The sequence below is a fragment of the Hominiventricola sp. genome, from assembly GCF_057604405.1.
The window spans coordinates 1-44,630 of sequence record NZ_DBLYVB010000018.1 but is presented as its reverse complement, the minus strand read 5'-3'; the positions used below and the strand labels follow the sequence as shown (position 1 = coordinate 44,630).

36 protein-coding genes, 1 rRNA gene, 1 pseudogene and 1 CRISPR repeat array are annotated in these 44,630 nt (G+C 43.3%); of the genes and pseudogenes, 3 read left to right on the top strand and 35 right to left on the bottom strand.

Going from position 1 to position 44,630, the window contains the following annotated elements:
* A partial coding sequence (locus ACZMB2_RS10960; RefSeq protein ID WP_487596783.1) for a recombinase family protein occupies nt 1–544 on the top strand: 544 nt, incomplete at its 5' end.
* Nucleotides 545–679: 135 nt separating this feature from the next.
* On the opposite strand, the gene ACZMB2_RS10955 is transcribed toward ACZMB2_RS10960, so the two are convergent.
* The 6 genes and pseudogenes from ACZMB2_RS10955 to ACZMB2_RS10930 all read right to left on the bottom strand — a co-directional run bounded on the left by ACZMB2_RS10955 (nt 680) and on the right by ACZMB2_RS10930 (nt 5,148).
* Complete coding sequence (locus ACZMB2_RS10955) at nt 680–2,128, bottom strand: TrkH family potassium uptake protein (protein ID WP_487596782.1); 1,449 nt, start codon at nt 2,126–2,128, stop codon at nt 680–682.
* Nucleotides 2,129–2,138: 10 nt separating this feature from the next.
* Complete coding sequence (gene trkA / locus ACZMB2_RS10950) at nt 2,139–3,533, bottom strand: Trk system potassium transporter TrkA (protein WP_487596781.1); 1,395 nt, start codon at nt 3,531–3,533, stop codon at nt 2,139–2,141.
* A gap of 78 nt (nt 3,534–3,611) precedes the next feature.
* A pseudogene (locus tag ACZMB2_RS10945) lies at nt 3,612–3,713 on the bottom strand (manganese catalase family protein); the annotation flags it as partial.
* Nucleotides 3,714–3,983 (bottom strand): spore coat protein CotJB, encoded by a 270-nt coding sequence (locus ACZMB2_RS10940; protein WP_487596780.1) that lies wholly within the window; start codon nt 3,981–3,983, stop codon nt 3,714–3,716.
* The gene (locus tag ACZMB2_RS10935; RefSeq protein ID WP_487596779.1) at nt 3,983–4,201 is read right to left on the bottom strand and encodes a spore coat associated protein CotJA; all 219 of its coding nucleotides are present in this window, start codon (nt 4,199–4,201) and stop codon (nt 3,983–3,985) included. The genes ACZMB2_RS10940 and ACZMB2_RS10935 overlap by 1 nt, the downstream gene beginning before the upstream one ends.
* Nucleotides 4,202–4,278: 77 nt before the next feature.
* Nucleotides 4,279–5,148, bottom strand: coding sequence for a rhomboid family intramembrane serine protease (locus ACZMB2_RS10930; RefSeq protein ID WP_487596778.1), 870 nt, complete (start codon nt 5,146–5,148; stop codon nt 4,279–4,281).
* Nucleotides 5,149–5,379: 231 nt separating this feature from the next.
* On the opposite strand from ACZMB2_RS10930, the gene ACZMB2_RS10925 reads away from it, so the two are divergent.
* Nucleotides 5,380–9,624 carry an acyl-CoA dehydratase activase-related protein gene (locus ACZMB2_RS10925; RefSeq protein WP_487596777.1) on the top strand — a complete coding sequence of 1,415 codons (4,245 nt, stop codon included), beginning with the start codon at nt 5,380–5,382 and terminating at the stop codon, nt 9,622–9,624.
* A 134-nt stretch (nt 9,625–9,758) separates the two neighbouring features.
* Here the strand turns inward: ACZMB2_RS10925 and ACZMB2_RS10920 are convergent, their stop codons facing one another.
* The 9 genes from ACZMB2_RS10920 to cas9 form a co-directional block, all read right to left on the bottom strand.
* On the bottom strand, nt 9,759–10,682 hold the full coding sequence (locus ACZMB2_RS10920) for a MetQ/NlpA family ABC transporter substrate-binding protein (protein ID WP_487596776.1): 924 nt from the start codon (nt 10,680–10,682) through the stop codon (nt 9,759–9,761).
* Nucleotides 10,683–10,737: 55 nt separating this feature from the next.
* Complete coding sequence (locus ACZMB2_RS10915) at nt 10,738–11,397, bottom strand: methionine ABC transporter permease (protein WP_487596775.1); 660 nt, start codon at nt 11,395–11,397, stop codon at nt 10,738–10,740.
* The gene (locus ACZMB2_RS10910) at nt 11,387–12,430 is read right to left on the bottom strand and encodes a methionine ABC transporter ATP-binding protein (RefSeq protein ID WP_308459988.1); all 1,044 of its coding nucleotides are present in this window, start codon (nt 12,428–12,430) and stop codon (nt 11,387–11,389) included. The genes ACZMB2_RS10915 and ACZMB2_RS10910 overlap by 11 nt, the downstream gene beginning before the upstream one ends.
* Nucleotides 12,431–12,724: 294 nt before the next feature.
* Nucleotides 12,725–13,636 carry a LysR family transcriptional regulator gene (locus ACZMB2_RS10905; protein ID WP_487596774.1) on the bottom strand — a complete coding sequence of 304 codons (912 nt, stop codon included), beginning with the start codon at nt 13,634–13,636 and terminating at the stop codon, nt 12,725–12,727.
* Nucleotides 13,637–13,645: 9 nt separating this feature from the next.
* The gene (locus ACZMB2_RS10900) at nt 13,646–13,816 is read right to left on the bottom strand and encodes a chorismate--pyruvate lyase (RefSeq protein ID WP_487596773.1); all 171 of its coding nucleotides are present in this window, start codon (nt 13,814–13,816) and stop codon (nt 13,646–13,648) included.
* A 496-nt stretch (nt 13,817–14,312) separates the two neighbouring features.
* Nucleotides 14,313–14,806: a CRISPR direct-repeat array (repeat unit 36 nt; unit sequence GTTTTACATCCTTCAAAACTTACAAGACTCTCAAAC).
* 56 nt (nt 14,807–14,862) lie between these two features.
* The gene (gene csn2, locus ACZMB2_RS10895; protein ID WP_487596772.1) at nt 14,863–15,522 is read right to left on the bottom strand and encodes a type II-A CRISPR-associated protein Csn2; all 660 of its coding nucleotides are present in this window, start codon (nt 15,520–15,522) and stop codon (nt 14,863–14,865) included.
* Between the two features lie 11 nt (nt 15,523–15,533).
* Nucleotides 15,534–15,839 carry a CRISPR-associated endonuclease Cas2 gene (cas2, locus tag ACZMB2_RS10890; RefSeq protein WP_487596771.1) on the bottom strand — a complete coding sequence of 102 codons (306 nt, stop codon included), beginning with the start codon at nt 15,837–15,839 and terminating at the stop codon, nt 15,534–15,536.
* A gap of 4 nt (nt 15,840–15,843) precedes the next feature.
* Nucleotides 15,844–16,716: a type II CRISPR-associated endonuclease Cas1 gene (gene cas1, locus ACZMB2_RS10885; RefSeq protein ID WP_487596770.1), complete on the bottom strand. Its 873-nt coding sequence runs from the start codon at nt 16,714–16,716 to the stop codon at nt 15,844–15,846.
* Nucleotides 16,713–20,741, bottom strand: coding sequence for a type II CRISPR RNA-guided endonuclease Cas9 (gene cas9 / locus ACZMB2_RS10880; RefSeq protein ID WP_487596769.1), 4,029 nt, complete (start codon nt 20,739–20,741; stop codon nt 16,713–16,715). Before cas9 ends, cas1 begins: the two co-directional genes overlap by 4 nt.
* A gap of 318 nt (nt 20,742–21,059) precedes the next feature.
* Here cas9 and ACZMB2_RS10875 point away from each other — a divergent pair, with 318 nt between their 5' ends.
* Nucleotides 21,060–22,373: an MATE family efflux transporter gene (locus tag ACZMB2_RS10875; RefSeq protein ID WP_487596784.1), complete on the top strand. Its 1,314-nt coding sequence runs from the start codon at nt 21,060–21,062 to the stop codon at nt 22,371–22,373.
* A gap of 74 nt (nt 22,374–22,447) precedes the next feature.
* Here ACZMB2_RS10875 and ACZMB2_RS10870 read toward each other — a convergent pair whose 3' ends face one another.
* The 20 genes from ACZMB2_RS10870 to ACZMB2_RS10775 all read right to left on the bottom strand — a co-directional run.
* Nucleotides 22,448–23,011, bottom strand: a complete 564-nt coding sequence (locus ACZMB2_RS10870) for a Fe-S-containing hydro-lyase (protein ID WP_118771379.1) — start codon at nt 23,009–23,011, stop codon at nt 22,448–22,450.
* On the bottom strand, nt 23,012–23,857 hold the full coding sequence (locus ACZMB2_RS10865) for a fumarate hydratase (RefSeq protein WP_487596768.1): 846 nt from the start codon (nt 23,855–23,857) through the stop codon (nt 23,012–23,014).
* A gap of 92 nt (nt 23,858–23,949) precedes the next feature.
* On the bottom strand, nt 23,950–25,560 hold the full coding sequence (locus ACZMB2_RS10860; RefSeq protein WP_487596767.1) for an FAD-dependent oxidoreductase: 1,611 nt from the start codon (nt 25,558–25,560) through the stop codon (nt 23,950–23,952).
* A 14-nt stretch (nt 25,561–25,574) separates the two neighbouring features.
* Nucleotides 25,575–26,249 (bottom strand): 2Fe-2S iron-sulfur cluster-binding protein, encoded by a 675-nt coding sequence (locus tag ACZMB2_RS10855; RefSeq protein WP_118771381.1) that lies wholly within the window; start codon nt 26,247–26,249, stop codon nt 25,575–25,577.
* A 16-nt stretch (nt 26,250–26,265) separates the two neighbouring features.
* Nucleotides 26,266–27,120 (bottom strand): FAD/NAD(P)-binding protein, encoded by an 855-nt coding sequence (locus tag ACZMB2_RS10850; RefSeq protein WP_487596766.1) that lies wholly within the window; start codon nt 27,118–27,120, stop codon nt 26,266–26,268.
* Nucleotides 27,117–28,160 (bottom strand): 4Fe-4S dicluster domain-containing protein, encoded by a 1,044-nt coding sequence (locus tag ACZMB2_RS10845; RefSeq protein WP_487596765.1) that lies wholly within the window; start codon nt 28,158–28,160, stop codon nt 27,117–27,119. Before ACZMB2_RS10845 ends, ACZMB2_RS10850 begins: the two co-directional genes overlap by 4 nt.
* Nucleotides 28,161–28,163: 3 nt before the next feature.
* Complete coding sequence (locus ACZMB2_RS10840) at nt 28,164–29,138, bottom strand: 4Fe-4S dicluster domain-containing protein (protein ID WP_487596764.1); 975 nt, start codon at nt 29,136–29,138, stop codon at nt 28,164–28,166.
* Nucleotides 29,126–29,572, bottom strand: a complete 447-nt coding sequence (locus tag ACZMB2_RS10835; RefSeq protein WP_117498309.1) for a hydrogenase iron-sulfur subunit — start codon at nt 29,570–29,572, stop codon at nt 29,126–29,128. Before ACZMB2_RS10835 ends, ACZMB2_RS10840 begins: the two co-directional genes overlap by 13 nt.
* On the bottom strand, nt 29,563–31,551 hold the full coding sequence (locus tag ACZMB2_RS10830) for a 4Fe-4S binding protein (protein ID WP_487596763.1): 1,989 nt from the start codon (nt 31,549–31,551) through the stop codon (nt 29,563–29,565). The genes ACZMB2_RS10835 and ACZMB2_RS10830 overlap by 10 nt, the downstream gene beginning before the upstream one ends.
* A gap of 4 nt (nt 31,552–31,555) precedes the next feature.
* Nucleotides 31,556–31,945 carry a 4Fe-4S dicluster domain-containing protein gene (locus tag ACZMB2_RS10825; protein WP_308460009.1) on the bottom strand — a complete coding sequence of 130 codons (390 nt, stop codon included), beginning with the start codon at nt 31,943–31,945 and terminating at the stop codon, nt 31,556–31,558.
* Nucleotides 31,942–32,739: a CoB--CoM heterodisulfide reductase iron-sulfur subunit B family protein gene (locus ACZMB2_RS10820; protein WP_487596762.1), complete on the bottom strand. Its 798-nt coding sequence runs from the start codon at nt 32,737–32,739 to the stop codon at nt 31,942–31,944. The genes ACZMB2_RS10825 and ACZMB2_RS10820 overlap by 4 nt, the downstream gene beginning before the upstream one ends.
* A 37-nt stretch (nt 32,740–32,776) precedes the next feature.
* A complete protein-coding gene (locus ACZMB2_RS10815; RefSeq protein ID WP_487596761.1) occupies nt 32,777–33,724 on the bottom strand; it encodes an L-lactate dehydrogenase in 948 nt (315 codons plus the stop codon).
* A gap of 221 nt (nt 33,725–33,945) precedes the next feature.
* Entirely contained in the window at nt 33,946–34,620 is a 675-nt protein-coding gene (ung, locus tag ACZMB2_RS10810) for a uracil-DNA glycosylase (protein ID WP_487596760.1), read from the bottom strand.
* A gap of 29 nt (nt 34,621–34,649) precedes the next feature.
* The gene (gene hisF / locus ACZMB2_RS10805) at nt 34,650–35,411 is read right to left on the bottom strand and encodes an imidazole glycerol phosphate synthase subunit HisF (protein WP_487596759.1); all 762 of its coding nucleotides are present in this window, start codon (nt 35,409–35,411) and stop codon (nt 34,650–34,652) included.
* Nucleotides 35,412–35,423: 12 nt separating this feature from the next.
* A complete protein-coding gene (hisH, locus tag ACZMB2_RS10800) occupies nt 35,424–36,032 on the bottom strand; it encodes an imidazole glycerol phosphate synthase subunit HisH (RefSeq protein WP_487596758.1) in 609 nt (202 codons plus the stop codon).
* Nucleotides 36,033–36,056: 24 nt separating this feature from the next.
* Complete coding sequence (locus ACZMB2_RS10795) at nt 36,057–36,524, bottom strand: hypothetical protein (protein WP_487596757.1); 468 nt, start codon at nt 36,522–36,524, stop codon at nt 36,057–36,059.
* Between the two features lie 127 nt (nt 36,525–36,651).
* A complete protein-coding gene (locus ACZMB2_RS10790) occupies nt 36,652–38,019 on the bottom strand; it encodes an SH3 domain-containing protein (RefSeq protein ID WP_487596756.1) in 1,368 nt (455 codons plus the stop codon).
* A gap of 98 nt (nt 38,020–38,117) precedes the next feature.
* Complete coding sequence (locus tag ACZMB2_RS10785) at nt 38,118–41,966, bottom strand: MBG domain-containing protein (RefSeq protein WP_487596755.1); 3,849 nt, start codon at nt 41,964–41,966, stop codon at nt 38,118–38,120.
* Between the two features lie 10 nt (nt 41,967–41,976).
* Nucleotides 41,977–44,328: a helix-turn-helix transcriptional regulator gene (locus tag ACZMB2_RS10780; protein ID WP_487596754.1), complete on the bottom strand. Its 2,352-nt coding sequence runs from the start codon at nt 44,326–44,328 to the stop codon at nt 41,977–41,979.
* Nucleotides 44,329–44,544: 216 nt separating this feature from the next.
* A 23S ribosomal RNA gene (locus ACZMB2_RS10775) occupies nt 44,545–44,630 on the bottom strand; the annotation flags it as partial.

Below are 44,630 nucleotides of genomic sequence, written 5' to 3'. Positions count from 1 at the left end.
ACTTCGCCGTGAATGCGGCATAGATGTCATTTCTATTACTGAACCCCTGTCAGATGACCCCACTTCCATTCTTATGGAAGCCCTTCTTGAAGCCATGGATGAATATTACTCTGTCAACCTGGGGCAAGAGGTCCGCCGGGGAATGCAGGAAAAATTCAAACGCGGTGGCGTCGTCTCCATTCCTCCCTTTGGCTATCAGGTCGTGGAAGGCCATTTTATTCCAGACCAGGCAAAGGCCCCCTATGTATCCATGATCTATCAACAATTTCTAGCTGGAAGCACCTGTCCGGAAATTGCCCGTATGCTTAATACACGCGGCATCTGCACCTCCCGCGGAAACCCATTTAACAGCCGAGCGGTCCGCTACATTCTCAGCAACCCGTTCTATATCGGAATTCTGCGGAGGCAGGCTCATCCCTCTTCTGCTCACGACCATTTTTATGAAACTGTAGAAATGACTTACGCACAGGGAACCCATCCTCTTCTCATATCTCCCGTTCTCTTTGAACAGGTCCAAATAAAACTGAAAAACCCCGCAGGCTGACATCAGCCTGCAGGGTCATCCTAAACACTTATCCTTCGTGGAATGCTTTCAGATAGATTTCTTTGATCTCTGACATCAGCGGATATCTCGGATTGGCACCGGTACACTGATCGTTGAAGGCATTCTTTACAACAATTATCGCAGCTGTTTTTTTCGCAACAGATAGACCGCTGGTACCAGCATTGGGAATATTTCCAGACGTCCTGCCAGCATATCAAAAACCAGCACCAGTTTGGCAAAATTTGAATACATAGAAAAATTGCAGCTTGGTCCAACCAAGGAAAGTCCCGGTCCGATATTGTTAAGTGTCGCCGCCACAGCTGTAAAATTGGTGATCCCATCCAGATTGTCCAGAGAAATCAGCAGCACAGATGCCACAAAAATTCCCAGATAAGAAATCATGAACACATTAATGGAACGCTGTACTTCATGTTCCACCACCTTTCCTTCAAAACGAATTTTCCGGATATTGCGGGGATGCATGATGTAAGCCACCTCTTTCATGACAGATTTCGCCATAATGCAGATTCTGGATACTTTGATACCACCTCCGGTACTTCCCGCGCAGGCGCCAATAAACATAAGCAGTACCAGAATGCATTTGGAGAATTCAGGCCACTGGTCAAAATCTGCACTTCCAAATCCGGTGGTCGTAATGATGGAAGCAACCTGAAATGCCGCCTGACGCACTGTCAGTTCCACATTTCTTACCAGATGGTAAATATTAAAAGAAATGAGTGCCACCGATCCAAGAATAATACCAAAATAAGCTCTCGCTTCTTCACACCGAAGTCCATCTTTCCATTTCTTTACATAAAACAGGAAATAAACATTAAAATTGACCCCAAACAGGATCATGAAAATGGTTAAAATCCACTGGGTTGCCGCATTGTAGTCTGCTGCACTGCTGTTCAGTACCGCAAATCCTCCGGTTCCTGCTGTAGCAAAAGCGAGATTAATAGAATCAAAGACCGGACAGCCAGAAATCACCAGCAATATCATCAGTACAATCGTCAGGAAGGAATAAATCTCATAAAGAATTTTTGCCGTACTGCGTACTTTCGGCACTAGCTTACCAACAGATGGACCTGGGCTCTCCGCCCTCATCAAATGCATACTGGAAGCGCCTCCCATAGGGAGAAGCGCCAACATGAAAACCAGAACCCCCATACCTCCTACCCAGTGAGAAAAGCTTCTCCATATGAGTACAGCCCGATGAACAGACTCTACATCCAATAATACGGACGATCCTGTTGTGGTAAATCCGGATACAATTTCAAACAATGCATCCACCGGATTTGGGAAGGAACCACTGAAATACAACGGGATTGCTCCACAAAGACTAAGAGCCACCCAGCAGAGTGCAACGCTCACATAACCTTCTGCAGAAAATATCGTTGTATTTTCCGGTTTTTTTCCCCGCAGCAGAGCACCTGCTGCCAGGCAGAATACTGCTGATCCCAAAAATACCAGAATACAGTGGAGCTCCTGATAAATCACTGCTGTCAGAGCAGGAAGCATTAAAAACACTGCTTCCAGCATAATAATACTTCCTACTATATATCGAATCATTTTCTTATTCATTATGTTATTCTCACCTCTGACCAGACAGTCCTGCGGTCGTTGCTGTTTTTTTCAGAATATCCCGGACATCTTTAAATGCTCCGCAATTTGTCGTAATAATGACGACAGAATCCCCCACCTGAATACGATCCTGACCTTTCGGAATGATGATCCGGCCTTTTCGATTAATTGCACAGACCAGCGTATTCGCTTTGATATCCAGCTCCTGCAGCGGAATGTCCGTCACTTCACTTTCACCGCGAATAATAAACTCCAATGCCTCTGCATTTCCATCTACCAGACGATACAACGTCTCCACATTACTTCCGATAGAATTCTGCATGGCACGCACATACTGTAAAATAGTCTCAGAAGTGATATGTTTCGGATAAATCAGACTCCCGATTCCAAGAGAACCAATAATCGTATCAAATGTATTTCGATTGACCTTTGTAATCTTTTTTGCCTTGCTCATGCTCTTTGCATAGAGGGACAGCATGACATTTTCCTCGTCCATATTAGTCAAAGCTGCAAATCCTTCTGCACTGGCCAACCCTTCTTCTGCCAGAAGATCCCGATCCGTTCCATCTCCGTTGATAATCATAGCCTTCGGCAGCTGCTCGCAGAGACGCTCACAGGCTGCACGGTCTTTCTCTACAATTTTTACCTGAATTCCCATCTCCAGCAGACGTTTTGCCAGATAAAAAGAAATCTTTCCACCACCGATAATCATAGTGTTTCTTACCTGATTAGTCTCAATACCGATGGTTCTGAAAAAACGGCTGGCATTCAGTGGTGAAGCCACCACAGAAATCATATCTCCATTTTCCAGCACAAACTCTCCACTTGGAATCCGTACTTCGTTTCCACGCTCTACGATGCAGACCAGCACTTCGCATTTTGACAATGTATCCAGATCACGGATCTTGTGGCCACACAGTGGGTTTTTGTCATCCAGCTGGAATCGGAGGAGTTCTATTCTTCCGTTTGCAAAAGTATCAATGTCAATGGCTGACGGGAACCGTAGCAGACGCGCCATTTCCATGGCTGCTGCCCATTCCGGATTAATAACCATGGACAATCCCAGTTCATCTTTAATATGGTGAATCTCGTGATGATAAACTGGGTTACGTACTCTGGCAATGGTCTGGCATCCTCCTGCTTTTTTTGCAATCAGACAGCAAAGTAGGTTTACCTCATCCGCATTGGTCACGGCAATCATCAGATCTGCCTTATCCACCCCGGCATCCATCTGGATATCATAGCTCGCGCCGTTTCCCACTACGCCGCGTACATCCGCTGCATTGGTTACCAGCTGGATACTCTCCGGTTTCAGGTCAATAACCGTAATATCATGTTTTTCTTTGCTGAGCTGCTCTGCAAGTGCCCGTCCAACCTTACCACAGCCTGCAATAATAATGTTCATAGTGTATCTTAATCCTCCCGCATTATATCTAACTGTCAATAATATAACATCCTGCAGCAAAAACTGCAATCATCTCCTGCCATTGGGTCCGCCGAACTGCGAAATAATCAGCTGTGCCAATTTCGGATTCGGATTCGAAATATTTACCGGATACTGAAGTCTTTTCTCATAATTCCACATTTAACAAGTTCCTCCTTCCCATGGCCATGGCTGCTGAATCCAATCCCACTTTCCTCGGGATCCTATCGCCAGATCAACGGTAAGCGGTCCGTACATAGCGGCATAGTCCTGAAGCGCCTGTTTTCTAAGCTGCGTATATTCCTGAAAATACTGCAGCGCAGCCGGGTCTGACGGATGTGTATCCAGATAAAGATTTGCCTCGTGAGCAGAGAAACTGACCATATCCACCCATTTTAACATCTGTTGTCTGGTCGGTGCATTGGAAGCCATTATTTACATCCTCCTCTCACGCCAAGAAATGGCTTATTTAATTCTGGAAATATAGTTCCGTATTCCAACCCTTTTTCCGGGTCATATAACATGCCCCAGTGCTGCCATGGGATATACGCCATTGCTACCGGGTAGTCTTCCCTCTTCAGAAATCCGGTCTGATTCCAGTTTGCAGTACATCTCTGATAATTTTCCAATAATCTCAGATCCTTTCTCATTCTATCTGTTTTATCCTATGTCCGGGCGTAAAAAAGGTGATAGAAATGAATCTATCACCTTCTAATGACATATACTGTTATTTTCTGTGTTCATGTGTGAAAAGATGGTCCTGACAATATTCATAATTGCCGGCACATTTCGAACAATAACGGAATTCCAGATCCTCTCCGTCCTTTTCCGTTCTACCGCAAATTGCACAGCGATGATGAGTATTGTTAATTCCGGATACCTGCACCTTCTTATGATACGTCTTCCGCCGATGCACCTGTTTCGGTGAAAATCGGTTCCGGTTGCTTCCAAGGAAGAAAATAATAAAGTTCAGAAGCGATAACAACGCTGAAATACTGTTAGCCGGAAGCGCCATAATACCTGCCTGCAAAAGGGAGAACCACAAAGAGCTTCCTACCGGTACAATAAATCCTGCCGCAATAGTAATGGCAAAATAAGCTCCTTCAATGATTCCCAACCATTTTGCTTTGATCGGAATAATGAAAAAAAGTAAAAACTCCGCATCTGGAAACAATGCCACATACACGAAGAACAGGGACATATTTAAATAGAAAGAACCCATCTGAAAATTCATTCCAAAGATCAAATAAATCAACAGACATGCAATCACATGAAGCAGCATACCGGAAAAGAAATACAGATTAAACCGAAAAGCTCCCCACATATATTCCAATGTCTTTCCAATCATATAATACAAATACAATGCAAACAGTATAAAAAAATAACTGCTGTTCGGCGGCTGAATAATAAAAGTAAAAATTCTCCAGATCTGTCCGTGCAAAATCGCATTCGCATCCAATGCCAGATAATCAGTATATAACTGCGGTGACACAATATCAATTACAAAGCCTATAATATATAATATAATGACATAATACATCAAATTGGGAATAGCATATTTCCCGTATTTACGTTCCAGCTTATCCAGCCATTTCATAGATTATTCCTCCATAGAGTTTTCTGCCTCATGATAAAAAATATTATAATTTTTTGGCGTATATTTGTCAACGCGATTTCCTTTTGAATGCATCAAGGCTCTGCATAGTTACAGAATCTTTACAAAAACTTTATAGACATTCCCTGTTACTTCCAATATAATGTAGCATGTTTTAGACTAAGGAAAATGTAGACTCAAGGCGGATATACCGCCAGGAATAGGAATGATCGTATGAACAAATGTTACAGACTTGGAATTGATATTGGATCCACGACCGTGAAGATTGCGGTACTGGATGACGAGAACAAATTTTTATTTTCAGATTATGAACGGCATTTTGCCAATATTCAGGAGACCCTCGCAGATCTTCTGGAAAAAGCAGTAAACACTTTAGGACCTTTCCATATGTATCCGGTAATCACCGGATCCGGCGGGCTTACCCTGGCTCAGTATCTGGACGTACCTTTTGTGCAGGAAGTGGTTGCCGTTGCTGAGGCACTGCAGACTTATGCGCCAAAAACTGATGTTGCCATCGAACTGGGCGGTGAGGATGCAAAAATCATTTATTTTGAAGGCGGTAATGTGGAACAGCGTATGAACGGTATCTGTGCCGGAGGTACCGGTTCCTTCATCGATCAGATGGCATCTCTTCTTCAGACCGATGCCACAGGTCTGAATGAATATGCAAAACATTACCATTCTCTCTATTCAATTGCTGCCCGCTGCGGCGTATTTGCAAAGACGGATATTCAGCCGCTCATTAACGAAGGGGCAACAAAAGAGGATCTGTCTGCCTCTATTTTTCAGGCAGTTGTCAACCAGACCATCAGTGGACTTGCCTGTGGTAAGCCAATCCGCGGTCATGTTGCATTCTTAGGAGGACCTCTTCACTTTCTCTCTGAACTGCGTGAATGCTTTATCCGTACCCTGAAATTGGATGAGGAGCACACCATTATCCCCCAGTTTTCCCATCTGTTCGCAGCTTCCGGATCTGCCCTTCTCTCCAAGAAAGAAAAAGCAGTCTCCGCGGAGGACATGATCAAGCGCCTGCAATCTAAGATTCAGATTGCCTTTGAGGTGCAGCGTTTGGATCCGCTGTTCCACGATCAGAAAGAATTCGACGAGTTCAGTGAGCGTCATGCTCAGGCAAAAGTAGTGAAAAAGGATCTGTCCACCTACGAAGGAAACTGTTTCCTTGGTATTGATGCCGGTTCTACTACTACAAAAATTGCTCTGGTAGGTGAAGACGGATCTCTTCTGTACTCTTTCTACCACAATAATAACGGAAGCACTTTACATATCACCCTGGAAGCCCTGAAGGATCTCTTCTCCAAGCTTCCAAAAAAAGCACACATTGTCCGTTCCTGCTCAACCGGATACGGCGAGGCATTGGTGAAGGCAGCGCTCATGCTTGATGAAGGCGAAGTAGAGACCATCTCCCACTACTATGCTGCTCAGTTCTTCGATCCAAAGGTAGACTGCATTCTGGATATCGGCGGACAGGATATGAAATGTATCCGTATTAAAAATCATACGGTTGACAATGTACAGCTGAATGAGGCATGTTCCTCCGGCTGTGGTTCCTTCATTGAGACTTTTGCAAAATCCCTGAATCTTTCTATTCAGGATTTTGCTCAGGCTGCTCTTTTTGCAAAGAACCCCATCGACCTGGGAACCCGCTGTACGGTATTTATGAACTCCCGTGTAAAACAGGCACAGAAGGAAGGGGCTGGTGTAGACGATATCTCCGCCGGACTTGCTTACTCGGTTATCAAAAACGCTCTTTTCAAAGTAATCAAAGTATCCGATGCTTCTTCCCTTGGAAAGAATATCGTCGTACAGGGCGGTACTTTTTATAATAATGCAGTTCTGCGAAGCCTGGAGAAAATCGCAGACTGTCAGGTTACCCGTCCGGATATTGCCGGCATCATGGGTGCATTCGGTGCTGCCCTGATCGCAAGAGAGCGTTACGAAGGTCAGGAAACCACCATGCTCACCAAAGAGCAGATGGAAGAACTGCAGTATTCCACCTCCATGACCAAATGTCACGGATGTACCAACAACTGCCGTCTGACCATCAACAAATTCTCCGACGGCCGCCGCTATATTTCCGGCAACCGCTGTGAGCGTGGTCTGGGCAAAGAGAAAAAGAAAAATCCGGCTCCAAACCTGTTCGCTTACAAAAATGAGCGGCTCTTCTCCTATGAGCCGCTCAGTGATACCGACGCCACCCGTGGATTGGTCGGCATCCCGCGTGTGTTGAACATGTATGAGAACTATCCGTTCTGGTTTACTTTCTTCACAAAATTAAAGTACCGGGTTGTTCTTTCCCCCATGTCCACCCACGAGCTTTATGAACAGGGAATCGAATCCATCCCCAGTGAGTCCGAGTGTTATCCGGCTAAATTGGCTCACGGACATGTAAAATGGCTTCTGCAGCACAATATTCCATTTATTTTCTATCCCTGCATTCCTTATGAGCGCTCGGAGTTCAAGGATGCCAACAATCATTACAACTGCCCGATTGTTACTTCCTATGCGGAAAATATTAAAAATAACATGGAAGAACTGAAATCCGACCGTTACGATTTCCGGAATCCCTTCTTAAGTTTTGAAAGTCTGGAGATCATGACCAATCGTCTGGTAGAAGAATTCTCCGGTGAAAAAGGCATGACTGCCCAGGAGATCACCGATGCTGCCAAAGCTGCATGGGAAGAGCTCCGTCAGGCAAGACTTGATATCTGCCAGAAAGGGGAGGAAACCCTTAAATGGATAGAAGAACATCATGCACATGGTATTGTTCTGGCAGGCCGTCCGTATCACGTAGATAATGAGATCAATCACGGTATTCCGGAACTGATCAACAGCTATGGCATGGCCGTGCTCACCGAGGACAGCGTCTCCCACATTCATGAAGAGGACCGTCCACTTCGAGTGATGGATCAGTGGATGTACCATTCCCGTCTGTATGCAGCTGCTGATTTTGTAAAGACCAGAGAGGATCTGGATCTCATCCAGCTTAACTCCTTCGGTTGCGGTCTGGACGCCGTTACCACCGATCAGGTCAACGAGATCCTTACTAATTCAGGTAAGATCTACACCTGCCTGAAGATTGATGAAGTCAACAACCTGGGTGCTGCACGTATCCGTGTCCGTTCCCTGCTGGCTGCCATCCGTGTCCGTGAAAAAAATAAAGAAAAGAGAACCATCGTATCTTCTGCTTATAAGCGTGTAGTATTTACCGAGGAAATGAAAAAAGAATATACCATTCTCTGCCCGGATATGTCACCGATTCATTTTAATCTGTTGGAAGCTGCATTCCGTTCCTGTGGATATAAGATCGACGTACTGCCCCGTGCAGACCGCACTGCAGTAGACCTCGGATTAAAATATGTAAATAATGACGCCTGCTATCCGTCCCTCTTAGTGATCGGACAGATTATGGAAGCGGTTTTGTCCGGAAAATATGACCTGACCAAAACAGCGATCCTCATTTCCCAGACTGGAGGTGGCTGCCGTGCATCCAACTACATCGGTTTTATCCGCCGTGCGCTGGAAAAAGCAGGATATCCGAATATTCCGGTTATCTCCATCAACTTAAGCGGCCTGGAGAAAAACCCGGGATTCAAATATACACCGGAAATGCTGTTCAAGGGACTATATGCACTGGTATTTGGTGACCTCTTCATGAAAGTTGTCTACCATACCCGCCCTTATGAGCTGGTTCCGGGCGAGACCAACAAGACCTACGAACGTCTCAATGGACGCTGCAAGGCATTTCTCATGAAAAAACATCCGTCATGGAGTGGCTTTAAACAGCTGTGCAATCAGATTGTAGATGAATTTGACCATATCCTTGTTACAGAAGAACAGAAGCCTCGTGTCGGTATTGTCGGCGAGATTCTCGTTAAGTTCTCTCCGTCCGCCAACAATGGACTGGTAGACCTGCTGGAGTCTGAAGGTGCCGAAGCTGTTGTCCCGGATCTGATGGACTTCCTGCTCTACTGCTTCAAGAACACCGAGTTCAAGGCACAGTACCTGGGCAAGAAGAAAATGACTGCCCGCATGGGACGCCTTGGTATCAAAGCACTGGAATTCTTCCGGAGTCCGGCAGACAAGGCACTCCGAAAGAGCACTCACTTCTCTCCGGCTTCCAATATTGACCATATGGCTGATATGGCATCTGAGATCGTATCTCTTGGAAACCAGACTGGTGAGGGATGGTTCCTGACCGCAGAGATGCTGGAGCTCATCGAAAATGATACGCCGAACATCGTCTGCACCCAGCCCTTTGCCTGCCTGCCGAACCACATTGTAGGTAAGGGAGTTATTAAAGAACTGCGGCACCGTCATCCGGATTCCAATATCGTCGCTATCGACTACGATCCGGGTGCCAGTGAAGTCAACCAGCTGAACCGTATCAAACTGATGCTCAGTACCGCTTATAAAAACCTGAAACGTGAAAAAGAGGCGTAAATTATACTAGCCGTCAGGAGCACCACTGTATATAAGGCTCATATGAAGCATATCGGATCATCATGTCAAAAAAACGGCCAGAGCGAACACTTTTTTGTTCGCTCTGGCCGAATTCTTTTTGAAACTATCGTAATTTACTCTTCAAACGGGATAACTGCTCCGTCATATTTCTCATTGATAAAGTTCTTGATCTCATCAGATTTCAGAACATCTACCAGTGCTTTCACACCTTCGTTATTCTCATTTCCTTCTTTCACAACAACTACATTTACATAAGTCTTTGCTGCTTCGGAATCAGATTTCTCATAAGCAAGTGCATCTTTACCTACAGAGAAGCCTGCCTGCAATGCGTAGTTTCCGTTCAGGACTACGTAAGCAACTTCGTCTACAACTCTGGCTACAGACTCTGCTGCCAGTTCTTCGATCTTGATGTTATGCGGGTTCTCAGCGATGTCATTAACGGTTGCTTCCAGACCTGCGCCATCTTTCAGAGTGATGATGCCGTTATCCTGCAGAAGCAGAAGAGCACGTGCCTCGTTGGTAGTATCGTTCGGTACTGCGATGGTGTCACCGTCTGCAATGTCATCAAGGCTTGCTTTGGTTCCCGGATAAATTCCGAACGGCTCGTAATGGATTTTACCAACCTCTACCAGATGAGTTCCTTTCTCTGCATTGAAGCTGTCCAGATACGGTACATGCTGGAAATAGTTTGCATCCATCTCGCCACTCTCTACTACCTCATTCGGAAGTACATAATCATCGAACTCAGTAACTTCCAGATCCCATCCCTGCTCAGCCAGGATCGGTTTTGCTGCTGCCAGAATTTCAGCATGCGGGGTAGCGGAAGCTGCTACGGTAATGGTTCCCTTTGTCTCAGTTGCTGCTGCATCAGCGCTGTCGTCTGCTGCATCCGTTTCCTCTGCTGCTGCATCGTCGGTGGTTTCTTCCGTAGCCTCAGAAGCTGCTGCGTTTTCCTCCGTTTTGCTGCTGCCGCATCCAGTCAGCACGCCAACTGCGAGCACACCTGCAAGAACACCTGCTAAAACTTTTCTTTTCATAATTTTTTCCTCACTTTCTTTTTATCTGGAACTGCGTTTGCAGTCTCATTCCTATTTATTTTCTGTGGTCAAATTTATCGGCAGTCTTCATTCCAATGGTCTGGAAAATCTGGAACAGAACTACCAGCAGCACAACGGTTACAATCATGATATCCGTCTGCCATCTGGTATAACCATATCGAATGGCGATAGCTCCCAGGCCTCCGCCTCCGACAGCTCCTGACATAGCAGAATATCCAAGAATCGTTCCAAGGGAAATAGTTGCTCCTACCAGAAGGGAAGTTCTCGCCTCCACCAGCAATACTTTTGTTACAATATCAAAATCTGAAGCTCCCATAGATCTGGCTGCCTCGATGACTCCTGCATCTACTTCTTTTAAAGAAGACTCCACCATACGTGCAATATATGGTGCGGCTGCCACTACCAACGGTACGATGGTCGCAGTGGAACCATAGCTCTTTCCTACCAGAAACTTGGTAAATGGAATGAGCAGAACCAGTAAAATAATGAACGGAATACTTCGCACGATATTCACGATCACATCTAAAATCTTGTAAATGAACGAATTCGGCCGGATACCGTCTTTATCGGAAACGGTAAGAACAATTCCCATGGGAAGTCCGATAATGTAACCGGCAATCGTGGATACCAACGTCATATAAAGGGTTTCGCCGATTCCGGCAATAATCATATTCGTTACTTCACTACTCCACATCACCTGTCACCTCCTCGATCTCCAATCCATGCTCTTTTAAATATTCTTCCATATCAATCTGCAGATGTCTGTCATCCGGCAGTCCAAGGATCATTTCTCCCTTGGCAACACCGCCAACATTTTTTGTGTCCGCCCGCAAAATATTAACCGGAGTACCAAACTTCAGGATCATATTGGCAATCACCGGTTCAAAAGCTGAGTTCTCGGAAAATACAATTCGCAGTTTCCGGTCACTCTGAATTCGCTCCATCTGAACAGCCACAGCTCCTTCGGTTCTCACATCACTCTCAGGCAGATCCTTAAGAATCAGCTCCTTGGCTGCCTTGGACTTTGGATGACTGAAAATCTCTTCCACCAAACCATTTTCCACCAGTTCACCATGTTCAATAATGGCTACCCGATTACAGATTTCCCGGATAACGGACATCTGGTGGGTAATGATAACAATGGTAATTCCAAACTGCTCATTAATCTGCTTTAACAGCTCCAGAATAGAAGCCGTTGTCTGCGGATCCAGCGCACTGGTTGCCTCATCACAGAGGAGGATTTTCGGATTGGATGCCAGTGCTCTCGCAATAGCTACCCTCTGCTTCTGTCCACCTGACAGCTGTGCCGGAAATGCTTTTTCCTTCTCTTCCAGTCCCACAGTCTTCAAAAGTTCCTTTGCCCTAACCTTTGCATCCTTCTTCTTCACACCCTGAATCAGCAGCGGGAAACAGATATTATCAATGACATTTTTCTGCATCAGCAGATTAAAATGCTGGAAAATCATTGCAATGTCACTGCGCTGCTTTCTCAGTTCTTTTTCATTTAATGCACCCAGATCTCTGCCTTCAATCAATACCTGACCGTCCGTAGGCCGCTCCAGGAAGTTCAGACATCGTACCAGAGTACTCTTTCCTGCACCGGACATTCCGATAATTCCGTAAATATCTCCCTTCTCAATCGTAAGGTTGATATCCCGCAGCGCATCCACATGCATACCTTTTTGCTCGAAGGTCTTCGACAAATGTTTTACTTCTATCTCCGTCATAACGTTCCTCTCTTTACTCCACAAAAAAGGAACCATCTGCGTGATGATTCCTTGTTGATCTATTCTTTATCTTGCAAAATCAAACCGAAGCATCCGACGCAGCTTTTCTTTTTTTCATAACAAAACACATGTCCATGGATTTACACATGCACATTTTTCCGGTCATCATACAAGTCTTCATTGTGCTGGTCTTCATTATTTCGGTTCTCCTTTCTCGTTTTTATAACGCATATTATAACAAAGTTTTCCAGAAAGTGTTAATATGAGAAACCTTGGATTCGTTATAGGGTGATCCTATAGCAAAATAACTTTTTTCTTATACTTCTTCAACTCTTCAATGTAAATTTCCCCGATAGGACTGATCTTCACTCCTTTTCGTTTCAGATAGCCAATCCGCATTTTTTCCGTCTCTTTCAAAGGGATCGCCATATAATCATCCCCGTTCAAGTCCTCGCAAATGATGCCGGAACACAGGGTGTAGGCATTCAGGCCTCTCATTAGGTTCAGAAGCGTGGCACGGTCATTGGCCTTAATGAGACGACGATAATCATAGGTACTCTTCATCTCTTCCGCCAGATAAAGGGAATTATTCTTTCCCTGGTCAAATGACAGGCATGGATACTCGTCCAGTTCTTCCATGCTGATCACCTGCTGCCCCGCCAGCGGATGTCCGGACCAGAGGTACACGAAGGTATCACTCTGAAACAGTTCCACAAATTCCAGTCCATTTTCCCGGAACATTTTATTCAGTACTTTCTCGTTAAAATCATTCTGATAAAGAACACCGATCTCACTTTTAAAATTCTTTACATTTTCAATGACACTGGTGGTCGTCGTCTCGTGGACCGCAAACTCATATTGCTCCATGCCTGTCTTTTTCACGGTCTCCACAAATGCCTGCACTGCAAAGGTATAGTGCTGGGTAGATACACTGAATTTCTCTTTTGTTTTTTTGTCAATGTATTTAGATTTCAGAAGTCCGAACTGCTCCGTCACCTGCCGGGCGTATCCCAGAAATTCCTCTCCTTCCGGTGTGATCACAATTCCCCGGTTGGAACGCAGGAAAATATCAAATCCAAGCTCCGTCTCCAGCTCCCGAATCGTCTCCGACAGACTCGGCTGAGAAATGAAAAGCTGCTTGGATGCCTCATTGATAGAATTGCAGTCCGCAATCGTCAGGGCGTATTTTAACTGTTGAAGAGTCATAGTTTTCTCCTAAATCAATGTATATTGCATCCATTCATAATGCAGCATGGAACCTTCCACGATCTCCGGTGGCAGCAGCGCTCTCGCTACCATTTTCAATTCCTCCTCCGGTTCATCCGTTCTTCTCAAATGTGCATAATCACCATCGATGCGCTCTACAATATAATCACAGACTAACATACGCTTAGCCCTCCTTATTTATAATGTCAGTGTCTGTCTGCTGCCTGTACAAATTGTTCATGTGTCGCAATGATCGCCTCTTTCTGTTTTGTTTCCACTCTTAGTTGTATTTTATATAATTATCTGCTATATTATAGACGGTACTACCAGAAAACGGTAGGCGGTTAGTCCTTTTTACAGAGCACTGTGACCTCTGATGATATAGAAATCCAGCTGGAAATCTTTGATGCGGAGGACTTGCTCATGCTGACCATTGATAACCTCATTGGCATTATTTGCCTTTGTGCGACTTTTTATAGTCTTGGTTATTCACGTGGCTTACGTGATTCCAAGACACAAAAATAACCGCCCGGTCCTGAGAAAACTTGGCGGTTATTTTTATAACTAACATATTTCAGGACTAACCGTCTATCGGTAGTACCTTTTAATATTATACTAACATTCAACCGCTCTTATGTCAAATGTATTCTGATCAGATTTCCTAAAGCAAATCTGAGTTTTACATCCTTCAAAACTTACAAGACTCTCAAACCCTTGCTTCACCCAGGTCACTTTCCTGTATGTTTTACATCCTTCAAAACTTACAAGACTCTCAAACGGGATAGATGATCTATTGGCGACAGGCGTTTTACATCCTTCAAAACTTACAAGACTCTCAAACATTTGATGTACACAACCGAGTATAGTAACAGTTTTACATCCTTCAAAACTTACAAGACTCTCAAACGTATATCCGTAAAGTGTTGGATGCTTATCCGTTTTACATCCTTCAAAACTTACAAGACTCTCAAACTCCTATCCTTTTCGCCCCGTTCTCCCCTCGTTTTACATCCTTCAAAACTTACAAGACTCTCAAACATATATTTGGTATGCAAACATACTTGGTGTGTTTTACATCCTTCAAAACTTACAAGACTCTCAAACTTGCAGGATTATCTATCGAGAACATGAACAGTTTTACATCCTTCAAAACTTACAAGACTCTCAAACCTCAAATTCAATTTCAGATTCTCTCCGAGCTTAACACCGTGACTGGTGCTGTAAGTTTATTCCAAATTGATTATACAATAATCTTGATCGATAATACATGTTTTTTCGCAGTTCAGTTTCGTTTTTTGCACATTTTCTAATAACACCATCGATATTTTTTCATAAAATGCAAACTGATACAATTGTTCCAGCTCTTCATCTTGTAAATACGTTTTCAAATTTATAAAAAAGACTACCTCTATCCTGCACAGCTGGTGTAATAACTTTAAATATTCCACAATCCGTTCCAGTAAATTATTACTTTCTGTTTCAAGCCTGACATTATATGCTTTCAATAAATTGGGAATATTTTCTTCAAGGTCAAATGTGACATGATAAGGTACTTTTAGGCTTATTTCTTCCAGATATGAAATAAGTTTTGCATGAATCTCTCCTGTTTCTATTACCAATTGATCCAATGTTTCCGCACATAATTCCTGATAAAGTTTTTGCATAATTCTTCGTTCATTCGGATCAATCGTAAATGGATTTACAATAATCTCCGACATTTTTGAAAATGATAAAATTTTATCATTTTCAGACAGAAGAATCTTTCCATCTCCATCCTGTTTTTCTTTGTATAAAGTCTCAATCAGTTTAGAAAAGAAAGACGGTGATTCCGCTATCAGAACATAGATCTGATTTTCTGATAATTCTATCTCTATCCCATATTCCATATACGTTAATTTCACAAAATCACCAGCCTTTCATCCGAATTTAACACATCTGTTTTACACGTTCCAACAATATATTCCATTTTCGCATATTGTTTTTCGGTCACTCTTAACACCTGTACAAGTCCCGATTGAGGTTTATTCTTACGAACATTTTCTACAATCGCATCCCCCACTGTCGGATTCTGGGCAAGTTTACAGTATACGGATTCCTGAAGCATAAGGAATCCGTTTTTAATCAAATATTTTCGAAATGACTGATAAACTCTCCGGTCTTCTGCGGTTGTGACTGGAAGATCAAAAAACACTAATATTCTCATATATTTATAACTCATACTGGTAAAATTTTATCAAAGAAATATCGTTGGAACTCAATGCATCAAAAATACTTTTGCAATAAATCTTAATTGCATTGCTGACATACTCTTTTCTTCCGGCGATTAGAACCTCATTTTGCAGAATCTCCAGAATCGTTCGCTTTTCTTCCGATTCAAATTTTTGCGGCATCATATTTTTCACCTGCTGATCAACAATGCTGCGAAATGGCTTCATCAAATCAGAACCCAAATTAAATTGATTGAACATATTATTATGAAACAGACCAATTTGCGTAATATATCCATTCATCACGATTTCTCGATTGAATGCAGACAATAGAATTCCATATCCATAATTCAATGCCGCATTGATACTGTTTTCTTCCGTTCTAGTGAAATCCATTCCAAACAATGCATTAAAATAAACTTTTGCTGCATGTCCTTCCCGGTTTGTCGCATCTCCGTATTCTATCTCTTCTATATATTTTCGTAAAAGTTTTGCTTCTGATTTTCCATATTGATCTAATGTATCTGCCTGTTTTCGAATCTTTTCTGTAACAATTTCTGTCCAGATTACCATTTTCTCCTGTTCGCTCCACTTTATCTGCTCACGTATTTTGGCACTGGTATCGTGGCTCCCATAATATGGAAGTAATTCCGAAGATGGGTTTCTTTTTTCATCACAGAAAATTACTTTTATTTTCTTTTTCATCAATTCATTCAGAAGTGCTGCTGTCAAAGAAACTGCTGTCGATTCGATTATCAATATGGATATCTCGCTGATATGTACTTTTACCGTTACATCTTTTCTGACAACAAGATATCCTAATTGATAATCCAGCTTTGCACTGCTTGACACAACAACCGTACGCCAACTCATACTGTCAGCAGGTCTACCTGCTTTTCATACAGACCTGTTACCGATTGATGAATTATTTTAAATTCTTTAAAATTTGAAATTGTTTTATTTACTTTCATAGTACCATCAGTCACTGTTCCACCTATAAGTGTAAGATCTGTTGTTTCCCCGCCTATTCTACTTAGATTAAATACTTTCAATAATAGTTTTTTTTGTTCAGATAAATCAAGGGTATAAAATCGCTCTCTTCCTTTTTCTAATTTCTCTCCTATCGGATTTTGTCTTTTGGCATAAATACCTTTTGTATGCTTTTCGCATAAAATACTATATAACTCGCAATTTTTTTCTCTTGTAATCGCATCATCCTCCATCTCTTTTTCCAGCTTTTTAATATAATTAATCCATTCCTGTCGCAAGCAAAGCTGTACTGCATTACACACTCCAATTCGATTATCTGTTTTTCTAGCTAAATAATATAAATATCCATCCTTTTTCACCAATGACCATTTAAGTATTTTTCTCACCCGGATATCCGGATTTACAAGTCCAAGTACATTTTTGCAATAAACTTCCAGTTGCAACGGATCTTTTTCTATCCGCTCTTTCCAATAAATAGGTATTGATTCTAATGTTCTTACCCTTTTTTTCTTCAAATCATGTTCCACTAAAATAAAATATGCAATTTTTATATCCCCAAATCCACCATATTTTGTAATATCTTGCAGTTTAAAATCTGATTCTTTCTGTGGAATATATCCATCTTTTTTTGCTTTTTTCACTCCACATACTTGATTTGTCAATTTTCCGGTTCCCTCAAAACTAAGTCTTGTCAAAAGCGGTGTATTCTTTGCCATCGTCTGACGTACAATGTCAATCGTAGCTTTCTGCCCGTTTTCCGGTTTTGCAATCCAAGCAACTTCTTCATTTCTTACCACATTCCAGTCAAATACTCTGCTCAGATTATAAGATTCCCTCTTTTTCACAAAATTGATGGGATTGTTGGTGAATTTCGTATAATATACATTTCCAACCACAATATTCAAATATGCATCCTGTGCATGGTGAAAATCATTTACAACACGTGATTTCAAAAGTTTATATTGATTTCGGAAATCAGATACATTTCTCGCCTTTGCATACACAATTGTTGTATCTGGCAAAACTTCTTTCAAAATGCTGGCTACACCTTTGGTTCCCTGGCTTGTCTCTACCAGCTGTCTGGCAATGAATCCGGCTTTCTGTTCGTCTGTAAATGGATCTCTTCCTGTCAATCTCCGGAACTTCTCGTCATTTATCAATTTCTGATGATGAAGTTCTTTCCAGAAAGGAAGCTGTTTGTTATAAATGGATTCTTCCAGTGGATAATTATCACTCTTATGGGCATTTTTCTGCTTCTCCACCAGAACCATATTATTTTCCAGATTATCATCTTTTACGTAATGTCTTGGATAAATATGGTCGATATCATATAAATTATTATCAAATAACCGGCTTAGATCAATCGGTTTTCCAGTGTACATGCATCTTCCTCTCTGTGTCAGATACAGATACATTTTTTTACTGCGGATGGTTCCTGACTGCTCTGCATTTTCAATTACTTTCTTCCAGTCCTGATCCTCTGCTTTTATATTCTTGTACAATTCAATGAATTTTTTTGTTCTGGAATCTTTCATCACATTCTTTTCGCCGTCTTCTCTTGTCATTTCAACAAACAGACGCTTTGGTGACTGTCCCATCACTTTTTCAATTTCTCTTAATACCAGTACTGTCTGCCAGATCATTCGCTTAACAGGCGCAGAAAAATAATATCCTTCTAAATCTTCCGGTCGAATCTCCGCCAGAGATTTTTCCAGTTTTTCCTGGAGGCCTTCCAATTCACTGCTGTATGTGTATTTATCTTTCGCCAGCAGTTCCATAAGATTATCATTTGTTTCCCACATCATACGGATTAATGACATTGCCTCGCCTGTATCTTTTCTGCATCCATATAATTCCAGAAAACTTTTTGAAAGATTTCCCCAATCTTTGAATTTAAATCCAAGAATTCTTTTTATCTGTTCTTTTGTAAGAATATCACCATAATTTTCTTCCAGTTGCTCTTTCAAAAAATGCCTGGAATCTCCATAAACTGTACACCAGAATATGATTTTCTCAACCATCTTTTTACAGAAATCTTCCTGCATCTGATCACCAAAAATTGCCTTGAACTTTCCATAGGAACTAAGTGAACTGTTTATAGAATCCATCATGCCTGTGAGTTCATCTTCTGCACCGTCCTGAAGGATTCCACAACCTTTTAAGTAGTTAATGATCGATTTTTTAGAAACTTTCTTTCCTCTTTCAAACAGTTCCCCGTACATTTTCTGTTTTGCTTCTACTGGCAACTTTTCATTTCTAACCTTCAGATTATTCAATTCATTTAAGACGCAAAAGCTTTCATATTCCAGAGAAGCTTTTGGCAGCACCTGCTCTCCATTCATATAGCTACATCGACGAACCATACGTGAAATAAATGCTTCAGACGTTTTCTTTGTATCGATTTTCTGCTCCAGATTCCATGGAAAAACTTTTCCCTCTTCTTTTCTCACTACCCAGCCGTTTCCACCATTTTTCGCACTTTGAGTAGACACCGGTCCAATATAATATGGAATCTGGAATGTAAACAACTGAAGAATACGTTCTGAAACTGTCAGATTATTTTCATCTTTCTCTTTTAAAAAAGGAAGGTAAATTTCTGCATTATTCAAAATCTTTTTCATTTCTTTGGCATGAATCTGATTTGGAATCACACCATTCGAAGATGTCATCTGTTTGGACAGAAAATGATCTTTTTCAATTTCTTCCAATATGTAAACACAATCTTTATCGTCCTTTGGAAAATCTTTTAGCATCTTTTTCAGAGTCGTATATAATGCATCTTTTGTACGCTCTGACATATTCCTGCGCTCTTTTTTTCCGTTGTTCACTGACTGCACATATGCGCTGTAAGTAGCTTTTTCCGTACTCCGAAATAAAAAATTATATTGTTCTTGTGTTCCATACCTTTTCACAACTTTTTTTAGTATTCGGAGATCCTTTTTATGCTTTTCATATTCCTCCACTCTCGCTTCAGAAAGGTAATCATGGGCACCCATAATTTGATTTAACACTGCCGAATCATATAATTCTTTCATGCAAAGAATGAGTTCAAATTTTTCCTCTCCTAAAGCATCCGCCAGTTCTCCTGCTTTTTCATCAAATCCGCTGTCTGAAAAATTAACTTTGATATTTTTATCAAAATCCTCCGATACATGAGTTCCATACATTGCCTTTACACCTTTGTCGAGTCCCAGTACACATTCCAGCAATGCCGTTTCCTGCTTTTGTTTTTTATCAATATGAAGCAGCTCCGCTAATCTTTCTGACTTTTTCTTTCTGGAAAGATCCTGTGCACACATCACACTTTGGAATTCTTCTTCATCAAATACAGTTGGAAAATCCAGCTCTAACAAATCTTTGACCTGGTTCACAAAATCATGATAAATGTCCATCATTTTTCTGTTTTCACCATCGATTCCAAGAGATACATTTAAAAAATGTCCTCTGTGTTTATACATGTTTAACAGAGCCAGATATACCAATCTGACGTCATGTGGCTCCTTTGATTCTAATAACTCATTACGAAGATGATAAATCGTTGGATAGTCTCGGAAATATTCTTTATCCGTATAATCTTTATCTGCAAAAATTCCATATTTATCCTTTACCACATCATCTTTATCTTCCAGAAAATATTTACTGTTATTCAGTCTTTGAAGAAAATTGGGATCCACTTTTACAAGTTCATCATGAAAATAATCCTTCAATAGACCGATTCTTGCCACTTCTCTCTGTCTTCGTCTTCTACTGACACGAAATGTACGCCTGGCTTCTGCAGTCTCTGCTTCATCAAATTCACGAATACCCCACATATCTTTTCCGTGTTTTTTCATCAGATGATAATTTTCATCCGTTACTGCCCAGCCGACTGAAGATGTTCCAAGATCCAGTCCTATGTAATATGCCATATTTGTTGCTCCTTTTCTCCTTGCATATTTTTATTTTATCTATTGATTTTTCTTTAAAGCATTGATAAAATATAACCAAACTTACAAGACGAGTGCAAATAAGGTTAATCCGAATCCGTCGTAAGACTCTACATGGTGTAGAACCAAAAAGATCTGGCAACAGGTCTTTTTTGTTTGTTAGCACAATAACTCTATCACCATATTTTTACTATATTTTATCATATATTTCTTTGAATATATAGCATTTTTCACAAACAAGAAATCGAGGTGTTTTATTTGACTGAAAATACAACTACCCAGCACGACCAGTACTATGAGATGGCCAACGCCCCGGTCAATCGGATCATTCCGAAACTGGCAGTTCCTACTATCATCAGCATGCTGGTGACTTCTATTTACAACATGGCCGATACGTTTTTCGTAAGCCAGCTGGGAACCAGTGCTTCTGGTGCCATAGGCATTGTCTTCTCTGCCATGGCAATTATCCAGGCGCTGTCCTTCATGGTAGGAATGGGAAGCGGCAACTTCATAGCCCGATCCATCGGTGCCGGAAAGCGGGAACTGGCAGAACAAGTTGCATCTGTAGCTTTTTTTACAGGGTTAATCATCGGACTTCTGATTGCAGTTTTCGGTAACCTGAGCCTCAGAAATATTGTCTACTTTCTGGGGGCTACCGAGACCATTGCTCCTTTCGCGGAAGATTACGCTCGTTACATTTTCATGGCTGCACCTTTTATGGTATGTTCTTTTATCATGAACAATCTGCTGCGTTTCCAGGGAAAAGCGTTATTCTCCATGATCGGAATTACAACCGGTGGTATTTTAAATATTTTTCTGGATCCCATCTTTATCTTCGGTCTTGGACTTGGAACTTCCGGTGCAGCACTGGCTACTGCGTTATCCCAGATAATCAGTTTCTGTATCCTGTTTTTTATGTGTAATACAAAAAAAGAATGCATTACCATTCTTCCACAAAACTTCCGTCCAACGATAAATATTTACCAGAATATTATTTATGGTGGAATTCCTTCTCTGGGACGTCAGGGAATCGCCAGCGTGGCAACTATCATCATGAACATCATGGCTCATCCCTACGGAGACGCAGCGATTGCTGCCATGTCTATTGTCAGTCGTTTTATGATGTTCATCAATTCGGCCATCATCGGATTCGGTCAGGGATTTCAGCCAGTCTGCAGCTTTTGCTTTGGTGCAAAGATGTATGCCCGTGTCAAAGAGGCCTGCTGGTTCTGTATCAAAGTCAGCACTGCAATCCTGCTGGTTTTCTGCGTTACCGGTTTTACTTTCTCCGGGCATATCATTGAACTATTTCGAAAGGGAGACGCTGATGTTATCCGCATTGGTACGTTAGCTTTGAGATTGCAGCTTATGACACTTCCGTTACAAGGTGTGATTATTATGGGAAATATGATGCCCCAGTCTATCGGCTACGGCATCCGTGCCACACTGGTTTCCATCGGCCGCCAGGGACTCTTCCTGATCCCGGCACTCCTGATCCTGACGCCGGTCATGGGGCTTCTGGGCATTCAGATTGCTCAACCCATTGCTGATATCTGCACCTTCTTCCTTGCAGCCTTCGTCATGAAAGGCATTTTCAGGGAAATGGGGCAATAAAAAAATGACATAAGAAAAGCGTATTCCTGATCCCCATGAATCGTTGGAATACGCTTTTTATTTTATCTGTCTATTTACGCTTCGTGATCTTTCAGATACGCTTTTCTTCCATCATCATAAAGATTATTACCCTCACTGTCAATAATAACAACCAACGGCATATCTTCTACATACAATTTTCTGAGAGCTTCTGCACCCAAATCCTCATATGCGATCAGTTCGCATTTCTTGATACATTTTGCCAGCAGTGCTCCGGCTCCGCCAATGGCTCCAAAATATACGCCGCTATATTTTTTCATGGCATCCACTACTTCCGGAAGTCTTGCTCCTTTTCCGATCATACCGCGGGCACCTACCGACATCATGGTTGGTGCATAGGCATCCATACGTCCGCTGGTGGTCGGTCCTGCACTTCCAATGACCTGTCCTGGTTTCGCCGGTGTAGGACCTACATAATAAATCGTCGCATCCGTAGGATCAAAGGGAAGTTTCTCGCCTCTTGCAAGAGCTTCGCACATTCTCTTATGTCCTGCATCACGGGACGTATAGATGGTGCCGGTCAGGAGAACGCTGTCCCCTGCATGCAGGGTCTTTGCCAGTTCTTCCGTCAATGGTAATGTAATCTTTCTTGCTGCCATCTAAATCACCTCCGTCTTATGGCGTGTCACATGACAGTTGATATTGACTGCACAGGGCATACCTGCAATATGGGTCGGTAAAGTCTCGATATTCAGTCCGATCGCCGTGATCTTTCCTCCAAAGCCCTGGGGTCCGATACCAAGCCTATTAATCTTCTCCAGCATCTCTTTTTCCAGATCTGCATAGAAGGGATCCGGATTTTCAGAATCCAGCGGACGCATCAAAGCTTTCTTAGCCAGAAGCGCACATTTATCAAAGGTTCCTCCAATTCCAACACCGACCACCATAGGCGGGCAGGGATTCGGGCCTGCGGTTTCTACGACTTCCAGGATAAAATCCTTGATTCCCTGAAGTCCTGCTGAAGGCTTGAACATACGGATCATGCTCATATTTTCGCTGCCAAAGCCCTTCGGGCCGACAGTCACTTTGATCTTGTCACCAGGCACAATCTCTGTATAGAGCATAGCCGGCGTATTGTCTCCGGTATTGCCTCTGCGTACCGGATCTTTTACTACGGATTTTCGTAAATATCCTTTATCATAACCTCTGCGGACACCTTCATCAATTGCTTCTGCAAGATCTCCACCTGTCAGATGTACATCCTGTCCAATCTCCAGGAACACACAGGCCATACCTGTATCCTGACAAATCGGTACATTTTCGGCATCTGCAATCTTATAATTTTCAATGATATTATCGAGTACCCCCTGGGCAATCTCCCCGTCTTCACAGGCGCGGCAATGTTCAATGGCACATTTCACATCGGACGGAAGATGCTCATTTGCCTCGATGCACAGTCTCTCGACCACATCCGTGAGCTGACTGACATTTACTTCACGTATCATGACAAACCTCCTCTTATGGAACTTTTTATCTATTGTAACACGGACAGACACAGGATACAAATCCCCGATGTCTGTCCGTTCTATATTAATTCTTACCGCTCATGTCTCGCATAATTCGGCAGAAGCATTGGTGACATTTTTCCTGTATGAATGTCTGCCTGCTCCAATTCATTTTCATAATGATAAATATGATCCAGATTCAGCTTTCCAAGCTCGACATCCTTGCATTTTGCTGCTGCTTTTTTACCCGCATTACGGCCAAATACGATCACATCCAGCAATGAGTTGCCCATCAGTCGGTTGGTTCCATGAATTCCGCCTGCTGCCTCTCCTGCAACCAGAAGGTTCGGGATTTCTTTTGTAAATCCATCTCCATTGATCTCAAGTCCTCCATTCTGATAATGAAGGGTCGGATAGATCACGATCGGCACTTTTCTCATATCAATTCCGTAATTCATATACATACGGAACATGGCCGGGATACGTTTTTCAATCGTTCCTTCTCCTCCAAGGATCTCAATCATCGGAGTATCCAGCCATACACCTTTGAGTCCGCCCGGAACTTCTACACCACGGCCTTCTCTGCACTCCCGGATAACACCGGAAGCATTCACATCACGGGTCTCCAGCGGATGAATATACGCTTCGCCCTCAGCATTGACCAGCTGAGCACCGACAGAACGTACTTTTTCTGTTACCAGTGCACCAAGGATCTGAGAAGGATACACAGCTCCCGTCGGGTGATACTGAATAGAATCCTGATACAGCAATGCTGCACCGGCACGGTATCCTAACACCAGACCATCCGCTGTTGCTCCATAGTGGTTAGAAGTCGGGAAGCCCTGATAATGCATTCTTCCTGCACCACCGGTTGCGATCACGACTGTTTTGGCTCTTGCCACCAGATAATCACCGGTCTCCATATTCTGAAGAACGGCTCCGGCAACTTGTCCTTTTTCATCTTTTAAAAGTTCCACGGCGGAAGTAAATTCAACCACCGGAATTCCCAGGTTCAGAACTTCATCTCTGATGGTACGCATGATCTCAGATCCGGAATAATCCTTTGCTGCGTGCATTCTCTTTCTGGAAGTTCCGCCGCCGTGGGTGGTGATCATCGTTCCATCTGCCTCTTTATCAAACTCAACTCCCAGCTCATTGAGCCACTTGATCGCATCCGGTGCCTCCATAACCAGTCTCTTTACCAGCTCTGGTTTTGCCGCAAAATGTCCGCCGCCAAAACAATCCAGATAGTGCTGCACCGGAGAGTCATTCTCCTTGTCTGCTGCCTGGATTCCGCCTTCTGCCATCATTGTATTGGCATCGCCGATTCTGAGTTTGGTTACGATCATAACGTCTGCGCCTGCGTTATGTGCTTCAATGGCACAGGAAGAACCTGCTCCACCGCCGCCGATTACAAGCACATCCACATCATAATCAATTTTTGTAAGGTCAATCTTTTCATGAATCAGCCGACTCGTGGAATGCAGCATCTCTGCCAATTCCAACGGCGCTTTCTGACCTTTGTTCGGTCCGACCTTAATTTCTGCAAATGCATTGGGATTATAGTCTGGATGGAATTGTTTCAGAAGAGCATCTTTTTCCTCTGCTGTCAGTCGTCTCGGCTCCGTCTTCATACGCTCCGCTCTCGTCGCTTCTACCTTTCTGACCGATTCCATCATATTTTCCGGATATGGTGCATACATGTTTCATGCCCTCCTTATTTCTCGATATCTCTGTTGTTATAAAGTTCCTGCATCTCTGTGAGCGGCTTCTGCATAATCTGCTCAATCAGATCATCATAGGCTCCTTCATGAATTTCTTCCACACGTTTCGTCAGATGCTTTGCTTCCGGAGCAATGTATTTGCCGGTCAGACGTCTCGCCAGAAGTGCCACCATCGGATGAGAGATCTCTGCTGGACAACGTACAGAACAGCAGCCACAGCTGACGCAGTCAAAGGACTCTTCTGCACATTTCTCCAGTTCGCCTCTCTGTGCATAAGCAATATACTGCATAACATTCAGATCCTGGGTACAGGCTTTGGTACAGGCATTACAGCCGATACAGCTGTAAATCTCCGGATAAAGTTCCATCATCACCTGCTGGCCAGGCTTCAGATCATTGATATCATAAGTTCGTTTATCTGTCGGGAAGAAGGGAATGCTTGCCACATACATTCCTTCCTGTACCTGTGTCTGACAGGCCAGACAGGTCTTCAGCTCATTCTTTCCCTTGATTCTGTAAATGGTTGCACAGGCACCGCAGAAACCGTGGCGGCAGCCGCATCCTCTCTTTAATGTATATCCGGCATATTCCATGGCAGTCATAATGGTCAGATCTGCAGGAACACTGTATTTCTTACCGAAGAAATAGACATTTACCATATTTTCCATTTTTGTCATCCTTTCTCTAGTACTCCGCAGGCATCTCATCCAGTTCATCGCAGCGGAATACCGGACCGTCTTTGCACACGTATTTGGTTCCAATATTGCAGCGGCCGCATTTACCAACACCGCATTTCATCCGAAGCTCCAGTGTGGTGTAAACCTGGTCTCTGGAAAATCCAAGTTCTTCCAGTCCTGCAAGTACGAACTTGATCATAATAGGCGGCCCACATACAAGAGCTGTCTTGTCCGTATCAAATCCAATCTCTTTTAAATAGGTCGGAACGAACCCTACATGACCGTCCCAGCCTTCCTGCTCCCGGTCAATCGTCAGATACACATTGACATTCTCCGCTTTCATCCAGACTTCCTGTATTTCCTTTAACTGTACCAGGTCATCTGCCGAACGGGATCCGTATAAGATATCCACAGTTCCATAATCTGCCCGGTTGTCCAGTACGTAATTGATCACAGAACGAAGTGGTGCAAGTCCAATACCTCCGGCAATAAACAGCAGATTTTTACCTTTCAATTGATCCTCAACTGGAAAATGATTGCCATAAGGTCCGCGGACGGTAATCTCATCTCCCACTTCCAGACTGTGCAGCGTCTCTGTCAGGCTTCCGCATTTCTTGATACTAAACTCCTGATATTCTTTATTTGTCGGAGAGGAAGTAATAGAAAACATTCCCTCACTGACTCCTGGTACACACAACATGGCACACTGTCCAGGCATATGTTCAAATAATTTTCCACCCTCCGGAGCATTGACCCGGAACGTCTTTACATCCGGTGTCTCCTGGCGGATATCGGTGATCACTCCAACCTGAGGGATCAGCACATCTTCTGTATAATTTTTATGACAGGTACATTCGCTCATGCCTTTTCTCCCCCTTCTTTTTCAAATGCTTTGATCACTTTTACAATATTCAGGGCAGACGGACATTTTTCCACGCAGCGGCCACAGCCAACACAGGAATACATGCCGTTATTATTTGCAGGGAAATACACCAGCTTATGCATAAAGCGCTGACGAAATCTCTGCATCTGACTGGTACGATTATTGCCGTGTGCCATCATGGTGAAATCGGAATACATGCAGGAATCCCAGCAGCGGAACCTTTTCACCCCATGTCCCGTATCATAATCTTTGATATCATAGCACTGGCAGGTCGGGCATACAAAAGTGCAGGTACCACAAGCCAGACAAGGCTTATAAAGCTCCTCCCACAGTGGAGAGTCAAATCGTTTCTCTGTGGCATTTCCATCCCAGCCTTCCAGCGAAAGATGCGTATATGGAAGCTTTTCCACGATTTCGCGGATGTTATTCTTTTCCTGCTCAATCTTCTGTTCCTCTGATGCATCTGCTTCCGTGAGCAGCACTTTCACCTGTTCTGTGAGCAGCTCCCCTTTTTCCGTCAAAGCCTTCCAGTACAATTCTTCTCCTGCGAACCAGGCCGCCACATCTGCAGCCGGTTCTGCGCAGTCAATACCAAATACTTTGCAAAAACAGCTTTCCTCCGGCTCGTGACAGGCAATTGCCACCATAGTTCCATGTTTTCTTCTCGCTGCATAGAAACTATCCACCGGTTCTGCTAAAAATACCTGATCCAGTACCTTCACACCCTGTACATCACAGGCTCTCATGCCAAATACCGTAAATTTCTGCTCTTTTAACGCTTCCGGCTCTACTTTCAGCTTCCGGCCTTCCCGCTCACAGGTATAGAGATTTTCACTCTGGGGGAAGAAAATATCTTTCGGAGACTTTACGCTTTTTAATGTATCTATATCTACCTCGGCATCCTCAGACCAAGGACCAAAATTCACTTTTCCGGCAGATTTTACCGGTACATACAATTCCTGTTCTGCTGCAATGGCACGGAATAATGCCGTCAGATTTTCTTTTTTAATCTTATACATCCATTATCCCCTTTCTCCCACAATGCTGGGTTCCACATCATCAAATGTATAATTGGTCAGCGGACCTTTGCTGTCAGTATCTTCACCGGCCTGGTATTCGCCGTAAAACTGATCAATATCTTTGATAAATTTCCGATTGAACAGGTGAAGCGGAATTCCCTGGGGACAGACACGGCTGCACTCTCCACAGTCCGTACACCGGCCTGCCACATGGAAGGCACGGATAATGTGAAACATCTTTTCTTCAAAAGAATCACTGTTTGCTTTCTGGGCACTGTCAAATTTTGTGCTGTCAAACACACATTTTCTGCAGCTGCAGGCAGGACAGACATTTCGGCAGGCATTGCAGCGGATACATTTGCTCAGCTCTTTTTGGAAAAATGCAAATCTCTCTTCCGGGCTCATAGCCTCGATCATCTCTACCTCTGCAAAACGGTCTGCATCCTTGGTCTCTCTGGACTCACCGATCAGTTCATCGTAAATCTTGTGCTCTTTTCCTTTGCACACATGACAGCGGGATAACATGGCATCCTTATATTCTACTGTCTTCTCTCCATACAGGGTTTCCACCGTCAGTGTGTCTGCCTCATTTTCAATCTGGGCACCTTTGATATCTGTGATTCCCTTGATGCCTGTCTCGCGGATCTTTTCGATATCAAGCTTTCCTCTGCAGCCCACACCAATCATATATGCTTTTTCACGATCTACTCTGTGTTCTTTTATCAACTGGTTAAAACTATAGGTATCACACGGCTTCAGGCAGACCAGTGTCTTTCCGTCTAATTTAGATGCCTCAATCATATATTTACTTAAATTCGCTCCGCAGAATCCGTCGTAAACAAACTCTTTCAGACTTTCTTCGGTCTCAAAATATGCCGGCTCCGGATTCCAGGGCATATCTCCGGCTTTCCAGCCAAGCACTCTTGCCACGGTTCCATCGGCAAGCAGCTCTTTTGCCCTCTTTATCAGTTCCTGCATCGTAAATCCTCCAATCTCACATTTCTGCCAAGAGATGTGATCTTCTCTACAAATTCATTCATCGTCTGTGAGAATTTTACACCCTCTGCTGCAGATACCCATTCTACACGGGTACGGCCATTTTCCACTCCGATAAAATCAAGCATGGAAAACAGTAACGTCATACGGCGTCTTGCATAGAAGTTACCAGTTGAATAATGGCAGTCTCCCGGATGACAGCCGCACAGGATCACTCCATCTGCTCCTTTTTCAAAAGCACGGAGAATAAACATCGGATTTACACGGCAGGAACAGGGAACGCGGATGATCTTTACATCTGCCGGATAGGAAAGTCTGCTGCTTCCTGCCAGATCAGCGCCTGCATAACTGCACCAGTTACAGCAGAACGCAACAATCTTAGGTCTGAATGTTGTTTCGTTGTTTTCTATCGACATATTGCATCTACCTCCGCGATAATCTGTCTGTTGGAGAATCCTTTCAGATCCATGGCTCCGGACGGACATGCAACTGTACATGCACCACAGCCCTGACAAAGTGCTCCATTCACCACTGCCACTCTTCTGGTCTCACGGATACCATGATCATTGACCTGATGATCCTCGTAGGAAATAGCTCCATACGGGCATACATTGGCGCAGGTCGAACATCCATTACATAAGAGTTCATCGGACTGTGCCGTACACGGATTGGTGGTCAGTTTATCTTTCGCAAGCAATCCGATGACTTTGACTGCGGCAGCGCCTGCCTGTGCGACGGTCTCCGGAATATCCTTTGGTCCCTGACACACACCGGACAGGAAGATTCCTGCGGTCGGTGACTCTACCGGACGAAGCTTTGCATGGGCTTCTGTCAGAAAATTATTGGTATCAATGCTGGCGGTCAGCATGGTTGCAATCTTTCTCACATCCGGATTTGGTTCTATGGCAGCTGCCAGAACGACCATATCAGCTTCTTTTTTGATCTGCTTATTGTCCAGAAGGTCCACTCCCTGCACCAGAAGCTTTCCATCCGGCTGCGGAATTACTTTTCCTACCTGTCCTTTGATATAATTCACACCATACTGCTCTACCGCTCTTCTGTAGAACTCATCAAAATTCTTACCAGGTGTACGTACATCAATGTAAAATACCGTCACATTGACATCCGGATATTTATCACGGATCAGCATGGCATGCTTAGCGGTATACATACAACAGATCTTGGAGCAGTAGCTCTTTCCTCTGTCGTCTGCACAACGGCTTCCAACACACTGGATGAATACCATCTCTTTCGGTGCCTTTCCGTCAGACAAACGTTCCAGATGTCCTTTGGTTGGTCCGGCAGCATTCATGATCCGCTCCAGTTCCAGAGAGGTGATAACATCTTTACTCTGGCTGTATGCATATTCATCATAATTGTCAAGTTTGATCACATCAAAACCGGTAGCAACTACAATTGCGCCGTATTTCTGCGTAATAATCTCATCCTGCTGGTCATAGTCAATGGCTCCGGCCTGACATACTTTTGAACAGACACCACATTTTCCGGTTTTAAATTTGATACAGTTTTCACGATCAATGACCGGCACATTAGGGATTGCCTGTGCAAATGGAGTGTAGATCGCTGTGCGGTTTCCCAGTCCCCTGTTAAATTCACTCGGGATCTTCTTGGACGGGCATTTTTCCTGACAGACACCACACCCGGTACACTTATCCATGTCCACGCTTCTTGCTTTTTTCCGGATATCTACTGTAAAATCACCAACAAATCCACTCACTTTTTCTACTTCACTATATGTATAAATGGTGATCTTTTCATTGGATGCTGCATCCACCATCTTAGGAGTAAGAATACATGCAGAACAGTCCAGAGTCGGGAAAGTTTTATCAAGCTGCGACATTCTTCCTCCGATACTCGGTGTCTTCTCCACAATATCCACCTCATAACCTGCATCTGCAATGTCAAGGGCTGTCTGGATACCGGCGATACCGCCTCCGATGACCAGGGCTCTCTTAGTGACCTGACTCTCTCCCGGTGTCAGCGGTGCATTCAAATTGACTTTTGCAATGGCAGCACGCGCCAGAATCACTGCCTTCTTGGTTGCCTCTTCCATATCCTTATGGATCCAGGAACAATGCTCACGGATGTTGGCAATCTCTACCATATACGGGTTTAAGCCCGCTTTCTTTGCTGCATTTCTGAAAGTAGTCTCATGCATACGGGGTGAGCAGGAACAGACCACCATACCCGTCAGATTTTTTTCCTTAATCGCTGCTGCAATCTTTGCCTGACCAGCTTCAGAACACATATACTGATAGTCCTCTGCATGAACCACTCCCGGCTCCTGAAGCACCATCTCTACCACTTTTTTCACATCTACCGTTGCAGCGATATTACTACCGCAATGACAGACAAATACTCCGATTCTCTGCATCGGGTCACCTCCTGTATCTTCTGAATGCACTGACCAGAAGCTGCTGCGGCAGTTCTTCATCCAGCAATTCCGGAATCTCATCTGCAGTCAGATAATTCTGTCCACGCTGTCGAACCACCAGCTGCCTTGCCGCATCGATCAGTTTTCCAGGTTTCACATCTCTTGGACAACGCTCCACACACGCAAAACAGGAAAGACATTTCCACAGAGATTCAGACTGTACCAATGCTTCAATATTTTCATTCTGCACATAGGACACAAACTGATGCGGTTTGATATCCATCTCGTCAAATGCCGGGCAGGATGCTGAACATTTTCCGCATTTCATACACTTCAGCGGATTCACACCGCTGATTTCCTTGATCTTTTCAGCCTGTGAGCTCACTGTATTCATGCGTTGTCCACCTCCTCTTTCACACCTAGTGCCTCTGCCAGAAGCTCAGTAAAATAATAAACAGGAAGATTGCCCACGGTATTCTTTTTCAAATTGTACATACACAGCGGACAGGCGGTGATCAGCATATCTGCACCGAAACCATCTGCACTTTCCACAATCTTATTGCACATATTCTTTGCCATCTCTTTTTCTTTCAGTGAGATATAGCCACCACAGCACTCGTTCCGATAAGGATAGATGACCGGCTCTGCTCCCAGTGCCCGGATAAAATCTTCCATGATCTTCGGATTTTCCGGATTGTCAAATTCCAGAACTTTTCCAGGACGGAGCAGCAGACAGCCATAATAAGCGCCTATTTTTTTGCCTGTCAGCGGATGGGTCACTTTTTCTTTGATCGCATCGAATCCGACCCGGTCACGGAGTACTTCCAGATAGTGGAGCACATTAGTCTCTCCCTTATAGGGCTCTTCCAGCTTCAGATAGTTGTTGGCCCTGGTCTGAATATCCTCCACATGCTTCATATCATCGTTGACTCTCTTCAACACATGATGGCAGGCGGAACAGACGGTGATCAGTTCCTGTCCTTTTTCTTTGGCAGCCTGAAGTGCACGGATGGATGCAAGCTTGGTTGCGATCTCATCGCTGCCCAGCGGATATACACCGCCGCAGCACTGCCAGTCTTCGATCTCTTCCATCTCAAATCCAAGAGCCTCCGCAGAAGCTCTTGCATAAGCGTCAAGATCTCTGGCTTTGTTCTTCAGAGTACAGCCCGGATAATAACTGTATTTCATAGCCTGATGATCCTTTCTTTGTCTCGTAAAAATAATTTTACAGGTTGATCTGTGCGATCACAGATTTCAGTGCTTCTGCACTGGCCTGAAGTTTTTCAGTCTCTTCTTTGTTCATTCGCATGGGAATCTTACCGCTGATACCCTTCGGTCCAACCAGCGTCAGTGTACTTAAGCAAACGTCTTCCACGCCATACTCGCCATGCATCATGGAAGATACCGTCACAACGGTCTCTGAAGATGCCAGTAAGGTCTTGCAAAGCTGGCATACCGATCTGGATACCGCATAGAAGGTAGCTCCCTTCTTCGCGATCACGATACCACCGGATTTTCGTACATATTCGATCATTTCATCTTTATCAATCGGTTTTATATCTTTTCCCATACGCTGAGCAACATTTACATACTCATCTACATGAATGCCGGAAACGTATACACCTGTCCAGGGAATAAAAGAAGTATCGCCATGCTCACCAAATACATAGGCATGAATATTTTTTTGAGCCACCTGAAGCTTTTCAGATAATCCACAGCGAAGTCTTGCCGTATCAAGAATCGTACCAGAACCAATGATCTGACGTTCAGGCAGACCGGAAATCTTCGTGAATACATAAGTCATAATATCTACCGGGTTGCTCACAATCACATACAGTGCATTCGGCGCCTCTTTTACGATCTGCGGTGTAATGCTCTTCAGAATGTTCACATTGGTCTGGGCCAGATCAATACGGGTTTGCCCCGGCTTTCTAGCGATTCCGGAAGTGATGATCACAATGTCAGAATCCTTCGCATCCGGATAATCTCCTGCAATGATAGAGATCGGCTCTCTAAAGCAGGTTCCCTGCTCAATGTCCATAACCTCTCCCTCTGCTTTTTCTCTGTTAATGTCGATCATAACAATTTCTGATGCCAGCTCTTCCTGTGACAGAGAATATGCAATGGTGGATCCTACACTTCCAGCCCCAATAATGGTAATTTTTCTGCTCATACGGTCTCCTTTCGTCTGCCCTATACTTGTTATTTATTTAACAACATGATGCAAAAAAAATGTCCGATATCTGATCGGCTCATTGTTAATAAAATAACATAACGTTAATTTTTTATCAATAGTAATTTTATGCCTTATATATGCCTTTTTGTTATATTTTTATACAAAAAAGAAATCAACCTGTATATTTCTATACAAATTGATTTCCTGTTTTTCATAGTTTATCGATTTTCAATCTGCCAGTCAATGGGTTTTAGTCCATGGGCTTTCAGAAATTCATTGGCTTTGCTGAAGTGCTTACATCCAAAAAATCCGCGGTAAGCAGATAAGGGACTTGGGTGCGGTGCCTCCAGAATCAGATGCTTCGGATTATTGAGCATGGACTTTTTCAGCTGTGCTGGTCTTCCCCAGAGCATGAATACGATAGGGCGGTCCTGCTCATTAAGCACCCGGATAGCCGCATCTGTAAATTCTTCCCAACCGATGCCTCGATGCGAATTAGCCTGATGCGCGCGCACCGTAAGTACTGTGTTCAGCAGCATAACACCTTCTCTGGCCCATTTTTCCAGATAGCCATTATTCGGAATATAACATCCACAATCATCCTGTAATTCCTTATAAATATTGACCAGCGAAGGTGGAATCTCCACATCCGGCTTCACGGAAAAGCAAAGTCCATGGGCCTGTCCATTGTTATGATATGGATCCTGTCCCAGAATCACAACCTTTACATCCTTCAATGGAGTAAATGCGAATGCATTGAAAATATCATCTGCGGGCGGAAAGATTTGGTGAGTGCTATACTCCTCCTTCACAGTCTTATATAATTTCGCATAATACGGCTTTTTAAATTCCGGACTCAACGGTTCCAGCCAGTCATTGGATATGGCAGACATATTTTTTCCTCCAGATTCTTGTAACTATTTTATAAACGTACTGGAAGTCCGGCATTTTGTAAATACTCTTTTACCTGACGAATTTCCAATTCTTTGTAATGGAACAGAGATGCTGCCAGTGCCGCATCTGCCTTTCCATCGGTCAGTGCTTCCTTAAAATGCTCCAGCGTGCCTGCTCCGCCCGATGCAATTACCGGCACCGGCACATGTTCCGCAATGGTTCTGGTCAGTTCAATATCATAGCCTGCCTTTGTTCCATCACAGTCCATGCTCGTCAGCAGAATCTCTCCGGCTCCCAGCTCGCAAACCTTCATGGCCCACTCTACCGCATCAATTCCAACATCCACTCTGCCGCCATTTTTGTAAATATTCCATCCGCTTCCGTCTTCTCTTCTCTTGGCATCAATCGCCACAACAACACACTGACTTCCAAATTTATCTGCGGCTTCACTGATTAACTCCGGTCTTGCAATCGCTGCGGAATTAACAGAAATCTTATCTGCTCCCTCTCTTAACAGTGCCCGAAAATCCTCAACGGTGCGGATACCGCCGCCTACCGTAAAAGGAATAAATACATTTTCAGCCACTTTGCGGACCATATCCACCACAGTATTTCTCTGATCAGAAGATGCCGTAATATCCAAAAAAACCACTTCATCTGCTCCGGCTTTGTCATAAGCCGCCGCAACTGCCACCGGGTCTCCGGCATCTCTCAAATTAACGAAATTCACACCCTTTACCACACGTCCGTTATTTACATCCAGACAGGGAATAATTCTCTTTGTTAACATGGGTCATTCCTCCTATGAAAGCTCTGCGAAATTTTTCAGTATCTGAAGTCCAAGATCACCGCTTTTCTCCGGATGGAACTGACAGGCAAACACATTATCCTTTTCCACAGAAGCATGAATCTTCACACTATACTCCGTTGTTGCCTTCACGGTTTCCTCTTCTTCCGCTTTCAGATAGTAAGAATGCACAAAATAAACATACGGATTTTGTTCAATTCCACGAAACAGTCTGCCATCATTCTGTAAATGAAGGGAATTCCAACCCATATGTGGGATTTTTAATCCTTCCTGCTCCGGAATTTTTAAAATCTTTCCCTTTAAAACTCCAAGACCTTCTACGCCAGGAGTCTCTTCACTGGACTCATACAGAAGCTGCAGTCCCAGGCAGATTCCAAGAAATGGCTTTTTTTCCGCTACCACGTCCTTGATAACCTCTACCAAGTTATACTCCCGAAGATGTGCCATGGCATCTCCAAAAGAACCAACCCCAGGCAAAATCACCTTGTCTGCATTCATAATCCGTTCCCGGTCTCTGGTAATCCAGACTTCCTGGCCTAGCTTTGCCATTGCCTTTTCCACACTTCGGATATTGCCTGCATCATAATCAATAATCGCAATCATCGTGTGTCCTCCTCATCCGTCATTTTATTTTGCAAAAAGAGTTACAGGATTTTCTTTTACTGCTGTTCCACGATCTGCAATCTCTGCAGAAAGCTGTGGAAACTTTTCACTGACACGGATATAACGTGCTTTTTGATTAAAATATACGGTCTTTTCAAATGGGAAGCGAATCAGCTGCGGATGTGCAAAACCGACACCCAATTCCAGCACGCATAATTTCTGATTCAGCGTAAAGGACAGCCAATGGAGATATTTGTCCCAACTTTCCTGATTATCCGGTTCTTCCAACGGTGCCGTAATCTGCTCTTTTAAAATTCCTGCTTTTTCCAGTCCTTCCCGGTCTTTTAATGTTACAATAAAATAGTCTTTATGTTTCAGAAGTTCAGTCAATGCCTCATAAAATCCAGTCAAATCACCATTCAGATCTTCTCCCAAACCGATCAGCACCAGACTGGCATCTTTTACTTCTTCTTTGATCTCTTCGTATGTCACGGTTCTGTTTGTCTCCTGTCGATACATTTATTTGTCTAGTATAACACGGACTTGGTTCCTTGAACACCCGGTTTTATATAAAAAGAGCCCCGGAAATTGTTCCGAGGCTATTCTTACTATTTCATTTTTAATTGAGCAGGTCAGACCGGATGTAGCCGGTAGCGGATGTTCCATTGTATGTGAAGGAAATTTTGCTCCATTTCTTACCGTCTGCTCCGGTATTTTCCGATACAACACTGACCTGGGTTCCAGAAGGCAGCTTGGCTGCAATTCCTGCAGTTGTCGTTGCTGCAGCTCTAACATTTGCCACAGCCGGACGCACCTTCATGGTCTTTCCGGAACTCTGGGAAGCATTGTTCTGTGTCTGTGACGTAGATGATGTATTGGAAGAGTTCTGGCTCTTAGACAGTACATCAGAATGGACATAGCCATGAACGGTCTGTCCATTCATAGTGAAGGAAATCTTCGTCCACTGTTTTCCGTCATCGCCTTTTTTCTCTTTCTTATATTTTACCTTGTCACCCTGCAGAAGATTAGCTACTACACTGTCAGAATCAGAAGCGGTCTTCCGAACCCGTACTGCTGATACATTCACATAGCGATAATCTGTATCATCGCTGGAAGTACCGGTATTTGTTCCGGCTGCAGAGCTGTCCTTTGTCAGATATTCTGCACTCACATATCCCTGATATTCCGTACCATTGATAGTAAATGATATCTTGATCCAGGGCTTTCCGTCACTTCCTTTTTTTTCTTTAATATAAGATCCTTTATCACCCTTCAAAAGATTGGCCACTACAGTCTCTGAAGTAGATGGCTGCTTTCTCACACGGACTGCAGTTGCCGTCACATAAAGAGTATCTCCCTCTTTATAAGACGTACTGCTGGTGTTGTTCGCATTTGTATTATCAGTTGCAGTACCGGCGGGCTGATCCTTTGTCAGAAGATCGGCACGGATATATCCCTGTACTTTAGATCCTTTGAACGTGCAGGATACTTTCATCCACTCCTTGCCATCGTCACCCGTTTTAGATTTTTTCGGGTGTACTTCGCTTCCTTTCGTCAGGCCTGCTACCACTTCACCATTTAAAGATGCTCGGTCTCTTACCCGCACGGAAGATGCTTTTACATATAATTTATCTGCATCCACCAGCTTAGATGTACTGCTGCTCGAAGATGTGGTATTGGATGTATCTCCTGCCACATTCAAAAGATCCGCACGCACGTAACCTTTTTTATTTGCTCCATTATAGGTACAGGAAATCTGATACCATTTGAGGCCATCGGTTCCTTTCGTGTCTGACTGGATCGTCACTTTCGTTCCCTGCGATAACTTACATACAATGGAGGATGAAGTTGACGCACTGGAACGCACATTCAGTACTCTGTTTTTTACGGTTCCGCTGCCCGCTGCCATACTCTGAAACACCGGTACGGTCAGCAGAATACATAAAAGTCCCAGCAGAAACCAGCTTTTTCTTATTCTCATTTTCATAACGTTCCCCTCCGTTACTATTCTATCAGTAGTCTTAGGATAGAACATATCTTCGATTTGGGCAAGCGTTTTTCAGAAAATTAAGAAATATTCAGAAATTAAAATTTCCGTTTTCTTCGCAGCATCGTTGCAAGCGCTGCCAGTGAAATCAGGAATAATACGCCATATCCTGTTACCTGCGTCTGATCGCCGGTTGCAGCTGCGGATACTCCATTGGCTGCAGCTGTTGTTTCTGCTGCTGCCGTTTCAGCCTCATTTGCAGACGATCCGGATTTATGGTGTTTCTTCTTATCTGTTTTTGACGCTGTCTTCGTCACATCTTTATAAGCAACTGCATAATCAGAGAACTTGTCCGATTCAAATTTATAAGTTTTCGTATCTGCCAGATAGGTTCCATCGATGATTTCCACAGTTCCCTCATGGTTCCGTAACAGTCGATAGGTACGGTCCGTATTTTTATTGGCAGCTGCCAGACTCTCGGATACCTGGATAGCCAACGCAATTTTCTCTCCTGTCTCATGTACCGGCTGTGCTTCCCCACGGACACCATTGACGATCAGATATTTATAAATGCTGATGTCCAGATACTGGCCAATAGTATAATCACCTGCTACCTTCTGGAATTGTGCTTTCGATGACTCACTGATGCTGGACGTAATCTCCTTTACAGTAAATACCAGTTCCATGGAAGCCCCATTTACCAACTGTACCAGTTCTTCCGATGTGATGGTTCCATTTTTCATCAGCATTTTGAGAAGTTCTGTTTCACTGACATCCGCCGTTATGGAACCAATGCCTTCCCCTGCTTCTGTCTTCAGGCTCACACTGCCTTTTCCAAGTTCCAGTGTCTCATCGGCTGCTGCCGGAATGATGGTAAATACTCCTTTTTCAAATGTCAGATCATAATTCAAATTGGCATTTTCCTGCTGTTCCGCGGTGATCTCATAGGTTCCCACTTTGTCACCAGCAGCTCTCTTTACTGTAATCTCTTTCAGGCTGTCACCAGGAATCAGTCCTTCTGCAGTCCAGGTAAGTTCCGGATCTTCTGCACCGTGAACCTTATATGCGCTGTCCGGAGTTACCGTAGCTTTCTTCGGAAGAATCGTTACTTCCAAATGCTGTGCTTCCGTTTCTCCATGTTTCTCTCCCATATAGGCTTTATAAGAAATCGTATAAGTACCTGCAACAGATGCCGTTGGCAGTTCTTCCTGCCATTCGCCATCATTTACCTTGTACATCATGGTTCCTTCTGCAGTCGGCTGCTGTGTTATCAAAGCCTGGGCCTTGCCATTGTAAATTAAGCCTGACACTGCTTCCGGAGCAGTTACCGGATGATGGCTGACAGTCAGTTGATAGCTTACCTGGGTTTCCTTGTAAAACTCTGTCTCTTTTGCTTTTATAATAATCTGCACAATTCCAGGCTTATGTGCGGTGATGACTCCTGTGACTGCATCTACAGATGCAATTTCCGGATCGCTGCTCTCGTAAGAAATTGTCGTTTCTGCCTTTGCTTCGCGCGCTTCCAGAGTATCATTACAGTATGCTGTTCTGTCAGAACAATCTGTATTGATCGTCTGATCCAGAAGCGTTACTTCCGGATACACGATGGTAAATGTAAATGAATCTCCATCTTCACTTGCACCTTGTCCTTCCTTCACCACAATCTTTGCAAAATTGTTTAAATATTCTTCCGTATAATTTGGAAAAGTATTTAAATCTTTCCAGGAATAAACCTTCATAGCATCCGGCTGGAACTGATTGTCAAAAAAGTAGTCTGGCGCATAAACATCATATAAATGAATCGTCACTGTCAGTTCCGGTGTATCACCTGCAGTCCATTTTTTATTTTCCTTATCCGCATATCCGCTCCAAACAGACGATTTACTCAAATATTTAGAACCATTTGCCCGAAAATATTCTTTCATATCTACTTCTTGCTGCAGCGCCGGTTCCTTTCCTACCGCTATAGTTCCATCGGCTGTCACACGCTCTGCAACGCTGATATAAGTTCCATTATATGCTTTGTAAATTTTCAACCTGAATTGATCATTCTTTGAATCCATCAACTGCAGTTTCTTAAGTGCATCTGTCTCTGTACCTTCTTTTACCTCCAGTACATAACCCCACTTTTCTGGGTTTTCTATATTGAATTGAAGTGTTCCTTCTCCAGTGAGCGTTCCCTCTACAAGACTTGGACTATTTTTTACAGGAGTAATTGTATTCTCACCGATTAATGTCAAATTCTTCGTGTAGACTCTGCCTTTAATACTTGTATTCGTAAGTGTCAGATTTTCCACATTATTAACCGAATCATACAACTCTGAATTTTCTAATTCTATATTTTTTATTGGCTTAGATTTATCCTGAATCGTTCCCTTACAGTTCTTCACCACCAATTTCCCATCATAGGATGTGGAATAATCGCTCAAAGCAAACCTATTTAGTGTAAGATTTTCCAGCGTAACTGTGACATCGGCACTGTCCTCGCCAATCCAAGAATAATTGGTCTGTCCAAGGCTGTAAGTCTCTCCATCCTGACTTTTTACTGTGGCGCTTTTCTTAAATTCAGCACTTCCAGTATAATCACTCAATAAAATGATGGTTCCATTTGCTTTGATATTTTCTGCTGCTATTCTCAAACTCTTTAAAGGAGCTGCTTTTTCATTTCCAATATAATCATTGCTTCCCATCGTCTGGTCTACATAAAGAATGTCGTATTCTTTTGGAGCTACCTCACCTGTTGCATCGATACTTCCATTTGATCCATCCAGCCGTTGCATTTTATAGCCGGTCTGCATAGACAAAGTAAGTTTCAACGCTCCAGATTTTGTTAATGTTGGATTTGCTGCACCGTTATAGATTTCATACGAATTTTTATATATCCATTTAAATTTAAATACTTTAGCCAGCTCTACTCCATCAATCAAATTTCCTACCATTGGTGTAATGGTCTGTCCTACTTCCATATTAGAAGGTAATGAAACGGTTGCCTCTTTTTTCAAGTCATCTAAGATGTTAATACAATAATCAGTACCTGCCTTTTTTCCTTCTAACATGGCAGCTGATACTTTTCCATAACTGATATAGGTTTCTTGCATGGCTGTAAATCGTCCAGAGCCGGACATTTCTGCAGTCCAAAAACACTCTCCTTTTCCTGATACCGTCACCGTTCCATTGTTAGTAACAATTCCCTTAACAACAGCCTTTGACAGAAAAGCAGAAGGCTTTACTTCAAACGTTCCGCCAGCTTCTATCGTCAGTCCGCCAGTTTCAAATGTTTCTTGATAAACGCTCCATGTAAACGTTGCATCCGCTTTAACTACAATTGCTTTATCTGTCTCAATGCTATCCATATATCGAATGTTTCCATTAATATAAATTTTGTCTACATTATTATTCTTCAAAGCATTTGCTAATTCTTTATCCGTAATAACTGTTTGTTCTTTCTCCTCTGCCAACAACGCAATCACATTTTCGCCCACCGGCTCTGCTGCAAGTGTACTTATAGCCGCTTCCTCTGCTTCCGCAGTCTCAACGTTCTCCGTCCCTGGTACTGTCTGCTCCGACGCTGTTGGATCTTCCGTCACAGATGCTTCTTCCGGAGTTATTGTGTCTTCTGTTTCCTCCTCCACAGTTGCTTCTTCGTCTGCTGCTTCTCCCGGTTCTTCCAGATCCGCATCCGGATTCTCTGAATCGGTTTCCTCCGGTGTTACGATTTCTTCCGTTGTTTCCGCCGCGTCAGATTTTTCTTTCGATTCTGTCTGTTCAGACTGTTCTTTCTCCGACACTTCTTCCTCCGACACTTCCGGTTCTACGCTCTCTGCTTCTGTCTCTTCCGCCACCTCTTCCTGCACAAAAGGCTCCTCGCCCTCTGCTCGAACCGCGCCAGGCAACGCGTTGAACACCAGACAACATGCAATTCCAAGACTCAATATTCGTTTCTTCATTGGTTCCCTCCTAAATCAACTTTCGCTTTTTTGCTTCTGTAATTGCCGCAGCTTTATTTTTTACTCCCAGTTTCCGATAAGTTTCCCTGCAATGATATTTCACCGTCGCTTCGGATAATTTCAGCTTTTCCGCAATATCTGCCGCTGACAATCCTTCCGACTGCATTTTTAATATCTGAAGTGCATTTTCACTTAACGAAATCTTCGCTTCCTGATCATCCGTCAAGTACGCAGGATATGCCTTCCACATCTGAAAACACTCGTCACATACTTGACGTTGATATTCTTTGTCTTTCCACACGAATGTCTCTGATTTCATCAGCGGATAGAGGATTGACCCTTCCCTGCTGAAAATCCGTACAAAATGATAAGTTTCCGCTTGACTGATGCAGGTCTGCAATGTTTCTTTCCATGCTTCCTGTCCCATGCGATATTGCACAATTGCCAGTAGAAATTTTGCTTCCATGGAAATATAGTTTCGATTCATTTTCTCTGCATAAAATAGAATCTGCTGCAATAATCCATAGGCTGCTCCATATTTTTCCATTTGAAGATAGACCCTCACTTTGGTTAAATACTGGAACCGGTCCATCATGCAAAATTCTTTGTGTTCGTCCGGTGCCTTTTCCAGCCAATCAGAAATATCCTTGCCCTCATATAAATGAACCCGGCACAGGAATGCATCGATGTTAGGCAGCAAATTGGGATTTTCTTTCTGTGCTCGTTCCCGAAAGCTCATCAGAACCGATTCAGCGCTCTCTGCATCCTTTTTCAGAATCGACATCCATGCCAGAATTCCCAGTCCCACAAACACCAATTCCAGCCTGCCTACACTGTCTGCTTCCATTTTTCCTTTTTCCGCATAGGAAAAGATTTTGAAAATGTCCTCTCCTTTTTCCAGATAACATTCTGCCATTGCAATAGACAGCAACCCTTTTCCGCTCTTTCCAAGTACAAACTCGAATTTCTGTCCAGGCTCTATCGCTAAATTTCTATCTGCTTTTACCCAATTGCAAAAATCTTTTTCTCCATTTAAGACAGATGGCATATTTCCCGTTACCGAGATTTCCGGTAATTCAATCTTTCTTTCACGAATCAGTTTTTCCGCACGATTCAAGATTTCTTCCATATTTTCGGTATCCCTATGAGGTAACGTAAGCTGCAGATCCACCAATCTGCTCATGGCTTCTTTTCTCGCGCCTCCGGTGGCAGAAGCTAAATAGGCCTCCAGTTTTCCATACCACCGTTCGCTTTCCTCTTCATTCATGAGAATCGAATGCAGCAGACTCATTCCAGCCATCAGCGCCGGATTGTTTTCAATCATTTGTTCCGGCAATTCCAGGTAATATTTTCGAAGTTCATAATAATGGCCATTGGATGGGTCTTTTCTTGTATTGGATACCAGCAGCCGTGAAATACTTTCCATATCATGATACTGTTCATACATGAAAAGCGCCTCCGGAATCCGATCCTCTAATTCATAATATAGTCCTGCTGTATAATACAGACGATTAATCTGTTCTGTCGTCCTCTTTCTCCGAAGCCGCTGCTGCATGGATTTTCTCATTTCCCATCTGCATTTCCAAATTCCACCATTTCCACGGATGTCAAAGAAATTTCCAAGTTCCTCTGCTTGAAAAATGAGTTTTTCCACATCATTTCTTCCTGTAAGCATGGCGGCCATACCCACTGTAAATGTCTCCACAACAGAAACACTCATAAAGAAATCCTGTAGTTCTGCGCTCCACTGATCATATATATGAGTTTCAATATAATCCCATTCCCGTTTCTGTGTCTGTTCCAGATCTCCTTTTTCCATGGCAAAAAACAGCAACGACAAAGGATTTCCTCTTCCCAAATTCCATGCTTCTTCTTGAAGCTCATCTGACAAATGCAAGTCATACTGTTCTACATATCGTTTCTGTTCTTCCAGAGAAAATAAAAAATCGTCTTCTTCGATTTCCGCAAATATATATTTCGTACGCAGCGGAAGCAGCCACCTTGGAAACGGACATCTGGCAATCAGAATCAGCCATACTTGTTCCATTTTCAGTAGTTCCTGAATCTTGTCGTAGTACGCTTCCCTCGAATCCGTATCTGTCACACTCTGTAAATCATCGATCACTACGATCTGTTCTGTTGCACGTTCTTTCACCTGAATCTGGTCTGCATCTGTTTTCTCTGCGCTATAATACAAATACTGCTTCTGATGAAGACTATTCTGAATCAATGCTGTTTTTCCAACCCCAGTCACACCATAAAGATATAGCGGTGTACGTAATTTTCTGGCTGATCGAAACTTATGCGCTGCTTTCTGCGGACAAATATATTTTGTATTCACGTCCTTTATACTTTTAGACATCTAATTCCTCCAAAAAGCCATTGAAACTATCCTAACTACGATTATAACAAATTGAGCTTTTAATGGAACTATCCGAAAGATTAGTCTAATGTGTAAATCTTAATTTCCTATACAACAAAAAGACCATCACTTTCGTGATGGTCTCTCTATCGTTGTACCTTCAAAACTGCATACAGTTAATACTTTTTTCTTTCCAAAACCTACACCTTAAACCTCTTGGTTAAGCCCTCGACCTATTAGTAACAGTCAGCTTCACGCATTACTGCGCTTCCACCTCTGCCCTATCTACCTCGTCGTCTTCA

Excerpts from the sequence above, each read along its gene's own strand:
- ACZMB2_RS10940 (WP_487596780.1), bottom strand. The coding sequence starts at position 3,983 with ATGGCTTCCAATGCACCGACCAGACAACAGATGTTAAAATGGGTGGAT.
- ACZMB2_RS10915 (WP_487596775.1), bottom strand. The coding sequence starts at position 11,397 with ATGTGGAGTAGTGAAGTAACGAATATGATTATTGCCGGAATCGGCGAA.
- ACZMB2_RS10910 (WP_308459988.1), bottom strand. The coding sequence starts at position 12,430 with ATGACGGAGATAGAAGTAAAACATTTGTCGAAGACCTTCGAGCAAAAA.
- ACZMB2_RS10875 (WP_487596784.1), top strand. The coding sequence starts at position 21,060 with ATGGCCAACGCCCCGGTCAATCGGATCATTCCGAAACTGGCAGTTCCT.
- ACZMB2_RS10780 (WP_487596754.1), bottom strand. The coding sequence starts at position 44,328 with ATGTCTAAAAGTATAAAGGACGTGAATACAAAATATATTTGTCCGCAG.
- ACZMB2_RS10905 (WP_487596774.1), bottom strand. The coding sequence starts at position 13,636 with ATGACTCTTCAACAGTTAAAATACGCCCTGACGATTGCGGACTGCAAT.
- ACZMB2_RS10955 (WP_487596782.1), bottom strand. The coding sequence starts at position 2,128 with ATGAATAAGAAAATGATTCGATATATAGTAGGAAGTATTATTATGCTG.
- ACZMB2_RS10820 (WP_487596762.1), bottom strand. The coding sequence starts at position 32,739 with ATGAAATACAGTTATTATCCGGGCTGTACTCTGAAGAACAAAGCCAGA.
- cas9 (WP_487596769.1), bottom strand. The coding sequence starts at position 20,741 with ATGGCATATTACATAGGACTGGATCTTGGAACATCTTCAGTCGGCTGG.
- ACZMB2_RS10920 (WP_487596776.1), bottom strand. The coding sequence starts at position 10,682 with ATGAAAAGAAAAGTTTTAGCAGGTGTTCTTGCAGGTGTGCTCGCAGTT.
- hisF (WP_487596759.1), bottom strand. The coding sequence starts at position 35,411 with ATGTTAACAAAGAGAATTATTCCCTGTCTGGATGTAAATAACGGACGT.
- ACZMB2_RS10900 (WP_487596773.1), bottom strand. The coding sequence starts at position 13,816 with ATGTTAGTCTGTGATTATATTGTAGAGCGCATCGATGGTGATTATGCA.
- ACZMB2_RS10815 (WP_487596761.1), bottom strand. The coding sequence starts at position 33,724 with ATGAGCAGAAAAATTACCATTATTGGGGCTGGAAGTGTAGGATCCACC.
- ACZMB2_RS10840 (WP_487596764.1), bottom strand. The coding sequence starts at position 29,138 with ATGCAGGAACTGATAAAGAGGGCAAAAGAGCTGCTTGCCGATGGAACC.
- ACZMB2_RS10855 (WP_118771381.1), bottom strand. The coding sequence starts at position 26,249 with ATGGAAAATATGGTAAATGTCTATTTCTTCGGTAAGAAATACAGTGTT.
- ACZMB2_RS10930 (WP_487596778.1), bottom strand. The coding sequence starts at position 5,148 with ATGAAATGGCTGGATAAGCTGGAACGTAAATACGGGAAATATGCTATT.
- ACZMB2_RS10925 (WP_487596777.1), top strand. The coding sequence starts at position 5,380 with ATGAACAAATGTTACAGACTTGGAATTGATATTGGATCCACGACCGTG.
- ACZMB2_RS10790 (WP_487596756.1), bottom strand. The coding sequence starts at position 38,019 with ATGAAAATGAGAATAAGAAAAAGCTGGTTTCTGCTGGGACTTTTATGT.
- ACZMB2_RS10870 (WP_118771379.1), bottom strand. The coding sequence starts at position 23,011 with ATGGCAGCAAGAAAGATTACATTACCATTGACGGAAGAACTGGCAAAG.
- trkA (WP_487596781.1), bottom strand. The coding sequence starts at position 3,533 with ATGAACATTATTATTGCAGGCTGTGGTAAGGTTGGACGGGCACTTGCA.
- ACZMB2_RS10935 (WP_487596779.1), bottom strand. The coding sequence starts at position 4,201 with ATGAGAAAGGATCTGAGATTATTGGAAAATTATCAGAGATGTACTGCA.
- ACZMB2_RS10830 (WP_487596763.1), bottom strand. The coding sequence starts at position 31,551 with ATGCAGAGAATCGGAGTATTTGTCTGTCATTGCGGTAGTAATATCGCT.
- ACZMB2_RS10865 (WP_487596768.1), bottom strand. The coding sequence starts at position 23,857 with ATGATACGTGAAGTAAATGTCAGTCAGCTCACGGATGTGGTCGAGAGA.
- ACZMB2_RS10785 (WP_487596755.1), bottom strand. The coding sequence starts at position 41,966 with ATGAAGAAACGAATATTGAGTCTTGGAATTGCATGTTGTCTGGTGTTC.
- csn2 (WP_487596772.1), bottom strand. The coding sequence starts at position 15,522 with ATGGAATATGGGATAGAGATAGAATTATCAGAAAATCAGATCTATGTT.
- cas1 (WP_487596770.1), bottom strand. The coding sequence starts at position 16,716 with ATGAGTTGGCGTACGGTTGTTGTGTCAAGCAGTGCAAAGCTGGATTAT.
- ACZMB2_RS10825 (WP_308460009.1), bottom strand. The coding sequence starts at position 31,945 with ATGAATACAGTGAGCTCACAGGCTGAAAAGATCAAGGAAATCAGCGGT.
- ACZMB2_RS10835 (WP_117498309.1), bottom strand. The coding sequence starts at position 29,572 with ATGTCGATAGAAAACAACGAAACAACATTCAGACCTAAGATTGTTGCG.
- ung (WP_487596760.1), bottom strand. The coding sequence starts at position 34,620 with ATGTCTGCCATATCCAATGACTGGCTGGAACCGTTGAGTCCGGAATTT.
- ACZMB2_RS10850 (WP_487596766.1), bottom strand. The coding sequence starts at position 27,120 with ATGAGCGAATGTACCTGTCATAAAAATTATACAGAAGATGTGCTGATC.
- cas2 (WP_487596771.1), bottom strand. The coding sequence starts at position 15,839 with ATGAGAATATTAGTGTTTTTTGATCTTCCAGTCACAACCGCAGAAGAC.
- hisH (WP_487596758.1), bottom strand. The coding sequence starts at position 36,032 with ATGATTGCGATTATTGATTATGATGCAGGCAATATCCGAAGTGTGGAA.
- ACZMB2_RS10860 (WP_487596767.1), bottom strand. The coding sequence starts at position 25,560 with ATGTATGCACCATATCCGGAAAATATGATGGAATCGGTCAGAAAGGTA.
- ACZMB2_RS10845 (WP_487596765.1), bottom strand. The coding sequence starts at position 28,160 with ATGTATAAGATTAAAAAAGAAAATCTGACGGCATTATTCCGTGCCATT.